The 42902-nt window shown below is 57.7% G+C and carries 49 protein-coding genes, 1 tRNA gene and 1 pseudogene (1 of these 51 running past the window's edge); 14 read left to right on the top strand and 37 right to left on the bottom strand.

What is annotated here, in order from left to right; translation table 11 throughout:
- The 3 genes and pseudogenes from GOV91_RS11510 to GOV91_RS11500 form a co-directional block, all read right to left on the bottom strand.
- Positions 1–629, bottom strand: a pseudogene (locus GOV91_RS11510) (terminase); the annotation flags it as partial.
- Complete coding sequence (locus tag GOV91_RS11505; protein WP_093964947.1) at positions 616–1047, bottom strand: DUF5681 domain-containing protein; 432 nt, start codon at positions 1045–1047, stop codon at positions 616–618. The pseudogene GOV91_RS11510 and the gene GOV91_RS11505, both read right to left, overlap by 14 nt.
- Positions 1040–2434 (bottom strand): DNA methyltransferase, encoded by a 1395-nt coding sequence (locus GOV91_RS11500; protein WP_245223230.1) that lies wholly within the window; start codon positions 2432–2434, stop codon positions 1040–1042. Before GOV91_RS11500 ends, GOV91_RS11505 begins: the two co-directional genes overlap by 8 nt.
- A 448-nt stretch (positions 2435–2882) precedes the next feature.
- Here GOV91_RS11500 and GOV91_RS22905 point away from each other — a divergent pair, with 448 nt between their 5' ends.
- Genes GOV91_RS22905 through GOV91_RS11485 form a run of 3 tightly spaced genes read left to right on the top strand, consistent with a single transcriptional unit; the run spans position 2883 to position 5202 of the window.
- The gene (locus tag GOV91_RS22905) at positions 2883–3113 is read left to right on the top strand and encodes a DUF3489 domain-containing protein (RefSeq protein ID WP_093964945.1); all 231 of its coding nucleotides are present in this window, start codon (positions 2883–2885) and stop codon (positions 3111–3113) included.
- Positions 3110–3526: a DUF2924 domain-containing protein gene (locus GOV91_RS11490; protein WP_093964944.1), complete on the top strand. Its 417-nt coding sequence runs from the start codon at positions 3110–3112 to the stop codon at positions 3524–3526. The genes GOV91_RS22905 and GOV91_RS11490 overlap by 4 nt, the downstream gene beginning before the upstream one ends.
- Complete coding sequence (locus tag GOV91_RS11485) at positions 3523–5202, top strand: recombinase family protein (protein ID WP_093964943.1); 1680 nt, start codon at positions 3523–3525, stop codon at positions 5200–5202. Before GOV91_RS11490 ends, GOV91_RS11485 begins: the two co-directional genes overlap by 4 nt.
- A 375-nt stretch (positions 5203–5577) precedes the next feature.
- Here the strand turns inward: GOV91_RS11485 and GOV91_RS11480 are convergent.
- A tRNA-Ser gene (locus tag GOV91_RS11480) sits at positions 5578–5667 on the bottom strand.
- A gap of 202 nt (positions 5668–5869) precedes the next feature.
- Between GOV91_RS11480 and GOV91_RS11475 the strand changes: the two genes are divergently transcribed.
- The 8 genes from GOV91_RS11475 (at position 5870) to GOV91_RS11440 (ending at position 13449) form a co-directional block, all read left to right on the top strand.
- Positions 5870–7174, top strand: coding sequence for an SPOR domain-containing protein (locus tag GOV91_RS11475; protein WP_171235598.1), 1305 nt, complete (start codon positions 5870–5872; stop codon positions 7172–7174).
- 16 nt (positions 7175–7190) lie between these two features.
- Positions 7191–8357, top strand: coding sequence for a D-alanyl-D-alanine carboxypeptidase family protein (locus GOV91_RS11470; RefSeq protein ID WP_171235597.1), 1167 nt, complete (start codon positions 7191–7193; stop codon positions 8355–8357).
- A complete protein-coding gene (gene tmk / locus GOV91_RS11465; protein WP_171235596.1) occupies positions 8354–8980 on the top strand; it encodes a dTMP kinase in 627 nt (208 codons plus the stop codon). Before GOV91_RS11470 ends, tmk begins: the two co-directional genes overlap by 4 nt.
- A 3-nt stretch (positions 8981–8983) precedes the next feature.
- Positions 8984–10105, top strand: a complete 1122-nt coding sequence (locus GOV91_RS11460; RefSeq protein ID WP_171235595.1) for a DNA polymerase III subunit delta' — start codon at positions 8984–8986, stop codon at positions 10103–10105.
- Positions 10102–10908 (top strand): TatD family hydrolase, encoded by an 807-nt coding sequence (locus GOV91_RS11455; RefSeq protein ID WP_171235594.1) that lies wholly within the window; start codon positions 10102–10104, stop codon positions 10906–10908. The genes GOV91_RS11460 and GOV91_RS11455 overlap by 4 nt, the downstream gene beginning before the upstream one ends.
- Positions 10905–11702 carry an MBL fold metallo-hydrolase gene (locus tag GOV91_RS11450; RefSeq protein ID WP_171235593.1) on the top strand — a complete coding sequence of 266 codons (798 nt, stop codon included), beginning with the start codon at positions 10905–10907 and terminating at the stop codon, positions 11700–11702. Before GOV91_RS11455 ends, GOV91_RS11450 begins: the two co-directional genes overlap by 4 nt.
- A 54-nt stretch (positions 11703–11756) precedes the next feature.
- Positions 11757–12689 carry an AEC family transporter gene (locus tag GOV91_RS11445; protein ID WP_171235592.1) on the top strand — a complete coding sequence of 311 codons (933 nt, stop codon included), beginning with the start codon at positions 11757–11759 and terminating at the stop codon, positions 12687–12689.
- Between the two features lie 61 nt (positions 12690–12750).
- The gene (locus GOV91_RS11440) at positions 12751–13449 is read left to right on the top strand and encodes a CbiX/SirB N-terminal domain-containing protein (protein WP_171175102.1); all 699 of its coding nucleotides are present in this window, start codon (positions 12751–12753) and stop codon (positions 13447–13449) included.
- A gap of 3 nt (positions 13450–13452) precedes the next feature.
- On the opposite strand, the gene GOV91_RS11435 is transcribed toward GOV91_RS11440, so the two are convergent.
- The 5 genes from GOV91_RS11435 to GOV91_RS11415 form a co-directional block, all read right to left on the bottom strand.
- Positions 13453–14445 carry a GGDEF domain-containing protein gene (locus tag GOV91_RS11435; RefSeq protein ID WP_171235591.1) on the bottom strand — a complete coding sequence of 331 codons (993 nt, stop codon included), beginning with the start codon at positions 14443–14445 and terminating at the stop codon, positions 13453–13455.
- Positions 14442–15029: a heme NO-binding domain-containing protein gene (locus tag GOV91_RS11430; protein ID WP_171175113.1), complete on the bottom strand. Its 588-nt coding sequence runs from the start codon at positions 15027–15029 to the stop codon at positions 14442–14444. The genes GOV91_RS11435 and GOV91_RS11430 overlap by 4 nt, the downstream gene beginning before the upstream one ends.
- Positions 15030–15147: 118 nt before the next feature.
- The gene (locus GOV91_RS11425; RefSeq protein WP_171175116.1) at positions 15148–16707 is read right to left on the bottom strand and encodes a trimethylamine methyltransferase family protein; all 1560 of its coding nucleotides are present in this window, start codon (positions 16705–16707) and stop codon (positions 15148–15150) included.
- A 109-nt stretch (positions 16708–16816) separates the two neighbouring features.
- Complete coding sequence (locus GOV91_RS11420) at positions 16817–17518, bottom strand: HAD family hydrolase (RefSeq protein ID WP_171175118.1); 702 nt, start codon at positions 17516–17518, stop codon at positions 16817–16819.
- Between the two features lie 24 nt (positions 17519–17542).
- The gene (locus tag GOV91_RS11415; RefSeq protein ID WP_171175120.1) at positions 17543–17827 is read right to left on the bottom strand and encodes a DUF3572 domain-containing protein; all 285 of its coding nucleotides are present in this window, start codon (positions 17825–17827) and stop codon (positions 17543–17545) included.
- Between the two features lie 88 nt (positions 17828–17915).
- Here GOV91_RS11415 and GOV91_RS11410 point away from each other — a divergent pair, with 88 nt between their 5' ends.
- Positions 17916–19316 (top strand): diguanylate cyclase, encoded by a 1401-nt coding sequence (locus GOV91_RS11410; protein WP_171235590.1) that lies wholly within the window; start codon positions 17916–17918, stop codon positions 19314–19316.
- A 6-nt stretch (positions 19317–19322) separates the two neighbouring features.
- Here GOV91_RS11410 and GOV91_RS11405 read toward each other — a convergent pair whose 3' ends face one another.
- Genes GOV91_RS11405 through GOV91_RS11390 form a run of 4 tightly spaced genes read right to left on the bottom strand, consistent with a single transcriptional unit; the run spans position 19323 to position 21230 of the window.
- On the bottom strand, positions 19323–19796 hold the full coding sequence (locus tag GOV91_RS11405; RefSeq protein WP_171235589.1) for a periplasmic heavy metal sensor: 474 nt from the start codon (positions 19794–19796) through the stop codon (positions 19323–19325).
- Positions 19793–20146 carry a hypothetical protein gene (locus GOV91_RS11400; protein WP_254440653.1) on the bottom strand — a complete coding sequence of 118 codons (354 nt, stop codon included), beginning with the start codon at positions 20144–20146 and terminating at the stop codon, positions 19793–19795. Before GOV91_RS11400 ends, GOV91_RS11405 begins: the two co-directional genes overlap by 4 nt.
- Positions 20136–20753, bottom strand: a complete 618-nt coding sequence (locus GOV91_RS11395) for an RNA polymerase sigma factor (protein WP_171175134.1) — start codon at positions 20751–20753, stop codon at positions 20136–20138. Before GOV91_RS11395 ends, GOV91_RS11400 begins: the two co-directional genes overlap by 11 nt.
- A 6-nt stretch (positions 20754–20759) precedes the next feature.
- The gene (locus GOV91_RS11390) at positions 20760–21230 is read right to left on the bottom strand and encodes an EF-hand domain-containing protein (protein ID WP_171235587.1); all 471 of its coding nucleotides are present in this window, start codon (positions 21228–21230) and stop codon (positions 20760–20762) included.
- 220 nt (positions 21231–21450) lie between these two features.
- Between GOV91_RS11390 and GOV91_RS11385 the strand changes: the two genes are divergently transcribed.
- Both GOV91_RS11385 and GOV91_RS11380 read left to right on the top strand, forming a co-directional pair.
- The gene (locus tag GOV91_RS11385; protein WP_171235586.1) at positions 21451–21849 is read left to right on the top strand and encodes a DUF983 domain-containing protein; all 399 of its coding nucleotides are present in this window, start codon (positions 21451–21453) and stop codon (positions 21847–21849) included.
- Between the two features lie 25 nt (positions 21850–21874).
- Complete coding sequence (locus tag GOV91_RS11380) at positions 21875–22576, top strand: NUDIX hydrolase (protein WP_171235585.1); 702 nt, start codon at positions 21875–21877, stop codon at positions 22574–22576.
- A 10-nt stretch (positions 22577–22586) separates the two neighbouring features.
- On the opposite strand, the gene GOV91_RS11375 is transcribed toward GOV91_RS11380, so the two are convergent.
- The 24 genes from GOV91_RS11375 to GOV91_RS11265 form a co-directional block, all read right to left on the bottom strand.
- Positions 22587–24254, bottom strand: coding sequence for a ribonuclease J (locus tag GOV91_RS11375; RefSeq protein ID WP_171235584.1), 1668 nt, complete (start codon positions 24252–24254; stop codon positions 22587–22589).
- Positions 24251–25030 carry a type III pantothenate kinase gene (locus GOV91_RS11370; RefSeq protein WP_171235583.1) on the bottom strand — a complete coding sequence of 260 codons (780 nt, stop codon included), beginning with the start codon at positions 25028–25030 and terminating at the stop codon, positions 24251–24253. The genes GOV91_RS11375 and GOV91_RS11370 overlap by 4 nt, the downstream gene beginning before the upstream one ends.
- A 12-nt stretch (positions 25031–25042) precedes the next feature.
- Entirely contained in the window at positions 25043–25792 is a 750-nt protein-coding gene (locus GOV91_RS11365) for a biotin--[acetyl-CoA-carboxylase] ligase (RefSeq protein WP_171235582.1), read from the bottom strand.
- 54 nt (positions 25793–25846) lie between these two features.
- Positions 25847–27289: an NADH-quinone oxidoreductase subunit NuoN gene (gene nuoN / locus GOV91_RS11360; RefSeq protein WP_171235581.1), complete on the bottom strand. Its 1443-nt coding sequence runs from the start codon at positions 27287–27289 to the stop codon at positions 25847–25849.
- Between the two features lie 15 nt (positions 27290–27304).
- Complete coding sequence (locus GOV91_RS11355; RefSeq protein ID WP_171175151.1) at positions 27305–28849, bottom strand: NADH-quinone oxidoreductase subunit M; 1545 nt, start codon at positions 28847–28849, stop codon at positions 27305–27307.
- On the bottom strand, positions 28849–31026 hold the full coding sequence (nuoL, locus tag GOV91_RS11350; RefSeq protein ID WP_171175153.1) for an NADH-quinone oxidoreductase subunit L: 2178 nt from the start codon (positions 31024–31026) through the stop codon (positions 28849–28851). Before nuoL ends, GOV91_RS11355 begins: the two co-directional genes overlap by 1 nt.
- Before the next feature lie 7 nt (positions 31027–31033).
- A complete protein-coding gene (gene nuoK, locus GOV91_RS11345; protein ID WP_005984024.1) occupies positions 31034–31339 on the bottom strand; it encodes an NADH-quinone oxidoreductase subunit NuoK in 306 nt (101 codons plus the stop codon).
- A 4-nt stretch (positions 31340–31343) separates the two neighbouring features.
- Complete coding sequence (locus GOV91_RS11340; RefSeq protein WP_170615376.1) at positions 31344–31946, bottom strand: NADH-quinone oxidoreductase subunit J; 603 nt, start codon at positions 31944–31946, stop codon at positions 31344–31346.
- Positions 31943–32353, bottom strand: coding sequence for a carboxymuconolactone decarboxylase family protein (locus tag GOV91_RS11335; protein ID WP_171175155.1), 411 nt, complete (start codon positions 32351–32353; stop codon positions 31943–31945). Before GOV91_RS11335 ends, GOV91_RS11340 begins: the two co-directional genes overlap by 4 nt.
- Positions 32350–32844 carry an NADH-quinone oxidoreductase subunit NuoI gene (gene nuoI / locus GOV91_RS11330; protein WP_171235580.1) on the bottom strand — a complete coding sequence of 165 codons (495 nt, stop codon included), beginning with the start codon at positions 32842–32844 and terminating at the stop codon, positions 32350–32352. The genes GOV91_RS11335 and nuoI overlap by 4 nt, the downstream gene beginning before the upstream one ends.
- A gap of 1 nt (position 32845) precedes the next feature.
- A complete protein-coding gene (gene nuoH / locus GOV91_RS11325; RefSeq protein ID WP_171235579.1) occupies positions 32846–33883 on the bottom strand; it encodes an NADH-quinone oxidoreductase subunit NuoH in 1038 nt (345 codons plus the stop codon).
- Positions 33876–34091 carry a hypothetical protein gene (locus GOV91_RS11320; protein WP_171235578.1) on the bottom strand — a complete coding sequence of 72 codons (216 nt, stop codon included), beginning with the start codon at positions 34089–34091 and terminating at the stop codon, positions 33876–33878. Before GOV91_RS11320 ends, nuoH begins: the two co-directional genes overlap by 8 nt.
- Complete coding sequence (nuoG, locus tag GOV91_RS11315) at positions 34088–36109, bottom strand: NADH-quinone oxidoreductase subunit NuoG (protein ID WP_171235577.1); 2022 nt, start codon at positions 36107–36109, stop codon at positions 34088–34090. The genes GOV91_RS11320 and nuoG overlap by 4 nt, the downstream gene beginning before the upstream one ends.
- Before the next feature lie 3 nt (positions 36110–36112).
- Positions 36113–36517: a DUF5333 domain-containing protein gene (locus tag GOV91_RS11310; protein ID WP_254440652.1), complete on the bottom strand. Its 405-nt coding sequence runs from the start codon at positions 36515–36517 to the stop codon at positions 36113–36115.
- A gap of 101 nt (positions 36518–36618) precedes the next feature.
- Positions 36619–36969 carry a hypothetical protein gene (locus GOV91_RS11305; RefSeq protein ID WP_171235576.1) on the bottom strand — a complete coding sequence of 117 codons (351 nt, stop codon included), beginning with the start codon at positions 36967–36969 and terminating at the stop codon, positions 36619–36621.
- 37 nt (positions 36970–37006) lie between these two features.
- Complete coding sequence (locus tag GOV91_RS11300; protein WP_171235575.1) at positions 37007–37423, bottom strand: MAPEG family protein; 417 nt, start codon at positions 37421–37423, stop codon at positions 37007–37009.
- Positions 37424–37428: 5 nt separating this feature from the next.
- The gene (gene nuoF / locus GOV91_RS11295; protein ID WP_171235574.1) at positions 37429–38727 is read right to left on the bottom strand and encodes an NADH-quinone oxidoreductase subunit NuoF; all 1299 of its coding nucleotides are present in this window, start codon (positions 38725–38727) and stop codon (positions 37429–37431) included.
- Between the two features lie 12 nt (positions 38728–38739).
- The gene (locus GOV91_RS11290) at positions 38740–38961 is read right to left on the bottom strand and encodes a DUF5337 domain-containing protein (protein WP_171235573.1); all 222 of its coding nucleotides are present in this window, start codon (positions 38959–38961) and stop codon (positions 38740–38742) included.
- A gap of 30 nt (positions 38962–38991) precedes the next feature.
- A complete protein-coding gene (gene nuoE / locus GOV91_RS11285; protein ID WP_171235572.1) occupies positions 38992–40110 on the bottom strand; it encodes an NADH-quinone oxidoreductase subunit NuoE in 1119 nt (372 codons plus the stop codon).
- The gene (locus GOV91_RS11280; RefSeq protein ID WP_171235571.1) at positions 40110–41333 is read right to left on the bottom strand and encodes an NADH-quinone oxidoreductase subunit D; all 1224 of its coding nucleotides are present in this window, start codon (positions 41331–41333) and stop codon (positions 40110–40112) included. The genes nuoE and GOV91_RS11280 overlap by 1 nt, the downstream gene beginning before the upstream one ends.
- Complete coding sequence (locus GOV91_RS22820; protein ID WP_256369234.1) at positions 41333–41458, bottom strand: hypothetical protein; 126 nt, start codon at positions 41456–41458, stop codon at positions 41333–41335. Before GOV91_RS22820 ends, GOV91_RS11280 begins: the two co-directional genes overlap by 1 nt.
- Before the next feature lie 60 nt (positions 41459–41518).
- Entirely contained in the window at positions 41519–42121 is a 603-nt protein-coding gene (locus GOV91_RS11275) for an NADH-quinone oxidoreductase subunit C (protein WP_171175171.1), read from the bottom strand.
- Between the two features lie 11 nt (positions 42122–42132).
- Entirely contained in the window at positions 42133–42666 is a 534-nt protein-coding gene (locus GOV91_RS11270) for an NADH-quinone oxidoreductase subunit B family protein (RefSeq protein WP_010442777.1), read from the bottom strand.
- A protein-coding gene (locus tag GOV91_RS11265; protein ID WP_050602775.1) for an NADH-quinone oxidoreductase subunit A crosses the window boundary here: on the bottom strand, positions 42657–42902 show its 3' portion. 120 nt of this gene lie beyond the right edge of the window; only the last 246 of its 366 coding nucleotides appear in the window; its start codon lies beyond the right edge, outside the window; its stop codon occupies positions 42657–42659. Before GOV91_RS11265 ends, GOV91_RS11270 begins: the two co-directional genes overlap by 10 nt.

Here is a 42902-nt window from a genome sequence, read left to right as displayed (position 1 = left end):
TGCGCAACCATAACCACACGCCCTTCGGCCGGATTGTCGAAGCGCGACAACAAGGTCCCCTCAATGAACTCCTGCGCCTTGACCAGCTCGGCTTCGGAGCCGGCATCTCCGGCTTTCAGCAGGTCATCGATGATGATGTAATCGGCGCCATGACCGGTGACAGAACTTCCAATGGAGACAGCCTTACGGCTGCCTCCCTTTGTGGTGCGGATTTCTTCTGAGGTGTTGCCCTTTTTAGCCAAGACCGTTTCAGGGAACATTTCCCGGTACCAGCGCGCAGACATGATCCGACGACAATCTTCGGAATGTTTGCGCGCCAGATCCAACCCATAGCTGGCAACGATGATCTTGGCGCTGGGGTTATGACCGAGAAGATAAGCGACATATGCAACGGCCACGGTGACCGATTTCAGGCAACGTGGCGGGATGTTGATGATCAGTCGCTTGTTTTCGCCTCGACGGACATTGTCCAACTCATGGCACATGGCCCGCACATGCCAGGCCGGATCAAAGCTGCGGTCAGTTCCCTGGTGCAGCGTGCCAAACACACGCCAAACGAAGGGAAAGAAATTGTCCCGGCAAACCTCGCGAGCGGCTTGCACGACGATTTTTGGATCAGGAGTCGTCATCTTCCGCCTCCTCGTTTTCCAGATCACCGTCACCGTCCAGTTGGCTGGAAAAGAAATCCCGGAGGATGTCGTAGTCGACAGCGTCGGGCTCAACCGTACGGACGCTTTCTTGCGCGTCCAATTCACTTGCGTTGAACAGATCTGTGTCCAGCTTAAGCAGCGCCATCAACAATTTCGTGTCGCCCTTCAACGCGCCTGCCGTGAACCGCTTGGCAATTGCCTCAGCCTTGGAAATCCGGATTTCGTGGCTGCCTTCGCGAACCGTAATCTTGGTTTCCAATTCACGTTTCAAGCTGGCATTCACCCCCTTGGCACCTTTCGGCCGCCCTTTCGGATTGCCGGATCGGCCTTTTTTGAATTGGGTCGCTTTGGGCGGTTTGCCGTAGCCGACCTCATACTCTTTCGTATCGTCAGACATGACCCACCTCCTGTTCTGAAGTGGTATCGTTGGCCGCAAAACGCGCATCGAACGTCTGGCCTGTTACCGCGTGCACGGCGCTATCACCGGTCATCTCCTGCCAACGGCGGATGGCCACATCGACATAAGCCGGGTCGAGCTCAATAAGCCGCGCTTGGCGCCCGGTTTTCTCAGCTGCCAGCAGAGTCGCGCCGGACCCGCCAAAGGCGTCCAGCACGACATCGCCGCGGTGGCTCACATCCATGATGGCATCTGCAACCAGAGCTGTCGGCTTCACCGTGGGATGATCCGCGAGATCCGCCTCGCGCCCTGCCCCAAAGCTGTTCACACCGGCGTAATCCCAGACGTTGGTCCGGTTGCGCCCGTGTTTGCCCAGCTCGACGTTGTTGATGTGCGGCGCACCAGGCTTCTTGAAAATGCAAATCAGCTCATGCTTTGAGCGATAAAGGCTGCCCATGCCTCCGTTCGTCTTGTTCCAGACGCAGAGATTGATGAGGTCCAATCCAGCTGCTTTGCCCGCCGTAATCAGTTCTTCGATATGACGCCAGTCCATGCAGATCATCGCGATGCCTCCGTTCGGCAGGCAGTCAAACAACTGCGTGATCGCGCCTGAAAGAAAGCCGCGGAACTCGCTATCCGTCATTTCTCCCGACGCCATGGCAAACTCGCGGTGTTCGGCGCTATTGCCGGACCGCACATGCCCATTGACAGGCACGTTGTAAGGCGGATCGGTGAAGACTATCTGCGGGGTCTCGCCTTCCAGCAAGGTGTCGTAGCTCTGGGCTTGAAGGGCGTCCCCGCAGAAAATGCGATGATCTCCGAGAACCCAGAGGTCGCCCGGCTCCGTGACTACGGGTGCCGCAGGGTCCGGCGTCTCAACAGTTTCCGCTACAGATACCGTCACCTCACCGACGCTGTCGATAATGATGTCGATCTCCGGTGTTTCGAACCCTGTGATGTCCAGATCAAAGTTCAACTCGCCATCAAGGCTGAGGTCCATCAGCTCGGCAAATTCGATCTGCAACGCCGCTTCATTCCAGTCCGACAATTCCGCCAGCTTATTGTCCGCAATGCGCAGAGCGCGCACTTCCGCTTCTGACAAATGATCCGCGACAACAGTCGGTACGGAATTCAACCCCAGGGCCTTAGCGGCCTCATAGCGGCCATGACCCGCGATGATTGTGCCCGAACCATCCAACAGGATCGGAGTGACAAAGCCAAACTGGGCCACCGATGCTTTCAGTTTGTCGACATTCTTGGCCGCGTGCACGCGGTTGTTGTTGGCGTAGGGCTTGATCTGGCTGATCTGGGATTGGATAACTTTTTCGGCCATCCAGATAGGCGTATTGGACGCCCGAACGTCGCTGTGTGTGTTTTTGGCAGGCATAACCGCCTCCTTTTGCGTGACGCCGCGCGGACGTCGAGATGGAGGGATCGCGCTGGAAAATCGGAGAGAGCACAAATCGCAACTCCCCGGACCAATCGATCCGAGACGTTGCTCCTTTGAATGCTCTCTGCGGAAACCTGTGTTTCCAATGAGTGCTGCCTGCGGGAGCAGTTTCCCGCCCTGATAGTCCGGGCGATTAGGTCGAATGTAGGTGCCATCAATACGAGACGCAACCCCCCAAACTAAAAGTAACCAATTAAGATTGTTGACGAATAATCGGGGGTACGCCAGCAACGCCCTTCAAAACACACGCCTCAAGTAATCGCTTCAGAAAGAGCTGGACTGTTGCCGTCAACCACGCATCACTGAACCCACGCCCGAGCCATTCGGGCGCTCCTCGGTACCGGGGTTCGGCATCTAGCCAGCCCCAAATCAGAGGAGACAATACATGTCCAAGCGGAAGCAAACCAAAATTGACAAAGTGCAACACTTGTTGCGCCGCCCGAGCGGCGCCAGCCTTGAGGCGCTCTGCAAAGCAACGGGATGGCAGCCTCATTCGGTCCGAGCAGCTCTAAGCGGTCTGCGGAAAAAAGGCGTCACAATTGAACGGCGGACATCCGACAAACCAAATGGACCATCCACATATCATCTGGCGGCGGGAACTGGAGAAGCGTCATGACCAAGACGAGCGATGTCGCCGATCTCGCCGCCATGGGTCGATCGGATCTGGTCACGCTTTGGCAGCAACTGTTTGATCAACCCGCCCCCGCCATGCTCAGCCAACCCTTTCTGCGCCGCTTTATCGCCTTTGAGATGCAGTCCCGCCGTCATGGCAGGCTACCCCGCCAGGTCAAAGCCACGCTGGAAAAGGGCTCTGGGAAGAAACCCCGGCCTACATGCCCTGCCCTAAAACCCGGCGGGCGCCTGCTACGCGAGTGGAATAGTGTGACCCATGTAGTCGACGTTACAGAAGACGGCTTCACTTGGAACGGTCGGTCCTATCGCTCACTCTCGGCCATCGCCCGAGAGATTACCGGCGCGCATTGGTCAGGGCCGCGTTTCTTTGGGCTCACCGGCAAGGCGGCCAAATGAGCCCGCGCCGTAAAATCCGATGCGCCATCTACACGCGCAAGTCCTCAGAAGATGGTCTGGATCAGGACTTCAATTCGCTGGATGCGCAATATGAGGCCTGCGCGGCCTATGTCGCAAGCCAGCGACATGAAGGCTGGACCCTGTTGTCCGGGCGCTACGATGACGGTGGCCTGTCGGGCGGCACCCTAGAGCGACCCGCCCTTCAGCGCCTTCTTGAAGAGATCGATGCCGGGCGTATTGACATGGTGGTGGTCTACAAGATTGACCGGCTGACCCGGTCGCTTGCCGACTTCTCTAAGCTGGTCGACCGGCTGGAACAGGCAAACTGTTCTTTTGTGTCCGTCACGCAGGCCTTCAATACCTCATCTTCCATGGGCCGGTTAACGCTGAATGTGCTGTTGTCCTTTGCTCAGTTTGAACGGGAAGTCACCGCCGAACGTATTCGCGACAAGATTGCAGCGTCGAAGAAGAAGGGGCTTTGGATGGGTGGCAACCTGCCTCTGGGCTATGATCGCCACCCCGATCCGAAGGCAAGAACGCTGGTGGTGAATGAAGAGGAGGCCAGAACGGTCCGGCATCTCTTTGGGCTTTATGACGAGCTTGGTTGCCTGCGCAAAGTAGAAGAACGGGCAACGGCAGAAGACCTGCGGTCAAAACGGGTTGTTCGGACAGATGGCAGTGTGAAGGGGGATTGTCCGCTGTCACGGGGTCAAATCTATTACCTGCTGCGCAATCCGGTCTATCTCGGAAAAATCCGCCACAAGGATAAGATCTGGGACGGACAACATCCGGCGATCATCGATCAGGACATCTGGGACCGGGTGCAGGAAAAAATGCGACAGGCCTCCAACCGCTCGCGGGCACGCGGCGACTCCGATGCGCGCCAACACTCCACTGACCCCGGGGCCTGGCTCACCGGTCTGCTGTATGACGAAACTGGTGATCGGTTGACGCCGACCCACACCACGCGCAAAGGCCGACGGTTGCGCTACTATATCTCCAATCGACTGATCTCAGGCGGCAAGGATATCTCTGGCTGGCGACTGCCCGGCCCAGCGCTGGAAAACGCGGTCATTGATGTCATCGTCAGACATTTGCAAGACGCCGCCGCGGCGCACCAAGTACTGGCGCAGCCGGAGGCCGGGTCAGCCGAGGCAGTTCAGACTTCAGTTGCGGATTTAGTAACCCGGCTTCTAGGCCATGGCTGTCAGATCGGCGCTGCTCTTCTGGCCAAAGGCAAACTTGCACGAGGACAGATCGACCTCGAATTTAACCCCAAAACTCTGGCAAGCGCACTTGGCATCGCGGCCGATCATCTGCACCCGGATCTCACCCACGTCACCGCATCTTTCGATCTGTGCCGCCGCGGCGTCGAGGCCAAGGTCATCGCCGGAGACATGGCACCCCAACCTGATCCCCACCTCCGGTCCATGCTGATCCGCGCCCATGGCTGGGCCCGTGATCTGAAGGCCGGAGTTCAACTGATGGAGATTGCCCGCCGCGAAAGCGTCCCTGACGCCTTCATCCGCACCCGTGCTCAGCTCGCCTTTCTCTCACCAAAGATTCAAACGGCGATTCTCGACGGGAGCCAGCCGCCCGAACTCACACTCAAGCGTCTGGTCAGCGTGACCCACCCACTTGAATGGTCCGAACAGGAACGCCTGTTCGGCTTCTGACATCTCCAGCTCCTGCGTCCCTGATACAGACTTCGCCCTCCCTGATCCGGCGGAACAATTCCCTGTTCGCACGAGGAAATTCCCTGTTCCACCTTTTAGGGAATTTGCAACATAAACCTCTGAGAAACATACAGTTCTGATAGAAGAAATGACGGAAGTCAGTCCCGGTTTGCGAATATTCCCTGTAAATTGCAGGTTATCAGGGAAATCCAGCCCAAAGCGACCCCGCTAAAATGCGACACTGAGACTCGCGCCTGAATTGTCCTCTGAATGTACGGTTTGCTTCGTCTCTGATTGAAAGCGCATGCGCCAACGCGCGGGAATTGCGTAACAATTCCGGATCAGAAAATACAACTGAAGTGAGACAGGTATGAGTGGCGGGGAGACAGGGATTCGAACCCTGGGAACGCTCTCACGCCCAACGGTTTTCAAGACCGCCGCATTCGACCACTCTGCCACCTCCCCGTTGAAGGCAGGGTCTAAGGCCAAGTTTGATCAGAGGCAAGTCGAAAACGGGAAATCTTGCCGAAGACTTTTCAGCGGTCTTTCCATGACACTTCAGCCACGTTATGATCGGCGTGAAAGACCGCAACAGGCTGGCATCCAGAACCAGCAGATCGGCAGCGGGGTTCGGAAAACGAAACCCCTTCAGGCAAGGGATAAGCAGATGAAGCGAGCGATCGAGACACGCCCGGGGCCCAAGAGGCTGGCGTTTCTAGCGTTATCTTTAACGATTTTGGCCGGATGTGAAGAGGCCTTGGGAACCGCGGAAACAGCGGAAAAGCCCGACGAGAATGAGGGCAAAATCGAGCTTTTTCCCCAAACGACCAGTGAGTCGCAACGCGATGTCGAAGCGCCCAACGTGTTCGGTGTGACCGAAGCAGGGCTTTGGGACGGGCGGCCCTCGCTGGGTGGGATTTGGGTTGCGCATCCAGACGTGACCCAACCCGAGCGCGTGGTGATCAAAAACACGGCCAACAACAAATCGGTAACTGGAGCCCTGTTCCGTCGCGAACGCAACTTGCCTGGCCCGGCGCTTCAGGTTTCGTCCGCGGCAGCTGAACAGCTTGGATTGTTGGCCGGTGCCCCCACAAAACTTAGTGTTGTGGCTTTGCGTCGTGAAAAGATAGAAGAACCCCCAGCTGACGAGACCCCACAGGCCGAAGATTCCGCAGAAGAAACCGTCACAGCCTCGGCCGATACGGCAACCGATGGCCAAAGCACAGGTGATCCTGAAAAGCCTGCTAAACGCAAGTGGTGGCAGAAGAAAGAAACCGCTGTGGCCGCGGCAGGTACAACGGCTGTTGTCGCGAGTGCCGCCGGCACAGAAGATGACGCCGCAGCAGACGCAGATACCACCAGCGACTCCGCTGAGGCTTCAACATCAGCGAGTGAACAGACAGAAACCCCGGCTGAGAATCCTGCCAAACGGAAATGGTGGCAGAAGAAAGCACCAGCCGCAGCCGCTGCGGGAACCGCTGTGGCAGCGGCGGATGCAGCCACGAATGGCGCAGAAGTAACAGCCGAAGCCGCAGCTTCTGTGTCCTCTCCGGCCTTGTCGGATGCGCCGGTCGAAGCCCCGGCAGAGAAACCCGCCAAGCGGAAATGGTGGCAAAAGAAAGATCCAGCCGCGATAACTGAAACACCGCTGGATCCGATCGATGGCGCTGCCGCCGCTATTGATGCGACCGAAGCGACCCCAGCAGCAGCGGCAGCCACCACAACCGCGACTACACAACTGAGCAAACCATTTGTTCAGATCGGAACCTTCAGCGTCGAGGAGAACGCGAACTCCGCTGCTCAAAAAGTGCGCAGGAACGGCATGTCCGCAGTTGTTCGGGAACTGAAAACAGCAAATAACACCGTCTGGCGGGTGCTGGTTGGACCTGCCGCAACCCGGGCCGAACGCAAAGCCATTCAGAAGGACGTAAAAGACCTTGGCTTCAAAGACGCGTTCACCGTATCCGACTGAAACAGGGAGACGCAGCATGTTAGCCTCGATGCGCACATCCGTACTGGCCATGGGGATTGCCCTCATGGGCCTGCCCGCACACGCTTTTGATACCACAGCCCGCGCGGCTTATGTGATTGATCAGACCACCGGCACTGTTCTTCTGTCAAAAGACGCCGACCAGCCCCTGCCGCCCGCGTCGATGTCTAAGCTGATGACGCTCTATGTGGCGTTTGAAGCCCTGCGGGACGGGCGCTTGACGCTAAACGAAACCCTGCCTGTGTCTGAACACGCGATGAGCTATGGCGGCTCGACCATGTTCCTGAACACTCAGGATCGGGTCACGGTCGAAGACCTGCTGCGCGGCATCATCGTTTTGTCGGGGAACGATGCCTGCGTCGTTATCGCCGAAGCACTTAGCCCCGACGGAACCGAGGCCGGGTTTGCGCGGTACATGACCCAACGCGCGCAGCAGATGGGCATGAACAATTCCAATTTTGCCAACTCAAACGGCTGGCCTGCCGCCGGTCATATGATGTCAGTGCATGATCTGGCCGTTCTTGCGGATCGCTTGATTTCGGACTTCCCCGAATATTACCCTCTCTTCGCCGAGGAAGTTTTTGAATTCGACGGCCGCGCGCCGTCAAATGCCCGCAATCGCAACCCGCTGCTGAAGCTGGATATCGGCGCGGATGGTTTGAAAACCGGCCACACGCAAGAGGCCGGCTATGGCCTTGTCGGTTCTGCCAAACAGGGTGATCGGCGCGTTATCTTCGTGCTAACCGGCCTCGACACCACCGGCCAGCGTGCAGAGGAGGCTGAGGCCGTGGTTAACTGGTCGTTTCGAAATTTTGTCGAGAGGACAGTTGCCAACGCGGAAACGCCGATAGCCGAAGCCCAACTGTGGATGGGTAAGAAAAAGACCGTCGGGCTTGTGGCCGAAGGTGATCTGAACGTGCTGTTCCCGGTTCTGGGCACCCAAAATGTCGAGGCCGAAGTTGTGTATGACGGCCCAATCAACGCGCCAGTCCAGAAAGGCCAGCAATTGGCTGAACTGGTGATCAAGCCCGAAGGACTGCCCGAGATCCGGCGCCCGCTTGTGGCTGCCGAGGACGTGGCCGTAGGAGGCTTTGTCGTGCGGATGCTGACCGTTGGTGGCATCGTATTGAAAGATGTGATCAACAACCCGCTGGAGTCGATGTGACGAAAGCGGGGTTATTTCTGACCTTCGAAGGCATTGACGGATCAGGCAAGTCAACCCAGGCGCGCATGCTGGCGGATCGTCTGCGCGCGCAGGGACATGAGGTCGTGCTGACACGCGAACCCGGCGGCTCACCGGGGGCTGAGGAAATTCGCCGCCTTGTTCTGGAAGGCGACCCGGATCGGTGGTCGGCCGAGACAGAGTTGCTGCTGTTCACCGCAGCCCGCCGCGACCATCTGGAACGCACCATCGAACCCGCTCTTGCGGAAGGGAAAGTGGTGATTTGCGACCGTTTTGCCGACAGCACGCGGATGTATCAGGGCTTGTCACGCGGCAACCTGCGCAGTCTGGTAGACCAATTGCACAACCTGATGATCGGGCGCGAGCCGGATATGACGCTGCTGATCGATATGGATCCGGAAACGGGCTTGTCGCGCGCTAAAGGCAGGCAAGGCACCGAAGAGCGGTTCGAGGATTTCGGTCCCGATCTGCAAAAGAAAATGCGCGCGGGCTTTCTGGCGCTGGCTGATGAATTCTCGGGCCGGTTTCGCGTCGTAAATGGCAACAGAGACATGGACAGCGTTGCGCAGGATGTGACAGATATCGTTCAAGTAGCTTTGCGGTAGACGATGAGCGACGATACTCCTTCTCCGGATCAGGTGCCGGGTGCACCGCATCCGCGCGAAACCGCTCGGCTATTTGGCCAGGACGCGGCTGAACACGCATTTCTGACGGCCTACAATTCCGACAGGCTGCATCACGGTTGGTTGCTGACCGGGCCGCGCGGCGTCGGCAAAGCAACGCTGGCGTGGCGGATCGCGCGATTTTTGCTGGCCACCCCCCCGGCAGATGACGACGGCTTGTTCGGAGCGCCGCCACCGCCAGAAACGCTCGAAATTGATCCTGATCATCCGGTGTCGCATCGCATGCAGGCCGGAGCCGAACCAGGATTGGCTGTGGTCACCCGATCACCAAACGATCAAGGGCGGTTGCGCGGCGAAATTGTAGTGGACGATATCCGCAAGCTTGGAAAATTCTTTGGTCTGTCCTCGGCTGATGGTGGACGCCGGGTGGTAATTGTGGATTCGGCGGATGAAATGAACATCAGTGCTGCCAACGCGCTGTTGAAGATGCTGGAAGAGCCGCCTGCGCGCACCACACTTTTGCTCGTGTCGCACCAACCTTCGCGCTTGCTGCCAACCATCCGGTCGCGCTGCCGCACGCTGCGCCTTGGCCCGCTGAGTCCGCAGGACATGCAAACCGCCCTGTCGCAAACCGGAACAGAAGTTCCCGCCCAGACTGAACACCTGGCCGCACTTGCGGCAGGATCAGTTGGGGATTCTGTGCGGTTAATCAATCTTGGCGGTCTGGACATTTATGCCGAGCTGATCGCCATTCTGGGCACCCTGCCCCGTATGGACCGGCAACGCGCACTGGCGTTGGCCGAAGCCGCAGCACAGCGCGGTGCCGCTGATCGTTTCGAGTTGTTGCTAACGCTGATCGACGTCGCCTTGTCACGGCTGGCTTTGACTGGCGCAACCGGTACACCCCCCGTTCCCGAAGCGGCCCCAAACGAAGGTGAAACGCTGATGCGTCTTTCGGCTTCCCCCGATCAAGCCCGGCGCTGGGCAGAAGTTGCCGCGACAATCACGGCACGCGCACGGCATGGTCAGGCGGTGAACCTTGACCCTGCCGCTCTGGTCCTAGATACGGTGTTCAAGATACAGGAAACCGCCGGTCAGAACAGATGAGCGACACCCCCCAGATTACCGACAGCCACTGCCATCTGGACTTCCCGGATTTTGACGGCCAGTTGGACGAGATCATCACGCGCGCGGCCGAGGCTGGCGTGACCCGCATGGTCACGATTTGCACCAAGCTACGCAATGAACCCAGCGTCCGTGCGATTGCCGAGGCCCATGCGCCCGTCTTCTATGCCGCCGGCACGCACCCGATGAGTGCGGCGGATGAGCCGATAGCGTCGGTCGACGAACTGGTTGCCTTGGCCCAGCACCCGAAATTCGTCGGCATTGGAGAGTCTGGTCTGGACTACCACTATACCGCCGACAGTGCGGAAGTGCAGAAACAATCCTTGCGCATCCATATCGAAGCGGCCCAGCGCACTGGCTTGCCCCTGATCATTCACGCCCGCGCAGCGGATGATGACATGGCCCGAATTCTGGCCGAGGAGTATCGCAACGCACCCTATTCCTGCGTTATGCACTGCTTCTCTTCTTCTGCCGAATTGGCCAAGGCCGCGCTGGATCTGGGCTTTTACCTGTCCATGTCCGGCATCACCGCCTTCCCCAAAAGCCAGGAGCTGCGCGATATTTTCGCAACTGCACCGGTGGACCGCGTTCTGGTGGAGACCGATGCGCCCTATCTGTCCCCACCACCCTATCGTGGCAAACGTAACGAACCCGCCTACACCGCCCACACAGCCCGGAAAGGGGCTGAGGTTTTCGGCATGGACTATGCCGCTTTTGCAGCCCAGACACAGGCCAATTTTGACCGCTTGTTCACCAAGGCCGCGCTGTACAAGGCCGCTGCATGACCGGGATGCGTTTTACAATTCTGGGCTGCGGTTCCTCGGGCGGCGTACCTAGGCTGGGCGGCCAATGGGGCGACTGCGATCCTACAAACCCGAAAAACGTGCGCCGCCGCTGTTCGCTGCTGATTGAACGCGAGGGGCCGGATGGAACGACCTCGGTTCTGGTCGATACCACGCCGGATATGCGCAGCCAGTTGCTGGACTCAGGCACCGGGCGGTTGGATGGGGTGGTCTATACCCATTCGCACGCGGACCATGTGCATGGGATCGACGACCTCCGCATGATCGTGTTCAACATGAAAACGCGCGTACCCGTCTGGGCGGATGGTGACACACAGAACGCCTTGTTGGGCCGTTTCGGATACGCGTTCATTCAGCCCGAAGGATCCCCTTATCCGCCGATCCTGGACCTCAAATCCATTGATGGCCCTTTCGACATCGATGGTCCCGGTGGCCCTATTTCGCTGCGCCCGTTCAAAGTGAACCACGGCTCGATCGACTCTCTTGGATTCCGCATCGGTCAGCTTGCCTATCTGCCGGACGTTGCCGAGATTTACGACGACGCCTGGCCCGAGATGGAAGGGTTGGACTGGCTGATCATCGACGCCCTACGCCGCTCCCCGCACCCGACCCACGCGCATCTGGAAAAGACACTGGGTTGGATCGACAAGCTGCAACCGAAACGCGCGGTGCTAACCAACATGCATATCGACCTCGACTATGCCACGGTTGACGCTGAAACTCCGGACTACATCACCCCCGCTTTTGATGGGATGGTGATCCATCAGGCGCACTAGACCCCTGCCCCGCGCCATCGCAATACCGCAATACGCGCGCCGCATGGGGGCCATATGCTTCAGAGCCTGATCGATGTCATTCTTCCGGTCTTTCTGGTGATCGGTGCCGGGTACACGGCAACTCGGACAGGCTATTTCAAACAAGAGCATGTCGATGGGTTGATGAAATTCACCCAAGGCTTTGCGATCCCCTGCCTGCTTTTTCTGGCCATCGCACACCTGGACCTTAGCGCCAGTTTCGACCCCCGGCTGCTGGCGAGTTTCTATTCCGCTGCAGCGTTGTGCTTCACCGTGGGCCTCTTTGGAGCACGGATCATTTTTGGCCGAGACTGGGAAGACTGCGTCGCTATTGGCTTTTGTTGCTTGTTCTCCAACTCGGTCCTGCTGGGCCTGCCGATTACCGAGCGCGCCTATGGCCCCGAGAACCTGACAGGCAACTACGCGATTATCGCCTTCCATTCTCCGTTTTGTTACGGCGTTGGGATCACGGTGATGGAGGTCGTGCGCAATCGCGGCAACGGCGGTGTACATATGGCACGCTCGGTTCTGTCCGCAATGTTCAAGAACGCATTGATCCTGGGAATTGCGCTTGGTTTTCTGGTCAACCTGACAGGTTTGGTCATCCCTGCGGTGGTCGACGAAGCCCTTGGGCTTGTCACCCGCGCGGCTTTGCCGGGCGCGTTGTTTGCTTTGGGCGGGGTCTTGGTCAAATACAGACCGGAAGGCGATCTGCGTACCATTGGTTTCGTTTGCTGCATCTCGCTGATGGTCCACCCCAGCCTAGTGTGGTTACTCGGAGCATCTACTGGCCTGCCACAGGATCTGTTCCGATCGGGTGTGTTGAATGCTGCAATGGCGCCGGGCTTTAACGCATATATCTTTGCCAATATGTATGGCCGCGCCAAACGCGTTGCCGCTTCATCCGTCCTGATCGGAACAGCGACGTCCATTCTGACCGTCTGGCTTTGGCTGACCCTTCTGGGTTAACTGTGGTGTTGACTTCAGGTCGTGCCGTAACACTTATCGCAGAAAACAGCGGGAGTACCGAATGTCACACGCCATTATTGTCGCCCATGGCCAGCCTTCCGAACCGGATCCGGCAGAAGCGGCACTGGCTGCTTTTGCAGCCAAGGTCGACGCGTTGACAAGCTCTGTGACCGTTCATTCGGCAACACTTGCTAAACCCGGCGCGCTAGAGGCGCAACTGGACGGCCTACCCGAAAACACAGTGATCTATCCGCTTTTCATGGCAAAGGGCTGGTTTGTGACCAGTGCCTTGCCGAAACGGGTCGGGGACCACGCCGCGCGAATTCTTGACCCTTTGGGCATTGACCCCGATCTGCCCACGCTTACTGCGCAGGCGTTGCATGCAAAACTGCGGGAACGGAATTGGAAAGCTTCGACAACTGACCTGGTGATCGCGGCGCACGGGTCAGGCCGCAGCCGCAACCCTTCGGCGGTGGCCAACGAATTTGCAAGACAGCTTGGCACGCAAGTTGCCTTCCAATCCATCCGCGTTGGTTTTGTCGAAGAACCGCCCTCGATTGCCGAGGCAGCACACGATGCGTCAGATCAGGCGATTTGCCTGCCGTTCTTTGCCTGTACCGGCGGGCATGTCCTAGAGGACGTCCCCGATGAGCTGGCGCGCGCCAAGTTTAACGGAACCGTTATGCCCGTCGTCGGGGAGCTTGCACCCATCCAGCACCAAATTGCAAAAAAGGTGACTGAGGCGTTCGCGTCAGTCTAACGCTCAGGGTCGCGCGTTGGTCAGTGTCGAATACAAACGATGACAGGACCGACCGTCGCGTTTCGCTTGGTACAACGCTAAATCAGCGGCATGCAGAATATCCGCCGCTTTAAGCACTTGGAACTGAGTGGACAAAGCGGTGCCAATACTGGCTGACACACTGCATTTCTGGTTTTGAAAAAGCATTGGTTCGTTCAAACGCTGGATGAGGCGGCCTGCAATTGCCTCCAACGTGTCTTCCCGCGTCAGGCCTTTAAAAACAATAACAAATTCGTCTCCTCCGACACGGGCAACCGTATCGTTATCGCGCGTTTCTTCAAGCATGATGCGGGCCGCTTGCTGTAAGACGAAATCACCTGCCGCATGGCCCAGCCTGTCATTCACGGATTTGAAGAAATCAAGATCCAGATGCATCAGAGCAAAAGCCGAATTTGCAGAGATCATATGTGCCAGCACGTGATCCATGGCCCTACGGTTTTTTAATCCGGTTAGTGTGTCGGTGTAAGCCTGCTCTTCAGCCGCCAGCATGGCGCCTTGAAGCCTCAGGTTTAGCGACCTCGACGCCTCCATTGCGGCAGATTTGGCCTCGACCAGATAAAGTAATTCAATCGCAAGGTCGGTACCTGAGAAATCCGCACTTGTCAGCGCGTAGTCCCGCACCGCATCCAGAATTGAAATTCCGAATGACAGGTTGATGACAGCGCCACCAGAATGCGGCAATGGGGCGACCAACCCCTTGAGTGCAGTTCGGGGCTCATCATGGAATTTCAGGTGCAGTTTCGCCCTGGCCATCGACATCAATGCCGGAATGGTTGTGACTGTTCTGGGACGGATCAGTTCAAAAACGTCCAGAAACCCTTGGCCCACCAGCTGCAAGTCTGGTCTCAGTTTTTGCAGGGTTGGACCGGCTTGTTGAATACACCCGTTTTGGTCCACCAACAGAAACATCGGGCAAAGCGTTTCCAGCAGACTGACAAGCTCGCGAGGATCTGTCATCCGGTCCGAGCCCCCAAATCAAAATGCCGCCCTTCTGCAAAAGCGCTTTCAACCAGCATTATGGAAATGACTTCGCTGTCTTGCTGTTGTCCCTCATGAGACAACATAACCAACGCTCCGTAGTCGTCGGCCATGGCACGCAGAACACCGACCATCACGCTGGAATAACCAGACAAACCCGGGAAGCAAAACAGTTGGTATTCTGTTGTCGAAAGCTCTCTCAATTCTAGGGCCGGTAGGGTCAAATCGGACACTGCCAACCTCACCCGGTCAGCTAGATCGTCAAGGGAATGAAGAAACTCCACATAACTGACGCCACCAAATCTAAGCAGACGGCGCAACCCTTCCATATTCGGGTGGGACACAAGGTAAGTCCCCACATCCTCAAGAATTTCCGCCCTAGGTCGGTTCAGTTCACCGCTGAGCGCGTCCAATACTCTAGCCGTTACGTCATCGTCATAGACAAGCATGGCTTCGAATTCGACAAATCCAAGCTGCGCAGTCTCGGCCACGCGCACCCAATAGGGTTGCCCATAGGTTGCGCAGACAAAAGACTGTATCGCCCGATTGATCAGACCATGCATTGGAAACCCCAATTTGGTGTTCCCTGCACTCTGGGCTGAAAAGTCTTAACAAATAGCCAAAATCCACCCTAAGTTGTAGCGAATTCAATCGGGTATCACTTCGACACTTGCTGCCTGATCAGAAATCTGTCGGCGCGCCGCCCTCAGCTTTGCGACGCTCAACAAAGGCAGCCAATTCCTCGCGAATGGCTTCATCCATCGGCGGTGCCTCAAAGCTCGAGATGATCTCCTTGAACATGTGATGGGCGCGTTCAGCCGTCCAGATGCCGCCAGCGACCTCCCACCCTTCATAGTTTTTCCAATCACTCAGAAAGGGTTGATAGAATGCAGTGGTATAACGGTCCTGCGTGTGCTGAATGCCGAAGAAATGACCGTCATTGCCAACTGCGCGGATCGCATCAAGCGCGATCTCGTCGGGACCGGTAGCCGTCAATTCTGGGTTCATATAGCGTTGAATTTGTTGCAGGATTTCACAATCCATGATGAACTTTTCCGGGCTTGCTATCAGGCCGCCTTCCAGCCATCCAGCCGCATGATAGACCATATTGGTGCCCGATTGAACGGACGCCCAAAGCGAGTTCGAGGTTTCCCAAATAGACTGTCCATCGGGCACGTTTGCGGCACAAACGCCCGAAGACCGCATCGGCAAGCCATAGAAGCGCGCCATCTGTCCGGTCATCTGGGTCGAGCGCATGTACTCTGGTGTTCCAAAAGCCGGCGCGCCGGATTTCATATCCACATTCGACGTAAAAGTTCCGATGACGCAGGGAATCCCCGGGCGCACATATTGGAACAAGGCGATCGCACACAGCGCTTCGGCCAATGACTGGGCCACAGCACCTGCCATTGTCACCGGTGCCATCGCCCCGGCCAGAGTAAAGGGTGTCACCACAATCGCCTGCCCGCGCCGTGCCAGCCGAAGGCAGCCATCGATCATCGGATGATCATGCTTTAGCGGCGAAGTCGAGTTGATGTTGGTGTACACGCGCGGGGTGGCCTCGAACTCTTCGTGGCTCAGGCCGCCAGCGATGCGCACCATTTCCATCACGTCCTCGACACGTTCCTTACCCAAAGAATAGGCATGCATGGCTTTGTCGGTCAGCGTCAGCTTGTCATAAAGCACGTCCAGATGCCGTATGCTGGCGTGGATATCGACTGGTTCAACCGGGTATCCACCCGCGAAATGGATGCAGTTGAAGTACTGCGTCAGTTTCAGAAGATTCCGGCACATCTCGCGGTTTCCGGGCACCTTCTTTCCGATTTCCATGTCCCAATAATTCGGCGGCGACGAGACATTGCCGAACAGCATGTTCTTTCCACCGATCTCGATCTTGCGATCCGGATTACGTGGCGTGATGGAAAATTGACTCGGGGCTTTCGCAATCATCTCCATGACAAAGTCGCGCCCCATGCGCACATTGTCACCTTCGATGGTGCAACCCGCCTTACGCAGGATGCCTATTGCCTCTTCGTTGTAAAATTCGATCCCGATCTCTTCAAGGATACGCATGGCCCCTTCATGGATCGCTTCGATCCCGGCCTGGTCCAACGGTTCTGTCGGACGGTCGATATTGACCGGCGGATTCCAAGGCATCTGGTCAATCACCGCACTTCCTCTGCGTGCGGCAGCCCCTGCGCGTCCTCCGCCGCGACGCTTGCGTGTTGGTGTCTCGCCCATCGTTGCCTCCGTTCCTGCGTTAAACAAGCAAGCCCATGAGACACGATTCTCGCCGCTCCGTCTACGACAGGAAATGTCGGTTTTTTATCTCGGATGGTCGATTGCCAACTTAACCCAATTGGTTTTTCGCTAGCCATTCGGGTATATGTCCAATGTCCGGCAAGACCACATCTGCCATTGGGGCCAGCACTTCTGCCTCGGCCAGACCTGTCAAAACCCCTATGGTTGTCATCCCCGCGGCACGCCCGGCTTGTAGGTCATGGAGGCTGTCCCCCACCATCGCAACCCGCGAAGGGTCAACGCCGACATGCGCAGCAAAGGCCAATAGCTGTCCGGGCCCCGGCTTAAATCCATGGCCGCTGTCATATCCAGCTATGAAATCGAAATGTTCGCTGATCCCTGCCGATTCCAGATGCTGCATCGCAGGATGTTCACTGTCATTGGTTGCAACCCCCAGCTTCAGCCCTGCCTTATGCAAGCCCTCTAGAAACGGGACCAGCGGAACAGCCGGGGACTGAGGGGCTGCGGCGGCTTCGGCATTCATCACATCCACGATCTCTTGAACGGTCATGGTATCCACATGTGCAGCCAACACATCGGCGATTTCTTCGACAGTCGCGGCGATCACAATACTGTCTTCGGCATATCGCTCTTGCTCAAGATCATAACCGATAAGGCGCCCAAGCCCGGCGGCTCGTTCTTTGTCACCATCTGTCAAGCGCAGCAGTAAACTGCGGCCAAAGCCACCCCATGTGTTGGCAAAATCAAACAGCGTACCATCTTTATCGAAGACGATTGCATCTATCGGCATCAGGTGCTCCAGCGGAAGAGGATTTCAGGTCCAATGAATGTCAGCGCCGCCGGATAAAACCGCTCTTGCCTGGGCAGGCAGATCATAGGCGATCGCATTGGCGTCACAAAACGCCATGACCCACGAATCGTCAAGCACCAGAAAGTCCATTACCGACGCCAGAAAATCCGGGTCCCCGGCGCGATCGCGCACATCTTCGATTGATGCACCCGTCGAACCCAGAAACACCGGCAAAAGCTCGTCATTTCCAACCAGCCAGCCCAGAGCCGTCAGGGCGAGTGTTTCCGCGGAATCAGATGATATTGGCATAAACTGTGCTCAGATCCAGTCATGGAAAGGGTTTATTAACCAGACTCATAAACACTTTGTTCACGCATGCAATCAACGGTGAACGGCTATGTCTGTGCAGGGAACCATCCTTGTCCTCGACGGGGTATCAACCAATCGCATCATGTTGAAAGTTCAACTGACTGCGGCTTGGTACCACGTGGTACAGGGGGAAAAAATAGATGGATTGCTGTCGCTTGTGCGTCGAACGCAACCTGATCTGGTACTGACAGCGCAGACCTTGCCGGACGGAACGGCTGCGGATGTCAAAAAGGTCATAGCAACAGTTCCCGGGCTGGAGGATGTGCCGGTTGTTGCAATTGCCGCGCAAAACGACAGGGACGCACGGTTGCGTGCCCTGAAAGATGGGCTGGACGATGTATTGACCCATCCCTTCAAGGATGCCTTGCTGCTGGCGCGTATCCGAAGCTTGCTGCGCGCACATGCAATCAGACAGGACCTGCAGGTCGGCACTGCCGCGCAACCCATTGGGTTCGGTGAGCCCGCACCAGCGATTATCCGCCCGCCCAAATCCGCAAAGGTGAGTGTTCTGACACACGCCGTGCAAACTGGCGTGCTGTGGCAAAAGGCGTTGAGCGATCAGCGCCAACACACATTGTCCTGGCACTTGCAGTCGAACCTTCAAGGCTTCCTGTCCGGAGCTGTCCCAGATGCTATCGTGGTCGAACTGGGCCCGCATCCCTCCGATCTGAATATTCTGGCGGATCTCAGATCGCGGGGTGTCACGCGTAATACCGTCTTGATCGGAGTGCTAAAAGACAACGACGCTGTTCAGGCATCCGAAGCCTTGGATCGGGGTGCGGATGCCGTGTGCCTGGGTGGGTTCTGTGCGCAGGAAATCCAGCTTCGATTGGACAACCAGATCGCGCGTAAGGCCCGGCTGGACCACATGCGTATATCGCTAAAAAAGGGGCTTGCCGATTCCTGGGTCGACCCGCTGACGGGGCTGCACAATCGCCGGTTTGCCATGCGCGCGCTGGACCAGATCGCACGTGAATCCGCTCGAACCAAACGCGGCTTTGCGGTCATGCTGGCTGACCTCGATCACTTCAAGACAATTAATGACGACCACGGTCACGCCAGCGGCGATCACGTTCTTAGGCAGGCCGCAGAGCGCTTGCGTAGCGCTCTTGGTCCAAGGGGGTTTGTCGCCCGCATAGGTGGAGAGGAGTTCATGATTGGAGTGCCGGATGTGTCACCCAAACAAGCGGTGCGGCTCGCTGAAACTCTCTGCGGCAGTATCTGTAGCGCGCCGTTTAAACTTTCTGAACAGGGACCAGAGGTCAACGTGACAGTCAGTATCGGGCTGAAAATGTCTCTGGACGCGTTCCCCGGTCGGGACAGCCACACTCCGCATGTAGAGACCCTGATTCAATCCGCTGACAAAGCGTTGTATTCGGCGAAAAAAGCCGGACGCAATCAGGTGAGCATCCGGCAAAGCGCAGCCTGACGCCGGTCAGTCCTTTTTCTTGTGTTTATGCGGGCCACGTTTGACGACATCTTGCAATCGATCTGCATAGGCCTGCCTTTCCTCATCGCTCATGGCGGTGACGCGGATCAGCCATTGCGCTTGCAGTGCCCCTTGCAGGTTGGCCGTGGCCTGCGCCTGCTGTTGCAGCAGAGTTTCGACGGCATTCGGGTCAAAAGGCACGGCGCGCAATGCCTGGCTCATCGCCTCAAAATCCTGCGTGCGGCCCTTAGAACCTTTCTTGTGCAAGTCCCCCAATTCACTCCGCATCGCCTTACGGTCGTCTTTTGGCAACGCCCGGTACAAGGCCGGGCCAAATCCCGGCGGCGCCTTGGCGTGATCCCCCCCTTTCAGGCGCAACACAGTTCCTACAGCGACTCCAATGATCAACAGGTTCAGAGCCAGAGACACAACCAGGACAACAGGCACCCATCGGCGTTTGGGTTTGGGATCAGCGTTCATTCCGTGGTCTCCAGAAAACTCGTGTCATATCCAAGGTCGGCCACAAAAAAGACCGTCTCTTGCGTTGTCAGCAGGTCGGCGGGATCGGGCAAAAAGGCAGGCGCGGAAAACCCGATCCAGACACCGGCCGCGCTGGCCGCAACAAGGCCACTCAACCCCTGCCAGCCACCCAGATTGCGCACCAGCCTGTCCCACAACGCAGGCCCTGGTTGTGGCGCGGGTTTCATGCGGCCCAAGCGCACCGCCTCTGCATCCGTTTGGATGCGCACGGCCAGATCGTCTGGCAAAGCCGGCCGTTGTCGCCGCGCTTGTGCAAACAAATGATCCAGTTCCAGATCGTCATCCGCCATTGTCATACCCCAGTTCTTCGCGCCGTCCCGCCAGAATAGCGGCCAGACTGCGTTTGCCCCGCGCCGTCAGGCTTTCAACCGCTTCCACGGAAATGCCCATGATCCCGGCAATTTCGGGGTTGGGCAACTCTTCAATATGGCGCAACACCACCGCTTGCCGCTGCCGTTCGGGCAACTCGGCCAAAGCGATCTGCAACGCGTCCTTGCGCGCCTCATCCTGCATCCGGTCAACTACGCTGGCTTCACCATCTTCAGGCTCAGGAACGTCCGACAGCCTGTCCGGTGTCTTCTTGCGCCGTATGTCCACGCACAGATTCAAAGTCACCCGGTACAGCCAGGTCGAGACTTTAGCCTGGCCCGACACCCAATCCGGTGCCATTTGCCACAGCCGCATCATCGCCTCTTGCGTCACATCTTCCGCCTCGGCCCGATTGCCCAACATTCGTAACGCGACCGAGTAACACCGTGGCCCCAGACGGTCAGTAAGAACCCGTGCGGCTTCGGCATTGCCATCGGCGAAGCGCCCCAGCAACTCATCGTCGCTGAGTGTGCCCGCGCTGCACATCGCACCGCGGGCGTCTTGTGGGTAGGAGGTCAGATCCTCCATCCTGCATCAGCTATCGTCTGCGTCCGAGTTTTGATGCTTTTTCTTGTGGTGCCGTCCCATCTTGTCTTTGGCATCGGCAAATTCCTGTTCCGAGATCCCGCCGCTGTTATCAGCGTCCATCCGATCAAACATCTTGTCAGCCCGGCGGGGTTTCGGCAACTCGTCCTGGCTGAGAAACCCGTCTTTGTTCGCATCATTTTTTTCGAACATCTTGGCGACGCGGTCATTTGCCTTTTTCTGTGCACCAGCTTGCATTTCTTCAAGGCTCAACTGGCCGTCACCGTCTGTATCCGCTTGCGTGAAACGTGCGGTGCGGTGGGACTCCATCTCTTGCTGTGTCACCTGACCGTCGCCATCGGCGTCGAGTTCCTGAAAGGACACAGGCTCGCGTCCGCCTTTTCCGGCAGCCAGAACAGATGTGCCTGTAACGGCAACTGCGGACAAAACAATAGCCGTGATGAATGTCGCGTTTTTCATTTCGTTTTTCCCGTTTTGACGCGGCCCCAGTGCCGCTGCTCATACCAATTCAAACGCGGGGCAGCGGAAATTCCGTCGCAGAAAAATGGATTTTTTCGAAAGCGTATTCAGAAGCGATTGCTGCGCATTGGGTATCGGGCGTTGCAAAGCGACGCACCCCCCTTTCAAATCCGCCCGTTCAGGCGCATTATCCGGCAAAGATTAATGCGCGAGTTATATTATGACGGATCAGACGATCAACACCGCGACCGAGACAGAGCGTGAAACATGGCCCGCCCTTGTTAAAGGGTTTCGGTGCAAATGCCCCAACTGTGGCGAAGGTAAGCTGTTGCACAGCTACCTAAAGGTCAATGACAGCTGCGCGAACTGCGGGCAGGAACTGTTTCATCACCGCGCGGATGACGGGCCAGCCTATCTGACGATTCTACTTGTTGGTCACCTGCTGGCGCCTGCCCTGCACGTGTCCTACGTCCATTGGCGGCCAGACCCCTGGACCATGGCCATCGGTTTCTCAATCGGTTGCGTTGCTCTGTCGCTGTACCTGCTGCCCCGTTTGAAAGGCGCCGTTGTCGCGTATCAGTGGGCCCGCCGTATGCACGGTTTCGGAACATCGAATTGAACCTGCCGGGCCGGGTGGCGTAGACATGACAGCAGACAAGACCGCCATCCGTGACGCCGCAACTGTCATCGTTTTGCGGGACAGATGGACCAATCCGTCGATCCTTATGGGGCAACGCGGGTCCAAAGCCGCGTTCATGCCGAACAAGTTTGTGTTCCCTGGCGGTGCCGTTGATCCGGCGGATTCAGCAGTGCCCCTGGCGACCAAGCTGCCCGATCTGTGCCGTGACCGTTTGGCTGAACAGGCCGAGTCCGGATCGCAACACGCGCTGGCCGCCGCTGCCATTCGCGAGCTCTGGGAGGAAACGGGCCTTGTTCTGGGCCAGCCGGGCGCATGGCCGGGGCCCGCACCTGACGACTGGCAAAGCTTTTCCGACATGGGATACGTGCCATCTGCAGCTGCATTGCAGTTCGTTTTCCGCGCGGTGACACCACCCGGTCGCCCTCGTCGGTTTGACGCACGGTTCTTTTTGGTCGACGCGGAAGCCCTGCAAGGTGATCTGGACGATTTCAGCCGCGCCTCGGATGAGCTGTCGCACCTGCAATGGGTGCAACTGGACCGCGCGCGAGATTTGGACCTGCCCTTCATAACCGAGGTTGTTCTTGCCGAAGTAGCGGCCCGGGTTACATCCCCCGAGCCCCCAGTGTCCGTTCCGTTTTACAAGAATGACGAAGAAGCCAACCTGTTCCTGCGCCTCAGGGGTTACCCGATGCCGGAACACGACTGACGGTACCGGGTCACCGCATCCGGCTGACAACCACCGTCACTTCGGGCTTCTTACCGATTTCCGCTTTCGCGGTCTGCCGAACGATCCGGCGCATCTCGTCTTCCAACTTGTCGTCGTCGCGCAGGGTTTTGGCCGCAGACCGCATCAGGAATTGATTCAGGTCCTCCTCCAGAACCTCCACCAAAGCCGCGCGCGAAGTTCCGATCTCGGGCAGGCCCATGGTATCGCACCAAGGTTCACCCAGCGGTTCGTCTTCCTCGTCCAAAACCACGGTGACCGTGACATGGCCGTTCAATGCCATGCGGATACGATCCCGCACCACGCCGTCCAACGCGCCGACCTTGACCGACCCGTCCAGATATGTGCGCCCGGTTTCGACATAGTCGACAACAGCCGGGGCATTGCCACTGAGATCCAGCATGGTGCCATTCACCGCCAGCACACCACTTCTGCCACCATTCTCGGCCAGTTTGACGTGTTCGCGCAGATGACGGTGTTCACCGTGCATCGGGATCACGACTTGCGGATCGATCAGCGCATGGACCTTCTCAAGATCAGGCCGGTTGGCATGGCCTGACACGTGATAGAGACCCGAACTGTCATCGACGACATCCACGCCCTTTTCGCTGAGCTGGTTCATGATGAAGATCACGCCCCGCTCATTGCCCGGAATGGTTTTAGAAGAAAACAGAAACAGGTCGCCCTCGGCCAGTTCCAGACCCCGGTACTTGCCGCGGGCCAGTTGAGCGCTGGCGGCACGGCGTTCACCCTGGCTTCCGGTCACGATCAGCATCAGATTCTGGCGTGGAAGATCCAACGCCTCTTCCGCGCTGATCACCTTTGGGAAATCCGACAGGATGCCAGTTTCGGTTGCGGCCTCGATCATCCGGCGCATTGCGCGGCCCAACAGAACAACCGACCGCCCTGCCCGCTGACCCGCTTCGGCCAGTGTTTTGACCCGCGCAACGTTTGAGGCAAACGTGGTCGCCACGACCATGCCTTCGGCGTTTTCGACCAGTTTGGTGATTTCCGGCCCAACTTCGGATTCCGAACGGCCGGGATGGGCCGAGAACACGTTTGTACTGTCGCAGATCAGGGCTTTGACACCGGGTTTGGCCACTTCGGTCCAAAGGTCTGGGTCGAAAGCCTCGCCCACGACCGGATTCTCGTCCAGCTTGAAGTCACCGGAATGCACCACTCGTCCTGCAGGCGTGTCGATGACTAACGCCGCGCTTTCAGGGATCGAGTGCGAAACAGGCAGGAACCCAACCGTGAAAGGACCAACCGAGACATGTTCGGGCCAAGCGGATACGGTTGTTACTGCCTCGGTTGGGTGCGCGTGTTCTTCCATCTTGCGGCGTGCAATGTTGGCCGTGAACGCGCGGGCATAAATCGGGGTGCCCAAGGCTTCATAGCAATGGGCCACCGCGCCAACATGGTCCTCATGCGCGTGAGTGATAAAGACGCCGTCCAGCTGATCCGCACGCTCTTTCAACCAAGAAATATCTGCATAAATCAGGTCAACACCGGGCGTTGTGTCCATGTCCGGAAAGGTGACGCCCAGATCAACAAGGATCAGGCGCTCCTGTCCCGGTTTACCATAGCCGTACACATAGGCATTCATGCCAATTTCACCCGCGCCACCCAGCGGCAGGTAGATCAATCTTTCACTGCTCATGCGGAGCTATTTTCCTTGTTATAGCGATGGATCACGGTCAATCCGTGCATCGTCAGATCATCTTCGATTGCGTCGAACCCTACGTCGGCCTGATCGAACAAAGGGGCTAGCCCTCCTGTTCCGACAACTTTCATTGGCATTCCGTATTCGTTTTTGATCCGGGCGATCAGGCCTTCGATCAGGCCGGAATAGCCCCAATACACGCCAGATTGGATACATCCAACCGTATTCGTCCCGATCACTTTATCCGGTCGGGTAATGTCGATATGCGGAAGCGCGGCCGCCCCTTGATGCAGAGCTTCAAGGCTCAGGTTCACACCGGGCGCAATAATTCCCCCGACATAGGCCCCATCGGCTGCAACCACATCAAAGTTCGTTGCAGTGCCAAAATCCACCACGACCACGTTTCCGCCGTGCCGGTCAAACGCGCCCACTGCATTGGCCAGCCGGTCAGGACCTGGGACAGTTCCTTCGTCGACACGCGGCGGCACAGGCAATAGGCAGTCAGGCTTGCCAACCACCAGCGGGCGGCACCCAAAGAAGCGATCCGCAAAAATGCGCAGATTGAACACCACACGTGGCACGGTCGAGGCAATGACGACATCTGTTATGACTGCCTCAATGCCATAGTGTTTCACCAGCGTCGAATACCATGTGAAATATGCATCCGCCGTACGCGCATGGTGGGTAGACGTGCGCAGGGTGCACAGAAACTTCTCGCCGTCCCAGGTCGAGAAAACGGTGTTGGTGTTGCCGCAGTCAATGGCCAGAAGCATTTAACGCCCCTTTCAGAAATACACGTCTGCCGCGGGAATGCTCACGCGGCCTTTGGCGGTGTTTAAGACAAGGTTGCCGCTTGCGTCCACAGTTTCGAAGGTTCCTACCGTCTCTGACGTTCCGGTACGAGCGGTGATAACCTCTCCCAACCGGGCCGCGCGGGCCAACCAAGCAGTACGGATCGGTTCGAACCCATAAGTGGTAAATTGGGTTTCGTAAGTGGCAAAGGCGCCTGCAAGCTCGGTCAGAAAATCCTCTGGCGAGACGTGCGTCCCGGTTTCTGACAGCAGTGAAACAGGCCGCATCGCATCAGGTTCGACCGCATCCGCATCCGGTGCATTGGCCAGGTTTACCCCGATACCGATCGCCAGATGCGCCACACCGTGCCCCTGCCCGGTGCTTTCCAGCAAGATACCGGCAAGCTTACCGCCATTCAGCAGGACATCATTGGGCCACTTCAGCGACAGCCCGCCCGTTCTTCCGGTTACGGCGACACAGGCGTCGAACAGGGCCAGCGCGGCCACAAAACTGCGCAATGCCGCCTGTTCCGGCGCGCCTTGCGGACGCATCAGCAACGTCGCGGCCAGATTGCCCATAGGATTGGCCCAGGCCCGTCCACGCCGCCCGCGGGCTGCTGTCTGATGATGTGCCATGATCCAGACAGGACCACGGGCATTAGGCGCGATCCGCGCCGCCTCGTTCAGGGTGCTATCGACTTCCTGCACCTCGTGCAGACCGTAGCCTTGGGGCCATTTACTCATATCAAAAAGGCTCGGTCACGTGACCGAGCCCCTCCTTTCGAATGTTCAAGACGTTCAGTTGACAAGCGTCGCCGCAGCAGCTGCTGCTGCGCCCTCGACACCGAACTGATAGAAGATGCCGACCAGCATCAACGCCGCAGATCCCATCAAAGCCACCCACAGAACGGGCGTCGATCGGGTCTCGATTGGCTCTTCGTTTTCAGCCCCGAAATACATATAGAACACGATCCGCAGGTAGTAGAACGCACCAATGACCGACGCGATGGCCGAGACGATCACAAGGCCGGTCAACCCTGCGCTTACACCCGCTTGCCACACCCCAAACTTGGCAAAAAAGCCCAGCATCGGCGGCACACCGGCCAGCGAGAACATCAGGATCAAAACGGCAAGGGCTTTGCCAGGATCGCGTTTGGAATACTGACGCAATGCGTCAATATCGGTTATCGGTTTTCCGTCACGTTCCATCATCAGGATGAAGGCAAAGGTTCCGATGTTCATGGTCACGTATATGGCCAGATACATCAGCATCGCTTTAATGCCCAACTCAGTACCTGCAGCAAGACCGATCAAAGCATAGCCCATGTGGGCAATTGACGAGAATGCCATCAGACGTTTGATGTCGCGCTGGCCAATCGCGGCGACAGCACCCAGCAACATCGACAGCACCGAAAGCAGCACGATCACCTGCTGCCAGTCTTTCACAATGCCTCCGAACGCGTCATGCATCAGCCGGGCAAAAAGGGCCATGGCCGCCACTTTCGGTGCGGTTGCAAAAAAGGCTGTAATTGGCGTTGGAGAGCCTTCGTACACGTCCGGTGTCCACATGTGGAACGGCACGGCCGAGACTTTGAAGGCGAGTCCTGAGATCAGGAAGATCAGACCAAATAGCAGACCAATCGAAACGTCTCCGGCCTGAACGGTCGTGATGATGCCCGAAAAGAGCGTGGTTCCGGTAAAGCCATAAACCAGCGACGCACCATAAAGCAGCAAGCCCGAGCTGAGCGCACCCAGCACGAAATACTTCAGACCCGCTTCGGTCGACTTGGCGCTGTCACGACGCAGTGCAGCAATTACATAAAGCGATAGCGATTGCAGCTCGAGCCCCATATACAGCGACATCAGATCGCCCGCGCTGACCATCATCATCATGCCAACGGCGGCAAGTGCAACCAGCAGCGGATACTCAAAACGCAGCAGATCGCGGCGCGCCATGTATTCCTGGCTCATGACCAGTACGGCACCTGCCGAAAGCAGAATGGCAACTTTTGCAAAGCGGGCGAACCCATCATCGACGAACATACCGTTGAACGCCACATTGGTGCCTTCACCCTGGGTGGCAATCCAAATCGCCAAAAGGGCCATCAAACCGGCCGTGGTCCAGACCAGCAGAGGTGCCATGCCGTCTTTCGTCGTGTAGACAGCCCCCAGCAGCGCCGCCATCGCATAAAGCGCCAGAATGATTTCCGGCAGGATAATTGTCAGATCAGCCTGGATCATGTCTCCAAAGCTCCCTTAGTGCGAAGCGGCCGTCTGGTTCGCAGCCTCAGCTGCGGCCAGAGCCGTGTCATAGTTCGAAATCAGTGCGGCAGTGGATTGCCCGATCACATCCGTTACCAGCGACGGGTAGACGCCCAATAGGATGGTCATCACAATCAGTGGGGCAAAGATCAGACGTTCGCGTGAGCTCATGTCGGTCATTGCCTTCAGGCTTTCCTTGATCAGATCGCCAAAGACCACGCGACGGTACAGCCACAGCGCATAACCGGCCGAAAAGATCACACCGGTCGCGGCCACAGCCGTCACCCAAGTGTTGACCTGGAAGGCCCCCATCAGGGTCAGGAATTCACCGATGAAACCGGATGTGCCCGGCAAGCCGACATTGGCCATGGTGAAGAGCATGAAGACCAGCGCGTAGGCAGGCATCCGAATGACCAGACCGCCATAAGCCTCGATATCCCGAGTATGCATCCGGTCGTAGATCACGCCGACACACAGGAACAACGCGGCCGAGATAAACCCGTGGCTCAGCATCTGGAAGATCGCGCCGTCGATGCCCTGCTGGTTTGCCGCAAAGATGCCCATAGTCACAAAGCCCATATGCGCGACCGACGAGTAAGCGATCAGCTTTTTCATGTCCTCTTGCACCAGCGCCACCAGCGAAGTGTAGACAACCGCAATCGCAGACATCCAAAGCACCAGATCGGTCATCACCGCGGAACCCACAGGGAACATCGGCAGGCTGAATCGCAGGAAGCCATAGCCACCCATTTTCAACAGGATCGCCGCCAGAACGACCGACCCTGCAGTTGGGGCCTGAACGTGCGCGTCCGGCAACCAGGTGTGCACCGGCCACATCGGCATTTTCACCGCAAACGACGCAAAGAAGGCCAAGAACATCAAAGTCTGCATACCGCCGACAACATAGATGCCCAGCACGCTGAAGCTTTCGGACGAGAACTGATGGGTCATCAGTGCCTCAATATCCGTGGTGCCCGCATCCGCGTACATCGCCACCATCGCCACCAGCATCAGCACCGAGCCGAGGAAGGTGTAGAGGAAGAACTTGAAGCTGGCGTAGATGCGGTCCTTACCGCCCCAAATGCCGATGATCAGGAACATCGGGATCAGGCCCGCTTCGAAGAACAGGTAGAACAGCACCAGATCCAGCGCCATGAACACGCCTAGCATCAGGGTTTCCAGCAGCAGGAAAGCCACCATGTATTCCTTGACGCGGTCGGTCACATTCCAGCTGGCCAGAATGGTCAATGGCATGATGAAGGTGGTTAGCAGCACGAACAGCACGCTGATGCCATCAACGCCCATCTTGTACTTGAGACCCATCAGCCACTCACCCTCTTCCACCATTTGGAAGCCGGGGTTCGAGGGATCAAAGCCGGTGTAGATGCCAATCGATACCAGGAAGGTCACGGTCGTCGCCAACAGCGCGATCCACTTGGCATTGCGTTGGGCCGCAGCGTCATCCCCATGCAGGAACAGCGCCAGAATACCTGCTGCAATCGCCGGGATGAACGTAACGATAGAGAGGATATTGTCCATTAGTTGGCCCCTCCGCCGATAGACATCCAGGTCACAAGGGCTGCGATGCCCAGCACCATCCAGAAGGCATAGGTAAAGATGTACCCGGTCTGCGCCTTGCCTGCGAGGCGGGTAAAGAAGGGAACAACGCCCATTGCTACTCCGTTCAGGAAGCCATCAATTGTATTTCCATCGCCGCGTTTCCACAGGAAGCGACCAAGGGCGATGGTGGGTTTGACAAAGATCACGTTGTAGATCTCGTCAAAATACCACTTGTTCTTGAGGAACAGGTACAGAGGGCGCTGGTTGTCGGCCAACCGCGCGGGCAGCGTCGTGTTCACGATGTAGAACCAATAGGCCACGATAAAGCCCAGCACCATCGCGACAAAGGGCGAGACCTTAACCCATTTCGGAGCGGCGTGCGCATCGTCCAACACGTGGTTGTCCGGTGCCATATACAGCGCGCCCTCGCCCGGTTCGCCGACAAAGGCATAGTGGTGATCACCACCATGAGCAGCTTTGTCACCGTGGCCGTCGTCTGCATGGCCCTCATCCGCATGTGATTCAGCGCCATGACCATCATCCGCATGACCGTCATCCGAATGTGCGGCATCGTCATGCTCTTCGGCTTTGCCGTGATCGCCGGCCTCTGCGTGTTCTGACGCTTCAGCAACAGGGATGCCGTAGAACTTACCAACCTTGTCGGCGTGGCCAAAGAAGTTGCCGTACCAGATCATCCCGGCAAAAACCGCGCCCAGTGACAGAACGCCCAGCGGCACCAGCATGACCATCGGGCTTTCATGCGCGTGATCATGCGTATGTTTGTCGCCACGCGGCTCACCGTAGAAGGTCAGGAAGATCAAACGCCAGCTGTAGAACGAGGTGAACGCAGCCGCCACAACCAGCAACCAGAAGCCATAGCCCGAGCCGCCCGCATAAGCGCTCTCGATGATGGCGTCCTTGGACAGGAACCCGGCAAAGCCAAATGTGGTCAGCGGAATACCAACGCCGGTGATGGCCAGCGTGCCGATCATCATCGCCCAGAAGGTATAGGGGATTTTCTTACGCAGACCGCCGTATTCAGTCATCTCCTGCTCGTGATGCATCGCATGGATCACTGACCCGGCACCAAGGAACAACAAAGCTTTGAAGAAGGCGTGTGTGAACAGGTGGAACATCGCCGCCGAGTACATGCCCACGCCTGCAGCCACGAACATGTATCCAAGCTGAGAACAGGTCGAATACGCAATCACGCGCTTGATGTCGGTTTGCACCAGACCCACGGTGGCCGCAAAGAACGCGGTGGACGCGCCCAGTACCGTGATGAAGCCGGTTGCGCCCGGAGCAAACTCCATCAGCGGCGACATGCGGCAGACCAGGAAGACACCCGCCGTCACCATGGTCGCGGCGTGGATCAGGGCAGACACAGGAGTCGGGCCTTCCATCGCGTCCGGCAACCAGGTGTGCAGGATCAACTGAGCCGATTTACCCATGGCGCCGATGAACAGCAGCACACAGATGACTTCAATCGCAGTCCACTCACCCCACAGGAAGTGCAGCTTTTCTTCGGCCAGCGCAGGGGCGGATGCAAAGATGTCCGAGAAATTGATGCTGTCGGTCAGGAAGAAGATTGCGAAGATCCCAAGCGCAAAGCCGAAGTCACCCACCCGGTTCACGATGAACGCTTTCATCGCCGCCGCATTGGCCGAAGATTTGCGATAGTAGAAGCCGATCAACAGGTACGAAGCGACACCCACGCCTTCCCAGCCAAAGAACATCTGCACCAGATTGTCCGCTGTCACCAGCATCAGCATGGCGAAGGTGAAGAAGGACAGATAGGCAAAGAAACGCGGTTTATAGCTTTCGCCCTCACGCCACTGCGGATCATGATCCATGTACCCGAAGGAATAGAGATGCACGAGCGCCGAAACGGTCGTCACCACGATCAGCATGATCGCAGTCAGACGGTCCAGTCGAATAGCCCAGCTTGTCGACAGCGAGCCGCTTTCGATCCAGCGCATGATCTCGATCTGCTGGGTCACCCCATCAAATGTGAAGAAAACGATCCATGACAGCAGACAGGCCAGAAACAGCAGACCCGTGGACGTCCACATGGCGGCTTTCTCGCCAATGAACTTCCAGCCAAAGCCGCAGATCAGCGCGCCCACGAGCGGGGCAAAGAGGATGGTGGTTTCCATAGTTCTCTTAGCCCTTCATCATGTTGACGTCTTCAACCGCGATGGTGCCACGGTTACGGAAGAAGCAGACCAGAATGGCCAGACCAATCGCCGCCTCGGCCGCCGCAACGGTCAGCACGAACAGCGTAAACACCTGCCCAACCAGATCGCCGAGGAAACTGGAAAACGCCACGAGGTTGATATTCACCGCCAACAGCATCAGTTCGATGCTCATCAGCAGGATGATGACGTTCTTGCGGTTCAGGAAGAGACCGAAGATGCCGATGACGAACAGCGTCGCCGCGACCGTAAGATAGTGTTCAAGTCCGATCATCGTCTCAAAGTCCCTGCCCCGGTTTCACGTCCTTCAACTCCATCGCCTTGGCCGGGTCGCGCATCATCTGGCCGACGATGTCCTGACGCTTGATGTCCTGACGGTGGCGCAGGGTCAGCACGATAGCGCCGATCATCGCCACCAGCAGGATCAGGCCCGCCAGTTGGAACAGAAGGAAGTATTGATCGTAAAGGATGACGCCGAGCGCCTCGGTGTTATGGCGGTCTGCTGGAACCGGCTGGGCCAGATTGGCCGCAGCACCCTGCGCGCTGTCCCATGCGCCAAAGGCCATGACGAACTGCATCAGGATGACCAGACCGATCAGCAAGGCCAGCGGCATATAGCGCGCCATCTCGGCCTTGAGCTCGGCAAAGTCAACGTCCAGCATCATCACCACGAACAGGAAAAGAACCGCAACCGCGCCAACATAGACGATGATCAGCAGCATAGCCACGAACTCGGCCCCCAGCAGCACGAACAGCCCCGCCGCCGACAGGAAGGACAGGATCAGCCACAGCACCGAGTGCACCGGCTGGCGGCTGATCACCGTGAACAGTCCGCCGGTGATGGCGCTGATGGCAAACAGATAGAAGGCAAAGACGGTCATTGATCCTCATCCTCGTTGTCGCCCATGGCCTCTTGCGCCAGATCCAGCGCACGGGTCATGGCCGGGATGCCGGCAAAGACCGACATCTGACCGATCGTTTCCACGATCTCTTGTTTCTTGGCACCCGCTTCCAGCGCGTGGCGCACAGTTTGGCGCACGGCACTATCCGCTTGCGCGCCCTGACAGGTCAGCCCGGCCAGCGTCAGCAGCAGGCGGGTTTTGGCATCCAGCCCGTCCTTGTTGACTGTGTTACCGAACATCATCTCCATGACCTCTTTGGGCATGGTCGGCCACAGCGCCTCGAACCCCTTGGGCGAGAAATTCTCCATCGCCGGGTTCATCGCCTTGGCCATGTCCTGAGCCTGCTTCATCATCAGCTCGAACGGATTTTTCGGGCTGTCACTCATCGGTACGGTGCGTCCAGTTCCAGGTTGCGGGCGATCTCGGCTTCCCAGCGTTCGCCGTTATCCAGCAGTTTTTCCTTGTCGTAGAACAGCTCTTCACGGGTCTCGGTGGCGAATTCGAAATTCGGGCCTTCGACGATGGCATCGACCGGGCAGGCCTCTTGGCAGAAACCGCAATAAATGCATTTGGTCATGTCGATGTCATAGCGCGTGGTGCGGCGGCTGCCGTCCTCGCGCGGTTCGGCGTCGATGGTGATCGCCTGCGCCGGACAAACCGCTTCACACAGTTTGCAAGCGATGCAGCGTTCTTCACCGTTGGGATAACGGCGCAGGGCGTGTTCGCCACGGAAGCGCGGGCTGAGAGGGCCCTTTTCGTGCGGATAGTTCACGGTGGCTTTCGGGGCGAAGAAATACTTCAGCCCCAGCTTCAAGCCGACCCAGAAGTCCTGTAGCAGAAAGTACTTGGCGGCGCGGGTGTAGTCGATTTGAGTCATGTCAGCCTCCTACGCTCCAACGGGCAAACGCGCCCCAGAACCAGTCGAATTTTGCAGCAAAAGCCACGAAGACCACCCAAGCCAGCGAGAACGGCAGGAACACTTTCCAGCCCAAGCGCATCAGCTGGTCATAGCGGTAGCGAGGTGTGATCGCCTTCACCATCGCGAAGATGAAGAAGAAGAACGCCATCTTGGCGACCATCCACAGCACGCCGTCCGGCAGTCCCGGGATCGGCGACAGCCAGCCGCCAAAGAACAGCAGCGTGGTCAGGGCGCACATCAGGAAGATTGCGATGTATTCTCCGGCCATGAACAGCAGGAATGGCGTGGCCGAGTATTCGACCTGATAACCAGCCACCAGTTCCGATTCCGCCTCGGGCAGGTCAAACGGCGGGCGGTTGGTTTCTGCCAATGCCGAGATGAAGAACAGGAACACCATCGGGAAGTGCGGCAGCCAATACCAGCTGAAGAACCCAAACGAGCCGTCCTGCGCACGCACGATGTCGCCAAAGTTCATCGACCCGGTCGAGATGATCACACCGATGATAATCAGACCGATGGAGACTTCGTAAGAAATCATCTGCGCGGCAGAGCGCAGCGAGCCAAGGAACGGGTACTTTGAGTTCGACGCCCAACCACCCATAATCACGCCATAAACTTCCAAAGAAGACACAGCGAAAACATAGAGAATGGCAACGTTGATATCCGACAGCACCCAGCCATCGTTGAACGGAATTACAGCCCAGGCGATCATCGCCAGAACAAAGCTGGTCAGCGGCGCAAGGATAAAGACGGTCCGGTCTGCCCCAGCAGGGATGACAACCTCTTTCACCACGTATTTCAGCGCGTCGGCCACCGATTGCAGCAGGCCGTAAGCGCCTACAACGTTCGGACCTCGGCGCATCTGGACAGCGGCCCAGATCTTGCGGTCGCCGTAAACAAGGAACAACAGCGAGATCATCACAAACGCAACAACTGCAAGCACTTGCGCTAGAATGATGATGGCTATTCCGCCTGGGGTGTTAAAGAAATCAGCCATTGGTCCTCACACCGTGGGTATTCCGTTTTCCGCGCGCGATGCAAAGGCCAGGTGCCTGCGCAAAGCGCGACTGGGTCGGCGCGTTGGTGTAAACAGCATCTGCTGCTTCTGCGCTACCCTTAATCTTAAGTTTCACACACAAATCCAGCGCGGCGAACTGCCACCCGGCAGCCGCTTTTGCCAGCGATATGAAACGGTTCTGGTTCATTCCGCCGCGATCTTTTCGGCCTGACGCGCCTGGGCCTGTGCCGAAAGCTCGGCCATAAGTTGAGACGCGCGGGCAATCGGGTTGGTCAGGTAGAAATCCTTGACCGCGTTGCGGAACGTGGCCTGACCCAGCGGCGCTGCGTCGAGCGGCTGGACTTCGTTTTCGATGACCTCATCGATCTGCGCCAGATGTGGCACGGCCTCGATCAGCACGGTCCGCAATTGCGCCAGCGTGTCGAAGGGTAGTGTTGCACCCAGCTCGGCCGAAAGCGCACGCAGAATCGCCCAGTTTTCTTTGGCGTCGCCCGGAGCAAAACCAGCGCGCATGGCCAGTTGCGGGCGACCTTCGGTGTTCACGAACAGACCGTTTTCCTCGGTATAAGCCGCGCCCGGCAGGATCACGTCGGCGCGGTGCGCACCCCGGTCCCCATGGCTGCCTTGATATATGACAAACGCACCTTCACCGATCTCGACCTCATCCGCGCCGAGGTTATAGATTACGTCCGCTGCGCTGACTGCATCCATGCCACCTTCGTTGGTTGCATCTACATCCATCGCGCCCACGCGTGAGGCCGCCGTATGCAGTACGATCAACCCGCTTTCTGTATTGGTTGCAATGGTTTGCGCCGCCGCCAGAACGGCCTCGCCATCTGCCTCTTGCAACGCGCCTTGCCCTACGATGACCAGCGAAGGCTTACCTTTGATGGCCTCATCGCCCCCCATGTCGACGACCTTCTGCAAGGCCGCACGATCATCGCCCATGTGATGATAGTCATAGGTCAGATCGACTGCCGAACCGACCAGAGCCACCTCGGCCCCGTGCGCCCAGGCTTTGCGGATTCGCGCGTTCAGAACCGGGGCTTCATCACGCGGGTTGGTCCCGATCAAAAGAATACGTTTCGCCGTATCGATATCCTCGATTGTAGCAGTTCCGGCATAGGCACCTCGATTGCCCGCAGGCAGCTTAGCCCCATCGGTGCGGCATTCGACAACACCGCCCTGCCCTTCGATCATCTGCTTCAAGGCAAAGGTTGCTTCGACCGAGGTCAGATCACCTGCGATCCCAGCAAGCTTTTCAGCCCCTTTCAGTGCCTCAGCAGCTTTGGTCAGCGCCTCGGGCCATGTAGCCGGGCGCAACTTGCCATTCTCTCGGATGTAAGGCCGATCCAGACGCTGACGACGCAGGCCATCCCAGACGAAGCGGGTCTTGTCGCTGATCCACTCTTCATTCACGCCATCATGGTTGCGTGGCAAAAAGCGCATCACTTCGCGCCCTTTAGTATCTACGCGGATGTTCGATCCAAGGGCATCCATAACGTCGATGCTTTCGGTCTTGGTCAGTTCCCAAGGACGGGCGGTAAACGCGTAGGGTTTCGACGTCAGCGCCCCAACCGGGCACAGATCGATGATATTGCCCTGCAGGTTCGAATCCAGAGTCTGATTCAAGTAAGAGGTGATCTCGGCATCCTCACCCCGCCCGGTCTGACCCATCTGAGCGATCCCAGCGACCTCGGTCGTGAAACGCACGCAGCGGGTGCAGCTGATGCAACGGGTCATCGCCGTGCCAACCAGCGGACCAAGATCCAGATCATCGACCGCGCGCTTCGCCTCTTTGAAGCGTGAACCCGAGACACCATAAGCCATCGCCTGATCCTGCAGGTCGCACTCACCGCCCTGGTCGCAAATCGGGCAATCCAGCGGGTGGTTGATCAGCAGGAACTCCATCACCCCTTCGCGGGCCTTTTTGACCATAGGCGAGTTGGTCTTGACCACAGGCGGCTGCCCTTCTGGCCCGGGACGCAGGTCCCGAACCTGCATCGCGCACGAGGCCGCAGGCTTCGGTGGGCCGCCAACAACCTCGACCAGACACATCCGGCAGTTCCCGGCGATCGACAAACGTTCGTGGTAACAGAAGCGCGGCACTTCTACCCCGGCTTGCTCACAAGCCTGGATCAGGGTCATCGCGCCATCGACTTCGATTTCCTGCCCGTCGATATTGATCTTGCGGAGGTCAGACATGGTCTAGTTCGCCCTCAAATAAACGCCAATGGCGCTGTTTCTTTGGATTTCCTTCTGCCCCAGGGTGCAGAATGTGGTGGGGTTTTCATACGTCACGCCATTTGAGGCCAGATACGCCTCGCCCTTGGCGCGCATCCGGTCTTTTTCCGCATCCGATTCCACGTAAGACCGTATTTCCGTATCCGAATACCCCAATTCGTTTGCCTTGGACCGCAGCCCCCACATCACGCTGATCGCCTTCAGTCGCCGCCCGCTGATCGAAGGGCAGTATTCCGAAATCTCGTTTGCGATGGCGATGTAGTAGAGTTCGTTGTCGATCTCTTTGACTTCCCTCAAGGGCGGCTTTGCATCTGCTGCGGCAGGGAAAGCCATCAAAGCGGCCAGAGCGATTGTTTTTGCAAATGACATGGGTTTTCCTTTCGTCTTGGACTGTCCAAGACGAAAGAATGTGCGTCTGCTAGGCAATAACGCCATGCGCGACACGTCATGATATGCAAAAACACCGGTCATCATGGCCGTTGGCAAGTTCCTGCAAATATGAGTTGGTCGTCGGCAATGGTAAGCTGCTGCGGTTCTGTGTCTGGCCCTACTTTCCAGTTGATCCGCGACGATCCGAAATTCTGGACGCAGAACTTTGTGCCCTCGTGCCGTCCAGCTTCGCGCGCACCGTCCAATGACGCCGATACACCTTTGACGACAACAGTAAACTCAGCAGGTGAATTCTTTTTGTCGACCGCTTTGGCTTTGGTCCGAAACGCCTTGCCATCGAACAGAATACGGTCTTCTGACGGTCTGATCAGACCGCAGGCAGACACACTTGCCAAAGCCAGCACAACAACAAGAGTTTTAGGGGCCTTCATACATTCCCTCATTGTTTTTTGTTCCGCCATGTCGCCATCAAAACGCCGCCACCAATGCCATAAGCCCGATCACAAACATGCAGGCCCAGCCCAGCACATACAGTACGGACCGCAAACCACTGTTCGGCTTGCCGATCCCGCTAAGATGCACCACCAGCATAAGAAGCCGTGCAACCAATGCGACCGACGCCAGAAGGTTGACCCAGAATGGGCTGACCCCCAGCAAAATTGCCGCCACAACAACGGTTAGAAACGCCGGGAGCGTTTCGGTCCCGTTCAGATAGGCCCGGTTCATACGATAGGCTTGATCGCCATAATCCTGCTCGGGCGTGGCACCGGGTGCCAAGCCCTTGCCCTGCTTGGCCAACGCGGAAAACGGGGCCAGAAACAAAACAACCAGTGTGAAAAACACAACGGATGCTATGGCGTGTGAATATTCAGCAAAGGCTTCCATTCGGTTTACTCCGCTGCCATCGCACCCATGCGGCCCGATTTCTGGGCCTTGATGCGGTCCTCGATCTCTTCCCGGAAGTTGCGGATCAGGCCCTGGATCGGCCAGGCGGCCGCGTCACCCAAGGCACAGATGGTATGGCCTTCGACCTGTTTGGTCACATCAAACAGCATGTCGATCTCTTCCAATTCGGCCTCGCCTCGCACCAGACGATCCATAACGCGCATCATCCAGCCGGTGCCTTCCCGGCACGGCGTACACTGGCCGCAGCTTTCGTGCTTGTAGAATTTCGACAGACGCCAGATCGCCTTGATGATGTCCGTCGACTTGTCCATTACGATCACCGCAGCAGTACCAAGGCCCGAGCCCAGATCATTGCGCAGGTAATCAAAATCCATGATCGCGTCGCGCATGTTTTCACCGCGCACGCAAGGAACAGAGGATCCACCCGGGATTACCGCCAACAGGTTGTCCCAACCGCCGCGAATGCCGCCGCAATGCGTTTCAATCAGCTCTTCGAATGAGATCGACATGGCCTCTTCGACGACGCACGGGTTGTTCACATGGCCCGAAATCGCAAACAGCTTGGTGCCCGCGTTGTTCTGACGGCCAAAGCCTGCGAACCAGTCCGCACCCTGGCGCAGAATGGTCGGCACAACGGCAATTGATTCCACATTGTTCACCGTGGTTGGGCAGCCATAAAGGCCAGCCCCCGCCGGAAACGGAGGTTTCATCCGTGGCATGCCCTTCTTGCCCTCAAGGCTTTCGATCAGGGCGGTTTCCTCGCCGCAAATATAGGCCCCGGCCCCGTGATGCAGAAAGATATCGAAATCCCAGCCCGAACCAGCGGCGTTCTTGCCCAAAAGACCAGCGTCATAAGCCTCGTCAATCGCAGCCTGCAGCGCCTCGCGCTCGCGGATGTATTCGCCGCGCAGGTAGATATAGCAGGTGTGCGCGTTCATCGCGAAAGAGGCGATCAGACAGCCTTCGATCAGCGTATGCGGATCATGGCGCATGATCTCACGGTCTTTGCAGGTGCCGGGTTCGGATTCATCCGCGTTCACCACCAGATAAGCCGGACGCCCATCGCTTTCCTTGGGCATGAACGACCATTTCAGGCCCGTCGGGAAGCCCGCGCCGCCGCGACCGCGTAGACCTGAGTCCTTCATCGTCTGGATGATCCAGTCGCGGCCCTTTTCGATCAGGCCAGCAGTGCCGTCCCAATGCCCGCGGGCCTGTGCGCCCTTCAGCGTGCGCTCATGCATCCCGTAGATGTTGGTAAAGATCCGGTCCTGATCCTTCAGCATCGCGTGTTACCTTCAGCTGTCCTGACGCATGCGCCAGAGTTGAAAAATGTTGATGCCTGCATAGATGAAACCCGCCAAGGCAGCGAGATCAAACAGCAAGGCGTGCCGGGTGGTCAAACCCAGCACGGGTCCGATGAACAGGTTCATGGCAAGCCAGATCAGCATGGTCACGGCGATGACCACTCCGATGTGTCGACCCTTGCGGGCTATGGCCTGTTCCTTATCTTTGTCCATCTTTCCCTGATGCCCCGGGTGGGCATCCGCTTAGTCTTCGTAGGTGCCGTCTTCCTTGGCACGTTTGGCGAATTCGGTTTCGTCACCCACCGCAAGCTTGGCCGCCTGTTCGATCCAGCCGTCGCGTTCGATCCGGCCTTTGAACTTCAGGCGTGCATCAACCCAGGCCACATGTTCGGGTGTCCAGGCCGCGATTTGGTCGTAGTGATAGAAACCCAGCTCATTCAGCGTTTCTTCCAGCTTCGGTCCCACGCCTTTCAACAGCTTGAGGTCGTCCGGCAATCCGCCACGCGCCTCGGTCAGCGTTCTGGGCGCGTCTTCTTTGACAGCTTCCGGCTCAGCCTTGGCTTTCGCTTCTTCCGCTTGCTTCACCGCAGGTTTCGCGGGTTCTGGTGCTTTGGGAGGCTTCGCCGCAGCCGAGGCTCCGGCCTGCTTGCCATCCTTGCCCAACCAAGGCGTCAGGATCGGTACTTCGGTGCCGTCGATGCGCTTGATCGTGTCGCCCAGATCCGTCGCCAGCTCAACGCTAGCGTTATATTGCGGCTTGCCAGCTTCATATTCCGACAGGCTGCTCAGCCCCTTCAACGGCTCAGCCGCATAGCGCCCGTTCTGCGGTCCGGGTGTCGGTACCTTGCCAGCGGCCAGATCATCGATGATCTTGCCAAAACTCTCAGCCGTCAGGTCTTCGTAGTAATCTTTGCCGATCTGCGCCATGGGCGCGTTGGTGCACGAGCCGAGGCATTCCACCTCTTCCCAGCTCAACTTGCCATCAGCGGACAGCTCATGCGGTTTGGCGGTGATCTTTTCCTTGCAGACCGCAATCAGATCCTCGGCCCCGCAGATCATGCAGGAGGTCGTACCGCACACCTGAATATGCGCCACCGAACCAACCGGTTGTAGTTGGAACATGAAGTAGAAGGACGCAACCTCAAGCACGCGAATATAGGCCATGCCGAGCATGTCCGCGACGGATTCAATCGCCGGGCGGGACAGCCAGCCTTCCTGCTCTTGCGCGCGCCACAACAGCGGGATCACCGCGCTGGCCTGACGGCCTTCGGGGTACTTGGTAATTTGCGCTTCGGCCCATTGCTGATTGGCAGCGGTGAAGGCGAAGCTATCGGGTTGTTCGGGATGAAGACGGCGGAGCATTAGCGGTCAATCTCTCCAAATACGACGTCCATGGTGCCGATGATGGCGGCGACGTCGGCCAGTTGGTGGCCTTTGGAAACGTGGTCCATGGCTTGAAGGTGCAGGAAGCCAGGCGCGCGCAGCTTGGCCCTGTAAGGCTTGTTGGTGCCGTCGGCAACCAGATAGACGCCGAACTCGCCCTTGGGGGCCTCGACGGCGGCATAAACCTCGCCTGCGGGGACATGGAAGCCTTCGGTATACAGTTTGAAGTGATGGATCAGGCTCTCCATCGAGGTCTTCATGTCTGACCGTTTCGGCGGGGTGATCTTGCCACGGGCCAGAACGTCACCCGGGCATTCACGGATCTTGGCGATGGCCTGACGGATGATCAGCAGCGACTGGCGCATCTCTTCCATGCGGCAGAGATAACGGTCATAGCAGTCGCCATTTTTACCGACTGGGATCTGGAATTCGAATTCGTCATAGCATTCGTAGGGCTGCGCACGGCGCAAGTCCCAAGCCAGACCGGACCCACGGACCATCACGCCCGAGAAGCCGTATTTCTGGATGTCATCCTCGGTCACAACGCCAATATCAGCGTTGCGCTGTTTGAAGATGCGGTTTTCGGTCAGCAATCCGTCAATGTCGTCCAGAACGGCGGGGAACTCGTGGCTCCACGCCTCGATATCGTCCAGCAGTTCCGGCGGCAGGTCCTGATGGACACCGCCAGGGCGGAAATAGGCGGCGTGCAGGCGGGCTCCACAGGCGCGCTCATAGAACACCATCAGCTTTTCGCGCTCTTCAAAGCCCCAGAGCGGCGGGGTCAGAGCACCTACATCCATTGCCTGCGTGGTCACATTCAGCAGGTGATTCAGGATGCGCCCGATTTCGGAATACAAAACCCGGATCAGCGAACCCCGACGCGGTACTTCGACACCGGTCAGCTTTTCGATGGCCAAACACCAGGCATGTTCCTGGTTCATCGGCGCCACATAATCCAGACGGTCGAAATACGGCAGGTTCTGCAGATATGTCCGACTTTCCATCAGCTTTTCGGTGCCACGGTGCAGCAGGCCGATATGCGGATCGCATCGCTCGACGATCTCACCGTCGAGCTCGAGAACCAGACGCAGAACCCCGTGCGCCGCAGGGTGTTGCGGGCCGAAGTTGATGTTGAAGTTGCGGATCTTCTGTTCTCCGCTCAGCGCGTCCGTGCTGCCGTCATCGTATCTTGAGCCGTCCATCAACGCCCTCGTTTCTTCTTTTTCGCATCGGCCCGCACCCGGACCTTTTCGGCATCAGCCGCTTTTGCTGCCGCGGCTGCCAATAGGGCACCCATTACGCCCAATGCGATCAATTCACCCATCATGTCAGCGTCGCTCCAATCATTGCAGCCTTGTTGCCTTCCTTCGGGTTGAGACGTTTTTTGTTACGTCTCTTGCTTCTCATCCCCCGGCAGGATGTAGTTCGCACCTTCCCATGGGGACATAAAATCGAATTGTCGGTATTCCTGCACCAGACTGACGGGTTCGTAGACCACGCGTTTTTGCGCCTCGTCATAGCGAACCTCGGTATATCCGGTGGTCGGAAAGTCCTTGCGCAGCGGATAGCCGCGGAAACCATAGTCTGTCAGGATACGCCGCAGATCCGGGTGACCCGAGAACAGGATGCCAAACATGTCGAACACCTCACGCTCGAACCAATTGGCCGAGGGGTGAACATCGACGATCGAGGGCACCATGTCCTCCTCGCGGATCGAAACCCGCAGGCGGATGCGTTGATTCTGGTACATCGACAGGAAGTGATAGACCACATCGAACCGCTTGGCGCGTTCGGGATAATCGACACCGGTGATGTCCACCAGGGTTGAAAACTGGCAAGACCGGTCGCTTTTCAGAAATTCGATAAATTCAACCAGGTTTGACGGCGCCACATCGACATTCAGCTCTCCATGGGTGACATCCCAGGACAAGACGCAATCGGCCCGCTTCAGCTCCAGCTGTGCGCCGAGTTCTTTGAGTGCTTCGCTCATCAACTCTCTCCTCAGCGGACGATGGTGCCGGTACGGCGGATTTTGCGTTGCAGTTGCATCAGACCATACAGCAACGCCTCAGCGGTCGGAGGGCAGCCCGGTACGTAAATGTCCACAGGCACAACCCGGTCACAGCCACGTACGACCGAGTAAGAGTAGTGATAATAGCCACCGCCATTGGCGCAGGATCCCATCGAGATCACATAACGCGGCTCGGGCATCTGGTCGTAAACCTTACGAAGCGCCGGGGCCATCTTGTTGGTCAGCGTGCCTGCCACGATCATCACATCTGACTGGCGTGGGGACGCACGCGGCGCGATACCAAACCGTTCCGCATCATAACGGGGCATCGAGGTATGCATCATTTCAACCGCGCAGCAGGCCAGACCAAAGGTCATCCAATGCAGCGACCCGGTGCGCGCCCAGTTGATGATGTCCTCGGTCGAGGTCAGCAAGAAGCCCTTATCCTGCAGCTCAGCGTTCAGGGCCTGGGTGGCGACTTCTTTGTCGACGCCAGCAGTGTTTGCACCCGTCATCACTCCCATTCCAAGGCCCCCTTCTTCCACTCATAGGCAAAGCCGATGGTCAGAACACCAAGGAACACCATCATCGACCAAAATCCGACATCGCTGATGTCCTTGAAGCCGACGGCCCAAGGGAACAGGAAGGCGATTTCAAGATCGAAGATGATGAAAAGAATCGACACCAGATAGAACCGGACATCGAATTTCATCCGCGCATCGTCGAAGGCATTGAAACCACATTCATATGCGCTGACCTT

It is taken from the genome of Ruegeria sp. HKCCA6837, from assembly GCF_013034475.1.
GTDB lineage: Bacteria > Pseudomonadota > Alphaproteobacteria > Rhodobacterales > Rhodobacteraceae > Ruegeria.
The sequence above is the reverse complement of the archived record's forward strand: the minus strand, read 5'-3'. Positions and strand labels throughout refer to the sequence as shown.

Coding starts and splice junctions, on each gene's coding strand:
- GOV91_RS11505 (WP_093964947.1), bottom strand. CDS start 1,047: ATGTCTGACGATACGAAAGAGTATGAGGTCGGCTACGGCAAACCGCCC.
- GOV91_RS11500 (WP_245223230.1), bottom strand. CDS start 2,434: ATGCCTGCCAAAAACACACACAGCGACGTTCGGGCGTCCAATACGCCT.
- GOV91_RS22905 (WP_093964945.1), top strand. CDS start 2,883: ATGTCCAAGCGGAAGCAAACCAAAATTGACAAAGTGCAACACTTGTTG.
- GOV91_RS11490 (WP_093964944.1), top strand. CDS start 3,110: ATGACCAAGACGAGCGATGTCGCCGATCTCGCCGCCATGGGTCGATCG.
- GOV91_RS11485 (WP_093964943.1), top strand. CDS start 3,523: ATGAGCCCGCGCCGTAAAATCCGATGCGCCATCTACACGCGCAAGTCC.
- GOV91_RS11475 (WP_171235598.1), top strand. CDS start 5,870: ATGAAGCGAGCGATCGAGACACGCCCGGGGCCCAAGAGGCTGGCGTTT.
- GOV91_RS11470 (WP_171235597.1), top strand. CDS start 7,191: ATGTTAGCCTCGATGCGCACATCCGTACTGGCCATGGGGATTGCCCTC.
- GOV91_RS11460 (WP_171235595.1), top strand. CDS start 8,984: ATGAGCGACGATACTCCTTCTCCGGATCAGGTGCCGGGTGCACCGCAT.
- GOV91_RS11455 (WP_171235594.1), top strand. CDS start 10,102: ATGAGCGACACCCCCCAGATTACCGACAGCCACTGCCATCTGGACTTC.
- GOV91_RS11450 (WP_171235593.1), top strand. CDS start 10,905: ATGACCGGGATGCGTTTTACAATTCTGGGCTGCGGTTCCTCGGGCGGC.
- GOV91_RS11445 (WP_171235592.1), top strand. CDS start 11,757: ATGCTTCAGAGCCTGATCGATGTCATTCTTCCGGTCTTTCTGGTGATC.
- GOV91_RS11440 (WP_171175102.1), top strand. CDS start 12,751: ATGTCACACGCCATTATTGTCGCCCATGGCCAGCCTTCCGAACCGGAT.
- GOV91_RS11435 (WP_171235591.1), bottom strand. CDS start 14,445: ATGACAGATCCTCGCGAGCTTGTCAGTCTGCTGGAAACGCTTTGCCCG.
- GOV91_RS11430 (WP_171175113.1), bottom strand. CDS start 15,029: ATGCATGGTCTGATCAATCGGGCGATACAGTCTTTTGTCTGCGCAACC.
- GOV91_RS11425 (WP_171175116.1), bottom strand. CDS start 16,707: ATGGGCGAGACACCAACACGCAAGCGTCGCGGCGGAGGACGCGCAGGG.
- GOV91_RS11420 (WP_171175118.1), bottom strand. CDS start 17,518: ATGCCGATAGATGCAATCGTCTTCGATAAAGATGGTACGCTGTTTGAT.
- GOV91_RS11415 (WP_171175120.1), bottom strand. CDS start 17,827: ATGCCAATATCATCTGATTCCGCGGAAACACTCGCCCTGACGGCTCTG.
- GOV91_RS11410 (WP_171235590.1), top strand. CDS start 17,916: ATGTCTGTGCAGGGAACCATCCTTGTCCTCGACGGGGTATCAACCAAT.
- GOV91_RS11405 (WP_171235589.1), bottom strand. CDS start 19,796: ATGAACGCTGATCCCAAACCCAAACGCCGATGGGTGCCTGTTGTCCTG.
- GOV91_RS11400 (WP_254440653.1), bottom strand. CDS start 20,146: ATGGCGGATGACGATCTGGAACTGGATCATTTGTTTGCACAAGCGCGG.
- GOV91_RS11395 (WP_171175134.1), bottom strand. CDS start 20,753: ATGGAGGATCTGACCTCCTACCCACAAGACGCCCGCGGTGCGATGTGC.
- GOV91_RS11390 (WP_171235587.1), bottom strand. CDS start 21,230: ATGAAAAACGCGACATTCATCACGGCTATTGTTTTGTCCGCAGTTGCC.
- GOV91_RS11385 (WP_171235586.1), top strand. CDS start 21,451: ATGACGGATCAGACGATCAACACCGCGACCGAGACAGAGCGTGAAACA.
- GOV91_RS11380 (WP_171235585.1), top strand. CDS start 21,875: ATGACAGCAGACAAGACCGCCATCCGTGACGCCGCAACTGTCATCGTT.
- GOV91_RS11375 (WP_171235584.1), bottom strand. CDS start 24,254: ATGAGCAGTGAAAGATTGATCTACCTGCCGCTGGGTGGCGCGGGTGAA.
- GOV91_RS11370 (WP_171235583.1), bottom strand. CDS start 25,030: ATGCTTCTGGCCATTGACTGCGGCAACACCAACACCGTTTTCTCGACC.
- GOV91_RS11365 (WP_171235582.1), bottom strand. CDS start 25,792: ATGAGTAAATGGCCCCAAGGCTACGGTCTGCACGAGGTGCAGGAAGTC.
- nuoN (WP_171235581.1), bottom strand. CDS start 27,289: ATGATCCAGGCTGATCTGACAATTATCCTGCCGGAAATCATTCTGGCG.
- GOV91_RS11355 (WP_171175151.1), bottom strand. CDS start 28,849: ATGGACAATATCCTCTCTATCGTTACGTTCATCCCGGCGATTGCAGCA.
- nuoL (WP_171175153.1), bottom strand. CDS start 31,026: ATGGAAACCACCATCCTCTTTGCCCCGCTCGTGGGCGCGCTGATCTGC.
- nuoK (WP_005984024.1), bottom strand. CDS start 31,339: ATGATCGGACTTGAACACTATCTTACGGTCGCGGCGACGCTGTTCGTC.
- GOV91_RS11340 (WP_170615376.1), bottom strand. CDS start 31,946: ATGACCGTCTTTGCCTTCTATCTGTTTGCCATCAGCGCCATCACCGGC.
- GOV91_RS11335 (WP_171175155.1), bottom strand. CDS start 32,353: ATGAGTGACAGCCCGAAAAATCCGTTCGAGCTGATGATGAAGCAGGCT.
- nuoI (WP_171235580.1), bottom strand. CDS start 32,844: ATGACTCAAATCGACTACACCCGCGCCGCCAAGTACTTTCTGCTACAG.
- nuoH (WP_171235579.1), bottom strand. CDS start 33,883: ATGGCTGATTTCTTTAACACCCCAGGCGGAATAGCCATCATCATTCTA.
- GOV91_RS11320 (WP_171235578.1), bottom strand. CDS start 34,091: ATGAACCAGAACCGTTTCATATCGCTGGCAAAAGCGGCTGCCGGGTGG.
- nuoG (WP_171235577.1), bottom strand. CDS start 36,109: ATGTCTGACCTCCGCAAGATCAATATCGACGGGCAGGAAATCGAAGTC.
- GOV91_RS11310 (WP_254440652.1), bottom strand. CDS start 36,517: ATGTCATTTGCAAAAACAATCGCTCTGGCCGCTTTGATGGCTTTCCCT.
- GOV91_RS11305 (WP_171235576.1), bottom strand. CDS start 36,969: ATGAAGGCCCCTAAAACTCTTGTTGTTGTGCTGGCTTTGGCAAGTGTG.
- GOV91_RS11300 (WP_171235575.1), bottom strand. CDS start 37,423: ATGGAAGCCTTTGCTGAATATTCACACGCCATAGCATCCGTTGTGTTT.
- nuoF (WP_171235574.1), bottom strand. CDS start 38,727: ATGCTGAAGGATCAGGACCGGATCTTTACCAACATCTACGGGATGCAT.
- GOV91_RS11290 (WP_171235573.1), bottom strand. CDS start 38,961: ATGGACAAAGATAAGGAACAGGCCATAGCCCGCAAGGGTCGACACATC.
- nuoE (WP_171235572.1), bottom strand. CDS start 40,110: ATGCTCCGCCGTCTTCATCCCGAACAACCCGATAGCTTCGCCTTCACC.
- GOV91_RS11280 (WP_171235571.1), bottom strand. CDS start 41,333: ATGGACGGCTCAAGATACGATGACGGCAGCACGGACGCGCTGAGCGGA.
- GOV91_RS22820 (WP_256369234.1), bottom strand. CDS start 41,458: ATGATGGGTGAATTGATCGCATTGGGCGTAATGGGTGCCCTATTGGCA.
- GOV91_RS11275 (WP_171175171.1), bottom strand. CDS start 42,121: ATGAGCGAAGCACTCAAAGAACTCGGCGCACAGCTGGAGCTGAAGCGG.
- GOV91_RS11270 (WP_010442777.1), bottom strand. CDS start 42,666: ATGGGAGTGATGACGGGTGCAAACACTGCTGGCGTCGACAAAGAAGTC.